Here is a 54,821-nt window from a genome sequence, read left to right as displayed (position 1 = left end):
TGGCGCAGGGAAACGTGGGTGGGCTGGACTGCGCCGCCCACCCGGGAATAGCTCAGAACATCCTCCAGCATGCCCAGCATCCGTCGTCCGCTGGAGCCGATGCGGTCCAGGTAACGCGCAGCCGTGCTGTTCGGTTCTACATCGGGGTCGTCCTCCACCAGTTCCACATAGCCCAGGATGGTGGTGAGGGGAATGCGGAGATCATGGCTGACGCGTCCGGCAAACCCGGCGAGCTTGGCATTGCTGTCCTTCAACTCGGCATAGGTCCGGTCCAGCTGGGTGGTGCGGTGCTGAAGTTCCAACAACTCCACCACCTGCTTTGCCAAGACCTCCAGCATGCTCACCTGTTCGGGGCGCAGTTCTTTTGTCTTATCCGAGAAGACGCATAAGGTTCCAGGGACGAATCCGGATTCTGTCTGCAGGGGGACCGAAGCATAGAAGCGGACTTTCCCGAGTTCACCGGTAACAAAGGGATTGTCCGCGAAGCGCGGATCCTTTGAGGCATCGGCCACCACTGTCCTCTCACGGGAGAGGAACACCTTGGCGCACATGGAGTCCTCACGGGAGCAGACGCCCGGGTCCACGCCCCAGGCGCCAATCTGGTGCTGGTACTCCGCGCTGATGATGTTGACCACGCCAAAGGGAGCGCCGCACAGCTCCGTGGCGAGCCGCACCAGGTTCTGCAGGGCGCTCATGACGGCAGCATTGGGAAGCAGTACTGAATCCAGGGCCGGGTCCAAGCCATACTCCTGTAGTTCCAGGTCCCGGCTGATGTCATCAGTGAAGGAAAGCTGGCCCTGAACTTCCGTCATATTATTACTCCCCCAAGCGTCATTAGGATTCCCTGCCGATACTACCGGGACGCTGGCGGCGGTGGTTTACTGGGACGCATGACCGAGCAGGAACCGGCCTCCGCCGCGTCTACTGACAGCATCGATCTCTCCCTACGTACCCCCGCGGAAAGATCCCGTACTTTCACCGGGATCCTGGTGAACACTGCCCTGGCAAATATCACCACCAGCTACTTGTGGTTCGCCCTGACGTTCTGGGTGTACTTGGAGACACGCAACGTCATTGCCACCGGAGTGATCGGCGGTGCGTACATGCTGCTGATCGCCCTCTCCAGCATCAGCTTCGGAACGTTCGTGGACCGTTACCGGAAGCTTGCCGTGATGCGTTTCGCCGCAGCCTTCACCATGGGGATGTTCGTCCTCTCAGGCGTCATGTTCCTGCTGACACCGGAGCAGGCGCTCCTGGACCTGACGCAGCCATGGTTCTGGATCTTCACCATGATCATCCTGATCGGTGCAGTGGTGGAAAACATGCGGAACATTGCCCTATCCACCACCGTCACCATCCTGATCGAACCGGATCGGCGGGCCAACGCCAACGGGCTGGTGGGCATGGTGCAAGGGCTCATGTTCATTGTCACCTCGGTCCTCTCCGGGCTATCGGTGGGGTTGCTGGGCATGGGTTGGACCGTAGTTGTCGCCCTGGTGCTGACCGCCTTGGCCTTCGCGCACTTGCTCACCCTGCGTCTGCCGGAGGAAGTGAAGGCGGCGGCCTCCGATGCGCAAGGCGGCTTCGACCTCCGGGGGTCGTGGGCTGCCGTCATGGCAATCTCCGGGCTCTTCGCGCTGATTCTCTTCTCCACGTTCAACAACTTCATCGGCGGCGTCTACATGGCGTTGATGGACCCTTATGGCCTGGAAATGTTCTCCGTTGAAATGTGGGGAGTCGTCTCTGCCATCGGTGCCACAGGCTTCATTGTGGGCGGCGCACTGGTCGGCAAATTCGGCCTGGGGTCCAACCCCCTGCGGACCATGCTCATTGCCGTGGTGCTCATGGGATTCATCGGCGCCTTGTTCACCTTCCGCGAGTGGGCCTGGCTCTACATCGTAGGAATCTGGCTCTACATGGCGCTGGTTCCCGTGGTGGAAGCCGCCGAGCAGACCGTCATCCAAAGCGTGGTGCCACTTCCCCGGCAGGGCAGGGTGTTTGGCTTCGCCATGGCATTCGAGTCCGCTGCGGCGCCCATCACTGCCTTCCTCATTGCCCCGATCGCCCAATTCTGGATCATCCCGTACGCCCGGTCCGCGGAGGGATCTGCCAACCTCGCACCGCTGCTGGGCGAAGGGATCTCCCGCGGCATCGCCCTGGTGTTCCTGGCCGCCGGCATCATCATGATCGTGGTGGCGCTGATCGCTTTCCTCACTCCCGTCTACCGCCGCGTGTCTGCCTCCTATGCGCAAACCTCCAAGACGCAGACGGCAACGGAAGAACGGGAGAGTGAAAGCTCGGAAACGCCGTCCTCGCATTAGGGGTGCCCGGGCGCCCCTCAAGCGAGGGCGCCCGCTTTGACGGGGCTGATCAGGAGGCTGCGCGTACTGCGGCTCCTGCCATGGCAGAAGTGCCCAGGTCACTCTTCTCCAGGGCCTGCCCGCCTTGGACCGCCTTGACCCATGCTTGGGTTGAGGCAACCGCAGCCCAGTTGGAGTTGAGTAACGCCATCAAGGTGGTGTGCACGGTCTTCGCGTCAGCGGTTCCTGCCTCATTGCTGAGGTTGATGGCACCGGTTGCATCTGAGAGGACTTCGGTGGCAAAACCAAGGAATTCTGCCTCGACGGCCGAGGCCAGGATGCAGTTGTTGGTCATGTAACCCACCAAGGTGACGGTGTCGACGTCGTGCTCGCGGAGCCAGGCAGCAACATCGGTGCCGGCGTACACCGAACCGTAACGCTTGACGACGTTCTTCCAGAAACCGGTCCTGCGGGCTTCCACCTCAGGGTGTAGCTCGTATTCAGCAGATCCCGGGGCGAAAACGGGCGCGCCTTCACCTTCGCTGTGCTGGATCGCTGCGATGGGAATGCCTGCGGCGGTTGCAGCATCGATCGCCTGGGTCATCATGGGCAGCGACTCCTGGTGGTGCGGGTACCGAATTTCCAGTGGCCCGCTGAAGTACTGCTGCTGGACGTCTACAAGGATCAGGGCGCGGCGGATTGTGCTCATGGTGTTCTCCGTAGGTGGTTGCTTGTGTTTGGATGTCCCTTCTCATCTTTGGGCCGAGTCCCTTTAGGCACCAGTGGCACGTATGCCTATATACGATTGATTCGGGCCAAAGGATTAGGGAGCACGGTGTGAGGATCGCGGTATATGCCTTCGACGGCATCACGATGTTTCACCTGGCCGTGCCGCAAATGGTGTTCGGCGAAGTGTCACGCCAGGGTTTGGCCGAGTGGACCACCGCCCTGTTCTCCCACCGGGCGGGCCCCGTCCAAACCGCTGAGGGGTACACGCTGGGGGAGGTTCAGGGACCCTCGACGGCGGAACGGGCCGACGTCGTGGTGGTGCCCTCGTGGTTCGACGACGAGCGCGAGCCCGGCGAGGCTTTCAGTAAGATCCTCCGACAAGCCCACGCCAGGGGTGCAACCATTGTGGGGTTGTGCCTGGGAGCCATCCCCGTTGCAGATGCCGGCCTTCTGAATGGCCGTTCTGCCGTCACGCACTGGCAAGCGTTTGATTCCCTCGCTGTCCGGCACCCCGAGGTGTCCCTCGACCAAACAGTGCTCTACATTGATCACGGCGACGTCCTCACCTCTGCCGGTACGGCCTCCGGGCTCGATGCCTGCCTGCATGTGGTGAGGGGCCGCTTGGGGTCTGCGGCAGCAAACCAGGTGGCGCGAAGCCTGGTCATCGCTCCGCACCGCGAAGGCGGGCAGGCCCAGTACATCGAGCACCCCCTTCCGCCGCGAGCCGAAGGCGACCCCATGGCAAGGCTGCTTGAATGGGCCATGGGGCGACTGGCTGAACCCCTCAGTATTGACCGGCTCGCGGCCCAAGCCCACATGAGCCGGCGAACCTTTGTGCGCGCCTTCCGTGCCTCAACCGGGACGTCGCCGTCTGCCTGGATACGTAGTCGCCGGCTTGATGCTGCCCGCCGACTCCTGGAAACCACCAACTTGTCCATCGATCAGGTTGCGGCCGACTGCGGCTTCGGCAGCGCAGTGACCCTCCGGCAAAACTTTGCCGGCACCTTCTCCACCTCGCCCACGGACTACAGACGCCGCTTCACCGCCTGACGGGATGCGGAACATCCCCACATTCACGGCAAAGATCACTCTATTCGGATGAGACGGGATGATTGCCGCGTGGTGCAGGGTGGAGTCAGTCCGTGGCCCGCGGGCAGTCCTGCGTACCTGCAGAGATGGAGACGGTTCTATGGCTGAGGCGAACCACGTCGATTACACGCTCCAGCTTGAGCCGGACAATGTCCTGTCATTGGCGTGGGCTCCGGGAGCCCGGATCGAAGCCGAGAATGCCCGGGCAGCCGTGGACGCGGTCAACGAGTTCGCTGCCGGTAATCGCTACCCCCTGCTGGTCAGAATGGCTAAAACGAGCCATTTGAGCCGGGCCGCGCGGGACGTTTTCGTAGAGCCCTGCGCGGCATCCAGGATCGCGTTGCTGGGCGAAAACGCGGTTGACCGAATGCTGGTGGATTATCAGCTGGCCGCCCAACCGGCACCCTGCCCCACCCGGTTCTTTTCCTCCGAGGCCGAAGCCATGGCGTGGCTCGTGGAACCGGAGCAGCAAACCGCTGATCGAAATGCCACGGCTCAGCATGCCATGGATCAGCGGAAGGGCGGTTCAGGTTCTTTGGGAGGAGCCGCACCATGACCCAACCGGCAGCAGCGAGAAGAAGCACCTCTGAAACGCCGTCACACGTCCACCCAACCCCGCAGAACCGGATGGCAACCGAATCCGAGGCGCTCCTGGCCGCATCCTCCGCGGCGGTGGTGGCAGGCCTGGCAGCATTGGTGATCTTCTTTGGCCGGACGCCGCCCTTGTGGGGTGGCGTTTCCCTGGGCCTCATCTCCGCGGGTGCCATTCTGGTGCTCGGGATGGCTGCGGCGTACATTGGCTACTGGCGCTCGCGGTACCTTCCGGACCAGCACTGGCGGCTGGGCCTGCCTCCCTGGAAGTTCATCGTGGATGCGTCCACTGTTGCCTTGGTCCACGCGCTGATCGCAGCGATCGCCACCGTTGCCTCCTTCCTGTTGTTGCAACGCAGCTTCCAAGGCCTCACCGTGGACATCTATGCGGCGACAGTGGGGATGGCGGTGGCCTCCGGTCTTGCCGTCTACTGGATTTACCTTTCCGTGGCGGACATCAGCACCCGGAAACTGTCAGGGCTGCTGGTCCTGTTCATGGTCATGAGCATTGTGGCGAGCATGGCGACGTCGCAGGATCCCAAATGGTGGGAGTACCATTTCAGCCAGCTCGGCACACTGGGCGGGGCGTCCAGTGGCCTGTTCAACCTGTCGTTGATCGTTGCGGGCTTCTTCATCACCACGTTCGCCGTGTACCTGGACCGGGATCTGAAGTCGCTGATCGCGCGCGGTGTGCTGGTGCACCGGTGGAGTGCGGGCCTCTGCTCCGGCGCGTTCGTTGCCATGGGACTGCTGCTGGCCGGCGTAGGGGTTGTGCCGCTATCCGTCAGTTTCCTGATCCATACGCTGTTTGCTTCAGGTATGGCCGTGGTCTTCATTCTGCTGCTACTGGCCTCCCCGTTCATTCTGAGGGGGCTGCCGGGCCGCTTCTTCTTGGTGTGCGGGGGCTTTCTGGCCGCCCTGATCGTCTCGCTCGTGCTGTTCTTCCCGGTGGGCTATTTCAACCTGACCGCTTTTGAGCTGGTCGCTTTTGTGATCATCTACGGCTGGATCGCCGTGTTCATCCGTCTGCTGGACGCCCTCGCCACGGGTAGCAACTGATGTCGGCCGGAGAGGTGGGGGCAGAGCGGAGGGCCCTGGGGATTTCGTTGTGGGTGTCCGTTGGCTCGGCGGCCGGGGCCATCATGCTGGGGGTCCTCAGCGGGACAAGGATCATTGTGTTCGACGGTGCCTACATGGGGATCGGGTTGATACTTACAGCGATCTCCTTGAAAGCGTCGTCTGCGTCCGCAGGCGGACCCACACGTCGCTTCCCTTTCGGACGGGATGCCTTCACCCCGTTGGTGGTGCTCATCCAGGGCCTGGCGGTGGCCGGAACGCTGCTGGTCGCGGCAGGTGACGCTGTGGTAATCATTCGCGACGGCGGTTCTCCGGTCAGCGCCGCCATTATTGCTGTTTATGGGGTCATCACCGCGGCGATTGGGTTCGCGCTTGTCTGGTGGATGGGGCGGGCGGCACCTGATTCGGATCTGGTGGTTGCAGAAATTGCGCAGTGGCGCGCCGGGGCAATCCTGAGCGTCATGATGGTACTGGGTGCTGTGGTGGCGTTGGTCCTGCAGGGCCTTGGCCTGGACGATGTTGCCCTCTACGTTGATCCGGTCCTGGTGCTTGTTGCCTGCCTGATCCTGGCCTACATTCCCGTGGGACTGATCCGGACCGGTTTGAACGAACTCCTCGAAGGTGCACCGTCCAAGGAACTGGACGCAGCCATCACTGATGCAGTTCAGGCCGTGCGGCAAGAATTCGGGCTGCAAAAACCGCTTATTCGATCCGGAAAAGTGGGGCGAAAGCTCTACGTGGAAGTAGATTTCGTGGTGGCGGGAACTGACTGGAACGTGGGCGAGGAAGATGCCGTCCGGCGGGCGGTTGTCAAAGCACTGGAGCCCCTCGGCCTTGATGTGTGGGCCTACGTTGCGCTGACGGCAGCCCCGGATCTCTTCGAATAATCACAGAGTCCTCGCCTGCTTCGAGTGATAACTCGATAACCTCTTTCCCCCGTCATTGAGGTATGCAAGTATCGGCCAATGGACCAATATCTGTGGGTGTTGAAGGAAGATCAACTGGATTTGATTCGGGAGTTGGAGCCGGCCAGGCTCGAACTCCTTGACGAGGACGGCCTGCTGAAGTTGCACAAACGGGTGCGGCGGGCCCGCAACAAATACACCACCAATTACCGGCGTAAAGCCGCTGACGAGGTCTTGGAGGCCGGCGGGCGCGGAGCTGCTTCCAACAAATCGGACAAAGCCAGGGCACGGGCCTTCGTGTTCGAGGAAGCCCTTTCGATCGTGAGCAACGAACTCGCCCGTGTAGCTCACGAAGCCGCCGAAGCCCTCAAGCATGAGCGCCTGGAACGCGCCAGTGCCGGGAAGTCAACGGGGCCGGATTCCGTGGGTGCCGGTGCCAGGTCAGGAACCGGTCCCGGACGGAGCCGGTCCCACCAGAAGACGACCGGCGGCGTGAAACGCGACGCCTCCAGCCGGTCCCAAGGAGCCCAGCGCCAAGCCAAGAAGGATGCGCGCTAAAGCCGGTCACCGGTTATCAGCAGCAAACGTACGACGGCGGGAGGTCGCCGTCGTACGTTTGCTGCGGTGCCGCTGCGGTGCCGCAGCGAATCAAAGCGGTGCAAGCTGACCGTCAGAGGAGCGTTGCCGTGACTTTTCCGTCCTGAACACGCACCGTGAAAACCCTGCTGCTTCCATCCGGCGAAGGTACCCGCACTCTGCGCTCAAACCCGTCGGGGGCCGCGAAGGCGTGGAATTCCATGTCCTCGCCCCAGTCGTAGTCGGGTCGGTTGGATACCGTGCCGATCGGAATGACAGCGGCCTCCCGTACCCACACCGCCGCGTCCATCACGGTGTACGCCTTGTGATGCCAGCGCGGACCGTTCAGGGTTTCTCCCGTCTGAAGATGCGTCCATGTGCCCTCGGGAAGATAGAAGGAAACCTCGCCGCCCGGATTCATGACCGGAGCAACCAGGAGATCCGGCCCCAGCATGTACTGCCGGTCCAAAGGTGCGCAGCCGGGGTCCTCCGGGAACTCCAGGAACATGGGGCGCATCAGCGGAATGCCTTGCGAATATGCTTCTTCTGCCGCCATCTGCAAATAGGGCATCAGACGCATTTTCTGCTCGGTGAAGTGTCGGAGAACCTCCACGGACTCCTCGTCCACCAGCCAGGGAACGCGGTAGGAATTGGAGCCATGGAGTCGCGAATGGGAGGAAAGGAGTCCGAAAGCGATCCAGCGTTTGAAGATTTCCGGTTCAGGCGTCCCCTCGAAGCCTCCAATGTCGTGGCTCCAGAACGAAAATCCGGAGGCCGCAAGGGAAAGGCCGCCGCGCAACGACTCTGCCATGGCCGCAAACGTAGATTCGCAATCTCCGCCCCAGTGCACCGGCATGGTCTGGCCGCCGGCAGTTGCGGAACGGGCGAACACTACGGCTTCACCTTCGCCCAGTTCTTTCTTCAGCAGATCAAAGACCGCGCGGTTGTACAGCTGGGAGTAGTAGTTGTGCATCTTCTGCGGATCAGAGCCGTCGTGCCAGGCAACATCGGTGGGAATGCGCTCGCCGAAGTCCGTTTTGAAGGAGTCAACCCCCTGGTCCAGCAGCACCCGCAGCTTGTCCTGATACCAGCGCACCGCATCGGCGTTGGTGAAGTCCACAAGACCCATGCCCGCCTGCCACATGTCCCACTGCCACACCGAACCATCCGGACGCTTCACCAGGTAGCCCAGATCGGCACCCTCACGGAAGAGATGTGAACGTTGGGCGATGTAGGGGTTGATCCACACACAGACCTTGAGTCCACGATCATGCAGGCGTTGAAGCATTCCCTCAGGGTCAGGGAACGTGGCCGGATCCCAGATGAAGTCGCTCCAATGGAAGGAACGCATCCAATGGCAGTCAAAATGGAACACCGACAACGGAAGTTTCCGCTGCTCCATTCCGTCAATGAACGAGGTCACTGTTTTCTCGTCATAGTCCGTGGTGAATGACGTGGACAGCCACAAACCGTAGGACCATGCCGGGATTCGGGACGGCCGGCCCGTCAGTTCGGTGTACCGGCGGATGATGTCCTTAGGGGAGGGCCCATGGATGATGTAGTACTGCAGCCTCTGGCCCTCCACACTGAACTGGGTCCTGGAGACCACCTCCGAGCCAATTTCGAACGAAACCAACTCCGGGTGGTTCACGAACACGCCATAGCCGTCATTGGTCATGAAGAATGGGACGTTCTTGTAGGCAAGATCGCTGGACGTTCCGCCATCCTCATTCCAGATATCCACGGATTGACCGTTCTTGACGAAGGCGCCGAAGCGCTCGCCCAATCCATAAATGTTGGTCCCAACACCCAGACTGAGTTGCTCATGGACGAAGGTCCGCCCCTGATCGTCCGTAATGACCCCTACACTTCTGGGCGTGGAACTGGTCAGTAAGCGGCCGTCGCCGAAGAAATCGACGCCCCAGTCCCCACTGGTGTTGATTGTGGCCGTGAGGCCTCCCGAGGTGATGTGCGCGGAGTCTTCATCGACCCGGAAGGTTGGTGCGGCGCCGTCGTGCTTGACCTCGAACCTGGGCCCCTTGTCCAAACCGCCTTGGAAATGCTCAATGGTCACCCCGATCACGTCGGGCATCGGGGCGTCGAAAGTGACGGTGATCTGGGGAAGGTTCAACGCGTCCCCGCGGGTGGCGATGCGCTTGGTAGGGGCGTAAACCGTCAAGGCATCTTCATTGACCACCACATCAGAGACGTCTTGCGGGCGCAGGGCAGAAAAGCCCTTGCGGTAGAGCCAATATCCGTCAGTGAATTTCATGGTGACTCAGTTTCCGTTCTTTTGTGGCGAGTGCGGGTTTTGGGTAGTCGGGCCGCATTTCAGGACCAGGACTCCGTAGGGAGGAAGCGTCAGTTCCGCCTCGTGGCTGGTGCCTGTGAGCATGTCTATGGAGGGTCCGTTGGCTCTCATGTGCTGGTTGAGTTCTATGTGGCGGCTCCCGTCCCCATGGTTGAGCAGGAAAAGGTAGTCGCCGCGCTGGACGAGTTCGACGTCGGCCGGCAGTTTCCCGGCCACCACAGAGGCGATTCCTGCATCCCGTAGCGCGCCCTCGACCACCACATCCACGGCGTCCTCGGGCAGGTCGGCTCCGGCATACCAGCTCCACCCCTTGCCGTGGTTGTTACGCACCACCGCCGGCTGGCCGGACAATGGGCCGGCGGCGAAGGACGCCACGGGTGAGGCGCTGCCTGAGTGGATGCGGAGGTCCTCGGACCAGCTGAGCGCCTCTGCGTCCATCGCGACGCCCTGGCCGAATGCCAGGCGCACCGGGCTGGCTAACGGGCGCCACTCTTCCCCTGTCACTCCCAGCAGGTCCGCGAGCACTGCCGGGTGGCGGCCGTTCCGAAGATGGCCGTTGGCATCGGCCACTCCACTAAAGGGACCTACGACGGCGGTGCCCCCCGCGCGTACCCACGCGTCCAGTGCTTCAGCGTCCTTTTCGGTCAGCAGGAACAGGCTCGGTGCCAGCACCAGATCGTAACGTCCCAGGCGGCTTGAGGGGTGGATGACTTCCACGCAGTGCCCGCGCCGGAGCAGGGGGCGGTAATACGCGAGCATCTGGTCCATGACACCCAGCCGGTTGCTGGGGCGGTCCGGTGATTCCGAAGCCCACCAACTGTCCCAGTCGAACAAGACTGCAATCCGGGCGTGAGCAGGGGTGCCTGCCAGAAGGCGAAGCTCTTGAAGGTCTGAACCCAGGGTACAAACTTCGCGGAACACCCTCGTGTCTGCTCCCGCAAGGGGAACCATTGCGGAGTGGAAGCGTTCGGCTCCGAAGGCGGACTGGCGGAATTGGAAGTAGCACACGGCATCGGAGCCCCGTGCGACAGCTGCCAGTGAGTCCACGCGGAGGGCGCCCGGGTCCTTGGGCACGTTGTGACCGCGCCAACTGACCGCCGAGGTTGCCGACTCCATCAGCATCCACGGCGCACCCCCGGCCAGGCCCCGGCAAAGATCGTGGGTGAGCGCTGCGGTTTCCCAAGATTGCGGCTCTGCCGGATCAACGTAGTGGTTGTTGCCAATGAAGTCTGTTTCCTGCGCAAAACGAAAGTAGTCAGCACCCCGGAAGAAGCCCATCAGGTTGGTGGTGACCGGCTGCTCGGCATGGTTTCGGATCACATCACGTTCCGCCACGAACAACTCGAGGAGAGCCTCTGAGGTGAACCGGTGGAAGTCGAGGACCTGGGTGGGATTATGCATGTACGGCGCGGCACGCGGCGGAAGGATCTCTTCCCAACTGCCGTAGCCCTGACTCCAGAAAGCCGTCCCCCACGCCGAGTTGACGGCGTCGAGGGATCCGTAGCGGCGCAGCAGCCATGACCTGAACGCCACGGCCGTTTCGTCGTCGTAACTGATTTGACCCAGCTCGTTGCCTACATGCCACATGGCGACGGCTGGGTGGGCCGCATAGCGCGCGGCGAGCCGGGAGGTGACGGCCAACGCCGCTGCACGGTATGCGGAGGATGACGGCGAAAACTGGTTCCTGGAGCCGTACCAGAGCGTGGTGCCGTCCGCGGCGGTGGGGAGCGAATCAGGGTGTTGGTGGCCCAGCCATGGGGGCGGGGAAGCGGTGGGTGTTGCCAGGCAAACACGGATTCCGTTGTCAGCCAGCAAGTCCAGGAGACGGTCCAGCCAGCCGAAGTTCCACTGCCCTTCTTCGGGCTGGAGCCGGGCCCAGCTGAACACCCCAACGGTCACTATGTTGATGCCTGCCCGCTTCATGAGGGCTATGTCTTCCGGCCAGGTCTCTTCAGGCCATTGTTCGGGGTTGTAGTCCGCGCCGAAGAGCAGGCCGGTCCCATCAGTCACGTTTTTCAGGCCGTGGCTACGGAGTTGCATTGTTTTCCTTGGTTAAATGGTGGCTATGGATAATCGAAGGGCTTCAACAAGTGCGACCATCACCGATGTCGCCCGGGAGGCCGGGGTATCCACCAGCACGGTGTCTTACGTGATGAGTGGTAAGCGGACTATTTCGAAAGAAACACGCGACGTCGTTGAGGCCGCCATGGCGCGGTTGAACTACAGTCCCCGGTCCAGCGCCCGGGCCTTGGCCTCAAGCCGGTCCAACGTTTTGGGGTTGGTGGTTCCGCTCCGGCCGGACGTGAACGTTGGCGTGGTGATGCAGTTCGTGACCGCCGTGGTAACCACTGCCCGGACCTTCAACCAGGACGTCCTGCTGCTGACGCAGGACGACCCCGGAAGCATCGAACGAGTCACTTCGCAATCGATGGTGGACGGGTTGTTGATGATGGACATCGAAGCCCGCGATCCCCGTATTCCCGTCCTGGCCCGCCTGCAGAAGCCAGCTGTACTGATCGGCATGCCGGACGAGCCACGGGGACTGAGCTGTGTGGACTTCGATTTCTCCGGCGCCTCCCGCCTGGCGGTCCGCCATCTCTGGGACCTGGGGCACCGAAGCATCGCGTTCATCGGCTCACCGCCTGCCTCCCTGAAACGCCACGCCACGTATGCAGACCGCGCCTTGCAGGGGTTCACCGACGCCGCAAACAGTTTTGGCGCCACCGGCCGGGCCGTGGCATGTGAGGCGGATTCCCCGCAGCTGGCAGAGTCCCTGGACGCCATCTTCACCGGAAAACATCCGGCCACTGCGCTGGTGGTGCACAACGAGGCCCTGCTTCCCATGCTCCGGGAAGAGCTTTCACTCCGGGGCCTGGCCATTCCCAAGGACATCTCAGTGGTTGTCATTGCGCCGGCAGATGTAGCCAAAGCGGCAGCCCGCCCGTGGACCGCCGTATCCATTCCGGCCATGGACATTGGGCGGTCCGCAGTGGAAATGGTGATGGATCGGCTGAGCCGTGACAAGCCCGCAGAACTGAGGCTTATTGCGCCATCCTTGACGCCGGGCGAGACAACGGCCGAAGCTCCCTGAACCCCAGTCATCCCTTGACCGCACCGATCATGACGCCCTTGGTGAAGTGCTTCTGAACAAACGGATAAACAAGCAGGATCGGCACCATGGCCAGCACAATGACGGCCATTTGAAGTGCCGGCGAAGCAGCTGCGCCCTGTCCCACGTCGATCTGCCCAGGCACCGTCACGCCCTGAAGGACGTAGGAACGCAGCACCACCTGGAGCGGATTCATGGCGCTGTCGTTGATGTAGAGGACGGCGTTGAAGAAAGCGTTCCAATAGCCAACCCCATAGAAGAGGGCAATGACGGCGGTGACAGCTTTGGACATGGGCAGCACAATCTGCGTGAGCGTCCGCCAGTCGCTGGCGCCGTCCATGCGCGCGCTGTCCAGGATGCCGCGGTCAATGCCCATGAAGAACCCGCGGAGGATGATGATGTTGAAAACTGAGATACAGCTGGGCAGGATCAGCGCCCAGTATGTGTTGATCAGGCCCAGGCTGGACACCAGCAGATAGGCCGGAATGATTCCCGCGCTGAAGAACATGGTGATCAGCAGCGTGAACAGGATGGGTGTGTGTGCGAACGAGCCCGGACGCGACAACCCATAGGCGCACAGCACCGAAACCACCATGCTCAATGCCGTTCCCGTCGCTGTGACGCCCACACTGACCAGGACGGCCCTGGTGACCACCCCGCCGCTGAGGATCTGTTGATACGCGGCAAAGGTGATTTCCCCCGGGATCAACACCAAACCACCGGCTTGCGTGATGGTGGCCTGGGAAGAAACGCTGGTCAGCACAATGGTGTACAGCGGCCCCAGCACGGCCAGGACCACAGCGCCGAGAATCAGGAACTTCCCGGCCTTCGCCACTACGCCGGGTTCCTCCTCCCAGGCTGCGCGTTGGGAGATGCTGTCCGGTTTTCTGGTATTTCTGACCAGGATGCTCACTTTGAATACACACCGCTCTCGCCAAATATGTGGGCGACTTTGTTCGCCGCAAGGATCAGGGCCAGGCTGATAACGCCTTTGATGAGGCCGGCCGCGGCTGCATAACTCCAATCGCCGTTCTGCACGCCGGTGTAGTAGACGAACGTGTCCAGCACCTCCGCTGCCTCGGCACCCACGGCGTCCCGCTGAAGGATGAGTTGCTCAAAGCCCACGGACAGGGAATCTCCCAGCCTCAGGATCAACAGCAGGACGATCACGCTTCGGAGCCCCGGCAGGGTGACGTGCCACATGCGCTTCCACGGGCCGGCGCCGTCCACTGCAGCCGCCTCGTATTGGGCGGGATCAATGGCGCTCAGCGCAGCGAGGAACACGATGATGCCCCACCCGGCGTCCTTCCAGATGGCTTGGGAGGTGATCAGGAAGAGGAAGGTATCCGGGTTGGTCATGACGTCAACGGCCTCCCAGCCGTTGGCGCGCAGGGACTGGTTCAACAGGCCGGCGCCGCCGAAGATTTGCTGGAATACCGAGACCACCAAAACCCACGAGAAGAAGTGTGGCAGGTACACCACGGCCTGGATGGCTGCGCGCAGCCTGGGGTTGATCAGCGAATTCAGCAGAATGGCCAGAGCGATGGGAATGGGAAAGAAGAAGACCAGCTGAAAGGCAGTGATGACCAGGGTGTTTTTGACGGCCATCCAGAAATCGGGATCGCCAAAGACCCTGGAGAAGTTATCCAGGCCAACCCATGGGCTGTCGGCGAAGCCTATGAAGGGGGAGTAATCCTGGAACGCCACCACGTTACCGAGCATGGGGAGGTAGGCGAATACGGCCAATAGGAGGACCGCGGGCAAGGCCATGAACACCAAGGACCGGTCGCGCTTGAATCGGGCCAGCCTGCCGGCCCGGGGTCTTCCGGACACCTGCTCCTGCAGGCGCTTGCCGGCCCGTGATTTCTTGCCGGTCTGGGGTTCCCTGGCTGACCCGCTGCTGTGGGCTGCCGTTTTATCGCCTCCCGCTGAGGGCGAGGGTTTTTCGGTTTCGATAGTCATGGAGTGCCGTCCTAGGCCAGGAAGCCGGCGTAGAAGTCGCGCAGTTCGTCTCCACCCTTGCTCCGCCAGGAGGCCACTTCGCTGTCCAGGTCCTTAATGCTCTTGCGGCCCCGGACGATGTCTTTGGCGAGGTCGTTGAAGGGCTTACCCAATGAGGCGAACTTGGTGGGTTCCTCAATCTGCATACCGAAGAAAGCATCCTCCGTCACATGGGGTGCCTGGCGGGCCTCCCATCCGGACTGGGCTTCTACGAGTCCCGGGTACTGGACCATGGAATTGACGATCGGGCCCGCCACAAGGAAGGCGTAAGTACTGGTAACTTCCTGGCTTCCCTTTTCAGTCATTTTGGGGATGCCCTGGGAGTCCTTGGTGTAGTGCACGCCTTCCACGCCGCTGGTGATCAGCCGGTTTTCCTGTGTTCCAAAGGGGGCAGCAATGAAGTTGGCCAATGCGAGCAGCTCCTCCACCTTGGCGGGGTCATCGGTTTTCTTGATGAAGCTGAAGATTGCTGCCGGCTGGGCACGGAACAGGGTGGGCGCCCCGCCGTCGGGTGCGAAGTAGTCCAGGGGAAGCATTTTGAAACCCGGGTTGGAGGGCAGGACCCGGGCCAGTGCTTCGTGCCAGCCACCTACGCCGTCCGATGCCATGAGCGATGCGCCGGACTCGAAGCGCTGCTTGGATTGCTGGGCGTTACCGGCCACGGCGTCCGGGTGCACCGAACCGTCCGCGAAGAGCTTGGCAGTCCACTCCAACGCAGCGCGGTATTCGTCCGTTTCGAATTTGTTCTGGAGCTTTCCGTCCACTTGCTTCCATTTGGGAACCACTCCGTGAATGATCTGGGCGCCGTTCCACACGTCCTCCGAACCCCAGCGGTTCTTGGCTGGATCCGTCAGCTGCTTGGCCACCTTGAGGTAGTCGTCGGCAGACTTTGGCGGTTCCACTCCCAGCTGCTCGAAGATGTCTGCCCGGTAGAAGATGGCGTCGGAGATCAGGGCGCCGGGGTAGGGAAGTCCGTAGAGGCCGCCATCGAAGCAGCCCAGTTTCCACGAGGCAGTGGGGATGTTGGCAAGGTTGGGGTATTTCTTCACTTTGTCCCCGGCCAGGAACTCTGACAGGTCGGTGAAGATGCCCTTGGCCGCCTGACCGAATCGCGGCGGCAGGTTCCAGGAGGGTATGACTACCCAATCCGGGACGTCCTTGGGCGAGGCGAGGACGGTTTGAATCTTGTCTGCATAACTATTGCCGTCGTTGACCTGGAAGTTGATGGTGGTCCCGAGCTCGGCATTCACGGCTTTGTAGTAGCTGTTCTCCGGCAGGGACGGCGGGATTGCCCACCATGCAGGTGTCATGGCTGTATAGGTGCCTCCCTTGCCGGGCGTGTCCTTCACGGACTTAACCAGGGTGGCCGGGAGCGTGGTAAATCCGGGGGTGGATCCCTTGACTGAGGGAATGTCCGGCTTCACCAGATCCAGCGGAATGTAGCTCGGGACCAGTTTGGCGACTGCCTCGGCCAGACCACCGGAAGTTGTGGCAAGGGGTGCGGACGCTCCCGGGCTGCAGGCTGTGAGGGCTGACGGTGCAGCTGCCAGAAATACCGCACCGCCAAGGACGCCCAGGAAGGACCGGCGGTTGACGTTGATTGCCCCCGTTCCGCGAGGTGGTGCTTCCGAGCGTTTTTCCCGGAAAGTCTTAAACGGCGGCGTGTTGGAACCAAGCATGAAACACTCCTTTGTGATGAATTCATTGCAAGAACTGTCGAAACGCTTCGATTGCGTCCACCCTAGGCTATTCGCTGACTTTGACGCAATGGTTTGGGTGTTGCACATCACAGTGAGCTGATGGAACACTGAAGTTCGACGCCCATTCGTAGAAGCGATTCAACAGTCAATGACAGGACACTCTTCGTGACTAAAAGCCATGTCCAGGCAGCGCAACACCTGCTCCGCCTCCTGACGCTGGAGCAAAAGATCGCCATGCTCCATCAGCATGCCCCCGCGGTTCCCGAGCTTGCCCTGGCACCTTTCAGGACAGGCACCGAAGCTGCCCATGGTGTGGCGTGGCTTGGACCGGCAACCGTCTTCCCGCAGCCCGTAGGGTTGGCTGCAACATGGGACGAGGACCTCATCACCCGGGTGGGCGAAGCCATAGGGCGCGAGGTCAAGGCAAAAAAGGAAATGGACCCCAGCGTCAGCCTCAACGTGTGGGCCCCCGTGGTCAACCCGCTGCGACACCCGCTATGGGGGAGGAACGAGGAAGGCTTTTCCGAGGACCCGCACCTGACTTCCCGGTTTGCCAGCGCCTTTTGCGCAGGACTCAAAGGAGCCGATGCCGGGACCTGGTTGACGGTGCCCACCTTGAAGCATTTCCTTGGCTATAACAACGAGCACGATCGCAGCCTCACCTCCAGCAACCTCAGCGACAGGGTCCTGCACGAATACGAGTTGCCGGCATATCGGCAACCCATCGAGGACGGCGTAGCTGGAGCGGTAATGCTCTCCTATAACCTGGTCAACGGACGCCCGGCCCACGTCTCGGACCTGGTCAACAAGCATCTGCGGACATGGACCAACGGCGGCTCGGTGGTTGTGGTGAGTGACGCAGGTGCGCCCTCCGCACTCTTCCGCGCCGAGAAGTACTTTCCCGACGGCGCGTCCGCCTACGCTGCCGCGCTCAAGGCAGGGGTGGATAACTTCACTGACGACGGCGACAACCCGGGCCCGTCAGTGTCTTACCTTGAGGACGCCTTGGAACGGGGCCTGCTGACGGTGGATGACCTTGACCGAAGCGTGCTCAGGCTCCTTACGCTCCGCGCCAGGACGGGAGAATTCGGCGACCATCACGGCTCTTCTTCGACCAGCGCAGGGGAGAGCGATGCGGCTGCAACCGTGGCCCTGGCCCGCGAAGCTGCCCGGAAGTCCGTGGTCTTGCTGCGTAATCAGCCGGATCCCCACCTGCTCCCACTGGGGAACAACCCTGGGTCCATTGCCGTCATTGGAACCTTGGGCCAGCGCGTCCTGAGTGACTGGTACAGCGGCACCTTGCAGAACGAGTGTGGCATAGCAGAGGCTCTTTCCCGGCGGTACCAGGACGTCATAGCTGAGGACGGCCTGGACGTTATAACCCTGCGAAGCGTCCGTACAGGCACCTACCTGGGGCTGCCGTCGCCGTCGGAAACCACCGACGACGACGGCGGCGTCCTGGTCGCGGACACAACCTCACCAGCTGTTGGGGAACACTTCACGCTGAAGGACTGGGGGAGCGGCGAGTTCAGTCTTCAGTCAAGTTTGACCGGGCGTTTTGTCGCAGCCGGCACCGACAACTACCTCAGGGCTTCGGCGGATCGAATCGGAGGGTGGGTGGTGCAGGAAACCTTCCGCCTGGTGCATTCCCACGACGGAACCGTTGCCATCCAGCACGTTGCCTCCTCCCAATGGGTGCGCGTCGAGTCAGGGACAGGGAGTTTGGTGCTGGCCTCCGGGGTGGAAGCCGCCGCTGATCGCTTTGTGGTCAGAACCATCAAATCCGGGCACCATGCAGCGCATGCTGCGGCCGCTTCATCAGATGTGGCAGTGGTAGTAGTAGGCAACGATCCCCACCTTGGCGGGAGGGAAACCCAGGATCGGGAATCCTTGGACCTGCCGCAGTCCGAGCAGGAACTCGTCAGGATCGTGCAGGATGCGAATCCCAAAACCATCCTGCTTGTTGTCTCCTCTTATCCCTATGCACTGGGTGATTTGGCCGATCTCCCCGCTATCGCCTGGACATCGCACGGGGGCCAGGAACTGGGTCCGGGGGTGGTGGACATGCTCAGCGGAGACGCCGAACCCACGGGACGCCTCCCGCAAACGTGGTTCGCCCGGGACCGGGACCTGCCGGACATTCTTGACTACGACATCATCGGATCCGAATCCACGTACCTGTACACGCGTGCGGAGCCGCTCTATCCGCTGGGTCATGGCCTCAGCTATGGAGATGTCCAGTACACGAATGCCGTTGTCAGCAGCGACCCTGCCAGCAAAACCATCGGCGTGGACGTCACCCTCACCAACCAGGGAGATCGGGTGGCCCACGAGTTGGTGCAGGCCTACGCCTCAGATCCCACCCATCAGGACCACTTTCCGCGGCGGCTTTTAGTTGCCCACCGGCGGGTTGAACTCGCTCCAGGCGCTCGCATAACGGCCACCCTGCGCATCCCTGTGGAACGTTTGGCCACGTTCAGTACCGTCGCGGAGGCCATGGTGGTGGAACCCGGGGAGTACCGGATCCTGGTGGGCTCTTCCGCCCAGAGGCTGCCAGTGAGCGTGGCCATTCAGGTCCCGGATCGCGGACAGCGTTCCCGGCGGATAGCAGGGACGTGGGTGCCGGCGCGGCTTTACGACACGAAATCAAACATTGACCTGGTGCCCTCTCAGCCCCTCTCGGGTACAGCGATCACTCCAGCAGATCCCTTCGAACCTGCATGGGCGGTTTACCGCAAGTGGGACGGCCTGCCAATAACTGCAGTCAACTGTGAGGTCTTGTCCGCCAGGACAGGGAAGGGCTTTGGTGACTGCAGCATCAGCGTGCAGACCTCCGGGCCAGCCGACACCTGGCTCGATCTTGGCCAGTGCCAACTGAAGGAGGGCTACAGCGGCGAGGTTGGAATCGACGTCGACCCCTCCGTTCTCCCGGCTTGGACCGCGAGCGGGACGCTTCGGCTGGTACTCAAAGGGGCCATAACCGTCCAGCAGTTACAGGTGACCTAAGCGCCGGGTGGATGAGAAGACGGTCAGGGTCCTACCTTGACCACGTATACCTCGACGGCGGCATCCCGGGGGAGCAGGTGCGTGCGGACCGCGCCGGCTACTTCGCGGGCCACGTTGGGTGCGGGGCGAAGGGTGCCCACACCAATCCGGGCCTTGACTTCGAGCGCATCTCCATCGCCGGTGACGGAGACCAAGGGAAGAATCTCCCCGGTCACGGCAGCCATGGCCGCACCCGCTATCGACTGCCATAAGGGCTGGGCCGGATATACGGCAGAAACTCCCTCCACTCCTTGGATGACACCGAGCAGTTCCTCCGCCACTGCGGGTGAAGCACCTGCGGATTGGATGCTCCCGGGTTCCAGATGTTCCGTCATGGCTGATCCTCCCGAGTGGTGGGTGCGGGGCTGGTGGGTGGAGAGGGAACCTGGTCTGCGGCCGAAGGCGGTTCCAGAACGTCCCTCACGGTGATGTTGATGGTCTCGATGTTTAGCTCCGTTTGGAAGGCGAGCGTCTGCGCCAACTCACGGCGCAGCTCTTCGGCACGTTCATCCAGGGGGTGTCCGTACACCACGGCTATCTCCACGTCCACGGTAATTCCGGCTCCTGGTGTGGTGACGTCGCCATGCAACCGGCACTTGCCGGCGGCCGTGCCAGGCAGGGCGTCAGCCACGGATCGGATGAGTGCTGAGATTGAACCCTCGGTTTCCCAAAGGGTGTCCTTCGGGTTCCCGGCCTGCAGGGGAATGCTCCTGCCTGGACGCAGCTCCAGCCGGAGGTTGTCCAGAATGGACTGCATCCAGTCGTCATGGCCCGAGCCTGCATCGGCCAGATCCGACGTCAGCAGTTCGCTGCCCAGTTGGGATAGCCGGCGCAACGATGCCAGGCCAGCTTGGCATTCAGGGCATGAGTGGAGATGGGCGGGATCTGCAATCTCTCCGGTGTCCAGATAAGTGCTTAGTTCGGCAAGGCTGTGCCCGCAGTCCAAGGAGTCTTCGGGGGTGTTCATCGCCATTCCTCCATCATGCGCGCAAGGGTGATCCGTGCCCGGGCCAAGCGGCCGCGGACACTGGCTTGGCTGATATTCAACGTCAGTGCGATCTCCTCGTAGCTCTGGTCATTGAATTCCTTAAGAACCCAACATCGCCGTTGTTCCTCGGGAAGCTTTGCGAGCGCCGCTTTTAGGGCCTCCACGCGGGAGGTGATAACTGCGCTGTGCTCGGGGTCCGCTGCCTGCGGCTTGGCGTCGTGTTCCACCTGGTTCTCCACGGCGTCGAGGCCTGCATGATTGCGGCGTCTCCGGAGGTGGTCGATGCTGCGGCTGCCGACAATCCTGAGCAACCATCCCTTGACTGCTGCGGGGTCGCGGAGGTTGTCCAGTTGCTTCCAGGCTTGGACGAGTGTTTCCTGCACGACGTCGTCGGCGTCGGCTTGTGAGCCGGTCAATCGCCGGGCCGTGGCCCGCATCAACGGGCCGTGGCGCCGCGCCAGTGCCTCGAAGGCTGCGGTGTCACCGTCTGCGGCCCGGCCGGCCAGCAGAGCATCGGGCACCAGATCCAATTGGTGCTGCGCTGCGGGTGAACCAGTCACGTTTTCTGCCTTCCCCATCTATGGTCGTCCAAGGTCTCGGTGGTCCTGATGATGCTCAGTGGCGGGACGGTCCCGCTGGCCAGCAGAACCGTCCCGGGCCGGAAGCTACTTTTTGGAGAAACCTTCTTTGAGCTTCTGCGCCGCATCCTTGATGTTCTCGGTGATATCGGCCGCAGCGTCTTTGACCTTTTCGCCTGCCTGCTGGATCTTGGCTTGTGCCTGATCGTGCTGCCCCTCGCGCTCCAGCGACTGATCGCCGGTGAGCTTTCCGGCGCCTTCCTTGGCTGCACCGAGGTGCTCGGTGGCTGCGTTGTTGATCTTGTCGTTGATTCCCATGGTGTTCCCTTTTCTTGTTGTGCACGGTCTCTGCTGAGTCGCGCGTGTTTTAGTGGAAATTCTGAGAGACGGTCACCGCGCGCGACGGGTTCCGGAAATCTGTGTGCGTGGGCCGCTGGTGATCCGGACCAGCGCGGGCAATGGATGTCCCAGCCAGGAGTCGGTGCTCCGGAGGAGGTGTTCCACCGTGTGCGTGAGCTCCCTGGGGGATGCCCCTTTGCGGGCCTCCAGGCGGATGTGGAGCGCGGTGCCACGGCGTGATTCCCAAGCGGAGACGGAGGTTGAGAGCACATCCTTGTTCCCGTTGAGGGCTTCCCGGATAGCGGTGGAGACCAGCCCGGCGTCAACAACAGTTCGTCCGGCGGTACCCTCGGATTGCTCGGCCAGGCGGGGTGTTTTGCCTCCGCCTTGGCTCGCCAGCCAGGCGACGCTGAGGACTGCGCCCACCAAGGGCAGGGCAACTCCCAGCACCAGCCACCAACTCCGAACGGGTTCGGGTAGAGGTGCCGTCCCGGCAAGGCTCCGGGCCTGGTCCCGCACTGAGGATGCCGTGGTGGTCCAGATGTCCGCCGCCGATGGGAGGGTACCGGTCGCGATGAGTGCGGCACCAATACCCAGCAACAGGATCCCCACGAGGGTCAGCAAAATCCGGTTGAGGCCCCGATGTGTGTTTCTCATTGCCCCACCGCTCCTTCCGTCAGAACCCGGACGCCGGATGTCATCCGGCGGTCCAATCCGTAGGCGGCCAGTTCGCCGTCGACCGCTTCCCGTACCCTGTCCACCGCGAGCGGTTGGCCCGACGTCGGACGCACTTGGACTCGCACTGAGCGTCCGCCCACGGTGGTGGTCGCCTGGCCCGGTGCAAGGCCGGCGGCGAGCCGAACCCGTCCGGAGACGGCTGCTGCGATGACGTCGTCGTCCACCACTACTGCTGCGCGGTCGCTTTCCAGGGAACGGCGGCGCCGACGGCCCCTCCCCACACCGAGTCCCAGGACGAGCAGCCCGAGCAATGCCACGCCGATGCCGGCCGCGATCAGGCCCGCCGGGACAGTCTTTCCCGGAAGTTCCTCCAGCCACCGCAGCATCTGGGCCGGGCTGGCGAGCAGGGGTTGATCCTTGAGTAACCACAGCACGGATTCGAGGCTCAGCCAGAGCGAGGCTGCCAGCAGGACAGAAGCCGTCAGGATGGAGGGCACGGCGCGGGAAGAGTGCGTTTCCCGGCGAACCAGGCGCCGGATGTGTGGATCCTTGCTCATGTCACTCTCCTTTCCTTGGGCACTTCCTGTTTCCCGCCGGTAAGGCGGATGTCCACCCGTCCGATCTCCAGTCCGGTGAGTTCGGTACCCCGGGACGTGATCTCAGCGCGGGCCTGCTGAGCCCGTTCGAAGATGGTGCCGCTACTGTTCCGCGGTTCCAAAAGTGGCTCGAGCCTCAACTTGATGGAGACGCTGACGCCGAGTTTGCCGGCGTCGTCCTCCAAAGCAGCGGTGACGTTGTCTTTGCCGACGCGGAAGGCCCGGGCGGTGACTGCTTCCACGGTTTGCCGGATCGCGTGATGGGTGATCCGGTTATGGCCCCGTGTTTCCTTGCCGTCAGGCCGCCTCGTGGGGGGACTCATGGTGGCGGATCTTGTCCCGTTCATGTGGATGAGCGCTTGCCCCGCAAGGCGTCCAGCACCCCGCGAAGGTCAAGCTTTCCTTCGGCTGCGCGGCCCAGCACTGCTCCGATTCCCATGAACAGTGCCGTGAGCAGCAGGCCCCAGAACCCGAAGGCGAGCCCCGCCACGGCCAGGATGGCGCCGATGGCTACGCCGGCGATAGTGGGGTTCATGACACCCTCGGTTCACGCTCGGAGTCCTCTACGTCTGCGTCGTCGGACGGCACGTGGATGTCAGTGATGGTGACGTTGACTTCCGTGACTTCCATGCCCACCAGGTCTTCGATCGCGGTGTAGACAGCGTCGCGTGCGTTGTCTGCGACTTCCTGAAGCGGATGGGGGTATTCGACCACCAGGGTCACGTCCACAGCCACCTGGGTCTGCCCCACTTCTACGCTGACGCCTTGGGTGAGGTCCTTCTGGCCCACCTTCTCGCGGAGATTGCCGATTGCCCTGGCTGCTCCACCGCCAAGGGCGTGTACGCCGGGAATTTCCTGGATGGCGATGCCCGCAATTTTTGCTACTACGCCGTCGGCGACGGTGGTGGCTCCGCGGCCGTCTTTACCCTTGTTGGGGGTGTCCAGCACGGGTGCCGGGGTCGCCTGGGAGTTCTTGGCGGGAACGTCTGCGGGGGTGTGCGTTTGGATCGTCAAGACGATCACTCCTTTCGGTTTGATGCGGTGCTTGTTGCGCCGTCATGAATAGGACGTGACGACTGGGGCATTCCTCACGGTTGATTTATGTGATGTGCATCACATGTCCGAAGGTCATCACTGGCTTATTTAGTTAGATTCCCATATAACTAGTTTGTCGAGACACATTCTTACACGGGAGGGCTCTAATGACTGCAGTACTTGTGAGTGAAGAACAGGGCGAGGCTCTCCCTACGGTGACCTCCGGGGCGCCAAGTGCCACCTCCAGTCCCTCAGTGAGGACCAGCCTGCTGGACGAAGTGTGGACGGCCTCCGCGCGGGTTGAGGGTCTTCAATGGGAGATGGACGAGGCGCGGGATTGCCTGGCTACGGCAATGCGTGCCGCCGCAGCGGCCGGTGCGGGCCTTCCGGATCTTGCCATCGCGGCGGGACTTGGTTTTGCCGATATAGAGCAGTTGCTGAACGAGCGCCTGGAGGAGTAGCCCTGGGGCCCTGTGCCCGGAAGATGCTGGATATGCCTTGAGTCTCCTCATGCAGTCCCGCTGGTGCGCTGGTGCGAAATCTTGAGCGAATCTTGAGATGACCCGGCGTCCTTCTTGAGGACCCCGTCCGATGGTTGAAACATCAGCCAATTAGCTGACGGGAACTTCCAGGAAGGACCACCGAAATGACTGACCAGATCTCCGCCAAGTCCGTAACTGCCGGCTCGGCTCACACGAAGTCCGAAGCACTTGCGGGCACGGCCGACACCGCTGGCCATGCCGCGGACGCCGCTGGTCAGGCCCGTGCGGTGGTGACCATCCGTGAGCAGTTCAATCCCCTTGGCGCGGGTCTCCGGAGCATCTGGCCGCAGTCGGTTGTTGGGTTCTAGGACACCACGGTTTGTGATTCGGGCAGGGACCTTTCCCTTGGAAGGTACCCTGCCCGACGTCGTTTAAGGGACCATGGAATCCAGTCCACTCAACAAGGAGGCTTGTCATCAAGGATGAGATGAGAAAGGCCGCCGACGTGGCCGAGGAAGCCGCTAATTCGCAGACTTTCGCAGCCGTTGCCCGCGCGGGATACGCCGTGAGCGGCCTGCTGCACGTCCTCATTGGCGTCATCGCAATCCAGCTCGCGGTGGGCCGCAGCGGCGAGGCCGACGTCAGCGGGGCAGTGACCGAGCTGGCCAACAAGCCAGCCGGACCCGTCCTGCTCTGGGCCTGCTTCGCGGCCTGTGCGGCGCTTGCTCTGTGGCAATTGGGAAACGCCATCCTTGGTTATCGGAACGTCTCGGACAACAAGCTGACCAAGAGGCTCTCTGCCCTTGGCCAGGCCTTGGTATTCGCCGCCTTGGCTGCCACCATCGTGTCCTTCGTGCTGGGGCAAGGCCGGAACAGCAGGGAGTCCAGCAGCGACTTCACCGCGACTCTCATGCAGGCGCCGTTCGGGGTATTCCTGCTCATTGCCCTTGGTGCAGGTATCGCCATTACCGGCATCGTGTTTGTGGTCAGGGGCTTCCGGAAGAAGTTCACCAAAGACCTTTCGCTGTCGTCCAAGCAGACGGTGCATAAGTTCCAACTCTGGGTTGGCGTGGTGGGCTACATCGCAAAAGGAATCGCTTTGTTCCTGGTTGGCCTGCTGGTGGTTATTGCCGCGGCCCGCGCCCAGCCCGAACAATCAACCGGGCTTGACGGCGGCCTGAAAGCCCTGAAGGAGCAGCCCTACGGGCCTTATCTGTTGGCTGCCGTGGCTCTGGGGCTCATTGCCTACGGTCTGTTTCTCATGGTCAAAGCGAGGACGCTGCGGACCTAGGGCTATCCGGGTTTAGGAGCTTGGGAGGCTGGGTACAGGGCACAGGAACCGTGTAGTGCAATCTGAAAAGGGGCAGAACCATGACGCAAGGTGATCCGAACCAGGCTGATAAGCCGCTAACCGACGGAAACCGCCTCTCCTCCGCACCATCGGACCCCCGCAGCGGGTACCACTCGGGCAAGTTCCCCCAGCAGGAACAGAAACAGCCCGGACTTACCAGACCGTTGGATCCGCAACCAGATCACGGCGAGAAAAGTTACGTGGGGCATGGGCGTCTCCAAGGCAAGATCGCGCTCATCACCGGCGGTGACTCGGGCATCGGCGCGGCAGTCGCCATCGCGTACGCCCGTGAAGGTGCCAACGTGGCTATCAGCTACCTGCCGGAGGAAGAAGAAGACGCGCAGTCGACGGCGGAATGGATCCGTGAGTGCGGCTCGCAGGTCCTGCTGCTGCCCGGCGACGCACGGGATGAAGGCTTCGCGGCGCAGATCGTGGAACGTACGGTGCAGGAGCTTGGCGGGCTCAATGTAGTGGTGTTGAACGCGGCGTACCAGAAGAACCGCGAAGGGCTGGAGACTATCCCCACCGAGGAGTTCGACCGCGTCTTCAAGACCAATCTGTATTCCCTCATCTGGACGGCACAGGCGGCCATTCCGCATCTTCGTCCAGGTGCCTCCATCATTGTCACGGCCTCGATACAGGCCTTCAACCCCTCCGCACAGTTGGTCGATTACGCCATGACCAAGGCAGCACAAGTAGCCTTCACCAAGGCCATGGCCGAGGAACTGGGATCCAAGGGTATCCGCGTCAATGCTGTGGCGCCGGGCCCCATCTGGACTCCGCTGATCCCAGCTACCGAATGGCCGGACAAACTGCCCACGTTCGGGCAGGACACGCCCCTGGGCCGGGCAGGCCAGCCGGCCGAGCTGGCACCGGCCTACGTGCTGCTGGCATCCGACGAAGGATCCTACATCTCAGGGGCGGTCCTTCCCGTCACGGGTGGCAAGGGGCTTTAACCCGCTTCTTCCCTTTCCACGGGGATCCACAACTGGCCGCGGCCGTGTGTGCCCCCGGGCCCCACTTGGACGCTGAGCATTTCGGGTCCCGGTGCCCACCTGTAAGGGTTGGCAGGAAACCATTCCGTTGCGGCGTCTGCCCACATGCCCTGCAGGACTTCCGGGAGCTTTCCCTCAGCTTCAAAGACCACCCATAAGCCTGCCGGGACTTCAAGGGACTCGAAACCTTCCGGAGCCGCTTGGGTAGAGGCCACCGCGTGCCAGTAGTCCAGTTCGCTGCCCTCGGTGCGCTGTTCTTCGAGGTTGTCCGTTACGGACACAGGTCCGGCCGGATCCATATCAGCAAGCTCCAGCAAACGCTTGGTGACAGAAGGATCCACGCCGCGCTGGAATTCGATGATGGCGTTGTTGGGTCCTTCGTAGACCAGCGGTACGCGGGCTTTGAGGCCAATAAGGCGGAATGCTTCTTTGTCTTCTATGCGGTGTTTCATGTCGGTGTTCCCTTCGACTCGGAGGTGGAACCTCAGTTGAGGCTGGGAATGGAGAACTGCGCCCGGAAGCCGTGCCTCGGAGGGGCTCAGTCCGTGCATGGCCTTGAAGGCACGGGCGAATGCTTCTGCCGATCCGTATCCGTAGCGAACGGACACGTCCAGGACCGTAAGGCCCTCCAGGATCTCCGCCGTGGCTGCGGTGAGGCGCCGCCTGCGGATGTACTCAGAAACCGGCATGCCTGCCAGGGAGGAAAACATCCGTCTGAAGTGATACTCGGACGTCAAAGCGGCTTTGGCCAAAAACCGTACTTCGATGTCCGTGGTCAAGTCCTGCTCGATCAGCCCTATTGCCCGGTTCCAGCCGTGCATCATGTCCGGCACCCCGTCTCCCTCTTGCACCTGCCTCCATCCTTTCCTTCGACGCTACCCGCGTGTCCAGGCCGAGCGCCCAACAATCCGTGCCCGAAAATATCAGGTCCCGGGCAACGCAAGAGCCCGGAGACTGCAGCTGCAGTTCTCCGGGCTCTTGACTGTATTCAGATGTTACGGCCGACTGGAGCCTGACGCTTCTTCATCCGGTTCGGATGAGAAGGGCCGGTCCTTTGGGGTGTCTTCCGTGTTGTGCTCGTCGAGCTCTGCGTCCGCGGATGGGACCGTCTTCTCGGCGTAGTCGCCCTCGGTGTAATCACCGCCGGCGTCCTCCTTCAGCGTTTCCGGTGACGCGCCTGCGTCACCGTAATCGCCCTCGACATACTGGCCGTCGAGTTCATCGCCATTGGCGTCGTGGTTCTGGCTGTTAGCCATGGTGTGCCTTGCGGCCGGTGACCAGGCCGTAGATCAGCAGCACGATGATGGAGCCGCCGATGGCCAGGAGCCACGTGGTGAGGGAGAAGAATTCCTGCAGCCCGGTGCCGAAGATGAGGCTGCCGATCCAACCACCCAGGAGTGCGCCGACGACGCCCAACACGAGAGTGATGAGCCAGCCGCCACCCTGACGGCCGGGAAGAATAAGCTTAGCGATAGCGCCGGCCAAAAGACCGAGCAGAAGAAAACCAAAGAAACCCATTTTTGTTCCTACTTTCTTGTTGATGGAGATCCCATGAACATTATGAAGAGGTTCAGTTCATCGGGTGCCCTGTTCCAAAATGTAGGCACCAAATGCGGGCCCTGAAGGCCCTATGGAATGTGGGGAGTGGAACGAACTGCGCAACCCCGATGAAATTATGAATTACAGCGAACAAAGTACCCGTGCCGATGGGGTCGGACTGGGTGCTACATCAGCAACGCTAGCTGCTCCCGGGACTAGTAGCAAGTAACCTGACTATTAGCTCGCCCTTGCTTGCGGCCTCCAAACACCGGGGATTCGTGCTCCATTGGCCCTTATGGGAGTCCCTGAACCCCTTGGCAGTGCGCTGAACTTTCTCGCGCGACGGCTTCGGGTTTGCATCCGAATGCTCCTCAGGCCCTCGGCCCGCAGCCCCGGTCCTCAGGGTTTTCATCCATGGGGTTGTCATCCTGTTAGTTCTGTGGAATTCCAATGGTTGGCAAAGCAGTTGAATTTAATGCTCTATTTTGGCGGTCACAGCTAAGTCACCCCGCCATCAAATAAGCCGCCCCGCCGTCAAAGTGGAGGTGACAGGGTGCGGCGCGCGGGGCTAATGTCGATATACAAACACCTCGAAAGGAGTGATCGCTGTGAAAGGCAAAGCATTGTTCGCAGTTGGCGTGGCTGTCGGCTACGTGTGGGGATCGAAGTCCTGGCCGGAGGTGTACCGGCGGATCCGCGGAGGCACGGAGAAGGTCTGGAAGAACCCGGACGTGCAAGAGAACGTCCATCAAGCTACGGAAGCGGTCCAAGAGTCGGTTCCGGACATTCTGGACAACCTGTATGAGGCCGGCAAGAAGTTGATGGAAAAGGCCGAGACCATGTTCCCGGGCATTACTTCCCCCAAGTCGGGCCAGCACACGGACTCCACTTCCAGCAGCACGTCCACCGTTCCCACCATTAAGTCGGATGTCGTCTCTGATCCCGCCCTTGATGACACCACAGGAAGCGACTGGACCGGCGAGGGCGGCGCTGCACCGGAAGGGCCGGCCACTAACACGCCGCCCAAGCCTTAGCTGACGCGTTCCACCACAGTCAGGATCGCCTCGCCCAGTTCCTTGGGTTTGGTGAATTGCGGCCAGTGTCCCGTGGGGAGGTCGATGTACCCGACGTCATGGATCCTGGCGAGTTCCGCGGTGAAGGGATGCCCGGCATTCATCCACTCCTTGAGGAGAGAGGACGGGAACTGGCAGGCAATGATGGTGGCCGGAACGTCGTAGCGCCGGACATCGCTCAGGTGTTGCTGGTCAAAGGCAACGCCTTTGGGCTCGGGGATGGCCCGCGCACGGAACGCTTCCTTAAGCTCGTCAGTCAGGTCAATCAGGTCTTCGTCTTCGAACAGTTCCCAAGGCGGCAGCGGGAGGTCGTCGCCGTCGTCGGGCAGTTCATCATTGATGACCCCGCCCTCACCGAGCGGTCCGCTGTCAACGTAAATGGCGTGGGCTACCCGGTCCGGGCGGGTGTCTGCCACGCCGTGGATGATGGCGCCTCCACCAGAATGGCCCACCAGGATGACTTTGCCGTCCAGGGAGTCCACCTTCGTCACCACGGCGTCAATGTGCGTGCGGAGGCCGATGCCCGCGCGTGAAGCATCCACCGACTCCAGCCCTGGCAGCGTCAGCGGATGAACCGTGTGGCCAGCTGCTTCCAGGGGCGGCGTCACCTCCTCCCACGACGATGCGTCCAACCAGAATCCGGGTACAAGGATGATGTCCATGCCGGTACCCTACGGGAGCCCACCGACAGTTTGTAGGCTTCCCCCAACTCCACCCTCACCCAACTAGGTCGCAGCAGAGCGGTTGTGAGCGCTGAAAACGCGCTCTGCTGCTACTCGGTTGGGTGCGTACGGGGGGTTGACGAAGGTCACGTTCGACGTCATAGTGATTCGTATACGATTTCGTACTTGATCGTATTCGAGGAAGAGGAGGCGCCGTGACATTGGAGTTTCGGACCCAGGAAGTCAGCCAGGACATGCTGGCCCGGACGCGCAAAGTCATTGCCGTCCACATCAACTACCCCAGCCGCGCCGCACAGCGCGGACGCACCCCTGAACAGCCGTCGTACTTCCTGAAGCCGTCGTCCTCGCTGGCGCTCGGCACCACTGAAGCTCCAGGCACGGTAGAGCGCCCGGCCGGTTGTGAACTGCTTGGCTATGAGGGTGAGATCGCGCTGGTCATCGGCAAGTCCGCCCGCCGCGTCAGTCTTGAGGACGCTTGGAGCCACGTCGAGTGGGTCACGGCGTCCAACGACCTCGGCGTGTACGACCTCCGTTACGCGGACAAGGGCTCCAATGTCCGCTCCAAAGGCGGCGACGGCTTCACTCCCGTTGGTCCCGCGCTGATCCCGGCCGACGCCGTTGACCCGGCCCAGTTGCGAATTCGCACCTGGCACAACGGGGACCTGGTCCAGGACGACACCACCGAGGACCTGCTCTTCCCGTTCGCGCAGCTCGTCGCGGACCTTTCCCAGCTGCTCACCTTGGAAGAGGGCGACATCATCCTCACCGGCACCCCGGCCGGCGCCTCTGTTGCCAAGCCGGGTGACGTCGTCGAAATTGAAGTCACCGGCGGCGACTTCAGCAGCGGCCGCCTGGCCACCAGAGTAACGGAAGGTACGACGCCGTTCGCGGACTTTGGTGCCCGGCCCAGGACTGATGACACCCAGCGGGAAGAGGCCTACGGATCGCGCGAAGCTGCCGGTTTGGCTCCTGCCGTTTCCGTGCTGACTCCGGCGCTGAAGGCGAAGCTGGAATCCGTTGCTACGGCGACCCTTTCTTCGCAACTCCGCAAGCGTGGACTGAACAATGTAAGCATCGACGGACTGCAGGCAACCCGTCCGGACCGCAAAGTGGTGGGCCTCGCCAGGACTCTCCGCTACGTTCCCAACCGCGAGGACCTGTTCACAACCCATGGCGGCGGATTCAACGCCCAGAAACGTGCCATCGATTCCGTGAACGAGGGCGAAATCCTGCTCATGGAAGCCCGCGGCGAGAAGGGCACCGGCACCGTGGGGGACATCCTGGCGCTGCGGGCCCAGGTCCGCGGAGCTGCCGCGATCATCACCGACGGCGGCGTCCGCGACTACTCGGCCGTGGCTGACCTTGACATGCCTACCTACTTCGCCAACCCGCACCCGGCAGTGCTGGGCCGCCGCCACATTCCGTGGGACACGGACATCACCATCGCCTGCGGCGGCGCTACCGTGCAGCCGGGGGACATCATTGTGGCCGACTCGGACGGCATTCTGGTGATCCCGCCGGCCATCGCCGATGAACTTGCCGATGACTGCATTGCCCAGGAGAAGGAAGAAACCTTCATCTTCCAGATGGTGCAGGAAGGCAACAGCGTTGACGGGCTCTACCCCATGAACAAGGAATGGCAGGCACGCTTCCAGGAGTGGTCCGCTCGCCAGCAAACCGCGGAAGGAGCCCACGGTGCCTGAAACCGCCGTCGAGAGCGCCGCCGTCGAGAGTAAATCCCAGCAGGCGTATGCCGCCGTCAAGGAGCGGATCATCCAGGGCACCTACACGCCGGGGTACCGGCTGGTGCTCGCCAAGATCGCCGAGGACCTGGGCTTTAGCGTGGTTCCCGTGCGGGAAGCGATCCGCCGGCTGGAGGCCGAAGGGCTGGTGAAGTTCGAGCGGAACGTGGGCGCCACGGTCTCGGGCATTGATCCCACCGAGTACCTCTACACCATGCAGACGCTGAGCATCGTGGAAGGTGCGGCCACCGCGTTGTCCGCGCCACTGATCGATGCCATTGCCATAGAACGTGCGCGTGCGGTCAACGCCGAGATGCGCGAATGCCTGGAGCATTTTGATCCCGTCCGCTTCACCGCGCTGAACCAGGATTTCCACAGCGTCCTGTTTGAGCACTGCCCCAACCCGCACATCCTGGACCTCGTGCACCGGGGGTGGAACAGGCTGGCGTCCCTGCGATCGTCCACCTTCCGTTTTGTCCCCGGACGCGCCCAGGAATCGGTGCGCGAACACGAGGCACTCCTCCAGCTCATCGAGGGCGGAGCAGATGCCGACACCATCGAAAAAGCAGCCCGACAACACCGCGCCGCCACCTTGGACGCGTACCTCGCCACAGCAAAGAACCAGTAAGGACTTCAATGATGAGTACCTCTACAGAAACCACCAAGCACTACGTCCCCCAGGACCTGCCCACCCACATCCAGCACTTCATCAACGGTGAGTTCGTTGACTCGGTGTCCGGCAAGACCTTCGACGTCCTGGATCCGGTATCCAACGGCAACTACGCCACCGCTGCTGCCGGCCAAAAGGAAGACATCGACCTTGCTGTCGCCGCCGCCCGTGAAGCCTTCGTCAATGGGCCGTGGCCGAAGATGAAGCCCCGCGAGCGTGCCCGGGTGTTGAACAAGATTGCCGATGCCGTGGAGGCGCAGGAAGCACGCCTCGCCGAACTCGAAACCTTCGATACCGGCTTGCCGATTACCCAGGCCAAGGGCCAGGCCCTCCGTGCGGCGGAGAACTTCCGCTTCTTCGCGGACCTGATCGTGGCCCAGTTCGACGACGCCATGAAGGTCCCGGGCTCACAAATTAACTACGTGAACCGGAAGCCGATCGGCGTCGCCGGCCTGATCACCCCGTGGAACACCCCGTTCATGCTGGAGTCCTGGAAGCTTGCCCCGGCCCTGGCCACGGGCAACACCGTGGTCCTGAAACCTGCCGAATTCACACCTTTGTCCGCGTCACTGTGGGCGCAGATTTTCAAGGACGCAGGCTTGCCTGACGGTGTGTTCAACCTGGTCAACGGCCTGGGCGAAGAAGCCGGCGATGCACTGGTGAAGCACCCGGATGTTCCGCTGATTTCCTTCACCGGTGAGACCACCACGGGCCAGACCATCTTCCGGAACGCGGCCGAAAACCTCAAGGGCCTGTCCATGGAGCTCGGTGGCAAGTCCCCGTGTGTCGTGTTCGCAGATGCAGACCTGGACGCAGCCATTGATTCCGCGCTCTTTGGGGTCTTCTCGCTCAACGGCGAGCGCTGCACCGCCGGCTCCCGCATCCTGGTGGAGCGGGCCATCTACGACGAATTCTGCGAGAAGTACGCCGCCCGGGCCAAGAAGATCGTGGTGGGCGATCCCCACGATCTCAAGACCCAGGTGGGCGCACTCGTACACCCGGAGCACTACGACAAGGTGGCGTCCTACGTGGAGATCGGCAAGTCCGAAGGCCGGCTCCTGGCCGGTGGCGGCCGACCCGACCACCTCCCTGAGGGCAACTACATCGCACCCACGGTGTTTGCCGACGTCGCGCCTGACGCGCGGATCTTCCAAGAGGAAATCTTCGGTCCCGTCGTGGCCATCACGCCCTTCGAGAACGACGACGAAGCCCTCGCCTTGGCCAACAACACCAAGTACGGCCTGGCGGCCTATATCTGGACGCAGAACCTGACCCGGGCCCACAACTTCTCCCAGAACGTGGAAGCCGGCATGGTGTGGCTCAACAGCCACAATGTCCGCGATCTCCGCACCCCGTTCGGTGGCGTGAAGGCGTCCGGTCTGGGCCATGAGGGCGGCTACCGCTCCATCGATTTCTACACCGACCAGCAGGCCGTGCACATCACCCTCGGATCCGTGCACACCCCCAAATTCGGCGCCTAAACTCGGAGTTTTTGTACAGATAACGCCCCTAAAACCCGTTCTTAAGGGCCGTACCTGTACAAAAACTCCATCCACCTGACCCCTTTCAACGAAGAGAGAATCCCATGAGCAACTTCACCGGCCCCATCCCCACACCGTCGGTCCCCGCGCCGGACATTGTCCGCTGCGCCTACCTGGAACTCGTGGTCACTGACCTCGAGAAGTCCCGCGCGTTCTACGTGGACCTCCTGGGCCTGCACGTCACCGAAGAGGACGAGAACACCATCTACTTGCGCTCCTTCGAGGAGTTCATCCACCACAACCTGGTCCTTCGCAAGGGCCCCGTCGCCGCCGCTGCAGCGTTCGCGTACCGGGTGAAGTCCCCGGCCGAGGTGGACGCCGCCGAGGCATACTACCGCGAGCTGGGCTGCCGGGTGGAACGCCGCAAGGAAGGCTTCACCAAGGGCGTGGGCGACTCCGTCCGCGTGGAGGACCCGCTGGGTTTCCCGTACGAGTTCTTCTACGACGTGGAGCACGTGGAACGCCTCACCCAGCGCTACGACCTCTACTCCGCCGGTGAACTGGTCCGCTTGGACCACTTCAATCAGGTCACCCCGGACGTTCCGCGCGGCCGGGCCTATCTCGAGGATCTGGGCTTCCGCGTCTCTGAGGACATCAAAGATTCCGACGGCGTCACGTACGCCGCCTGGATGCACCGCAAGCAGACCGTGCACGACACCGCCCTGACCGGCGGCAACGGACCCCGCCTGCACCACATCGCGTTCTCCACGCACGAGAAACACAACATCATCCAGATCTGCGACAAGATGGGCGCCTTGCGCATCTCTGACAGGATCGAACGCGGCCCCGGGCGCCACGGCGTGTCCAACGCGTTCTACCTCTACATCCTGGACCCGGACGGCCACCGCGTGGAGATCTACACCCAGGACTACTACACCGGAGACCCGGACAACCCCACCGTCACGTGGGACGTCCACGACAACCAGCGCCGTGACTGGTGGGGGAACCCCGTGGTCCCGTCCTGGTACACGGAGGCCTCCCCGGTCCTGGACCTCGACGGAAACCCGCAGCCCATTATTGAACGCGAAGACAAGTCCGAAATGGCCGTCACCGTGGGCGCCGATGGCTTCTCCTACACCCGCGCCGACGCTGCCTCCGGCGAAGCTGCCGAGGGCTTCAAACTGGGAGCGCAGGTCTAAACCATGATGGACGCGAAGACGATCGAAGCCATTGCCGACGAGCTCCTCGAAGCCGGCCGTTCCCGTACGCCGGTTCCGCGGTTGACTGCCCGCTACCCCGATATGACGGTGGAGGACTCCTACGCCGTTCAGCAGCTCTGGATGCGGCGGAACGAAGAAGCAGGCCGCACGTTGGTGGGGCGGAAGATCGGCCTCACGTCCAAAGCCATGCAGGCCGCCACGGGCATCACCGAGCCTGATTACGGTGCCATTTTCGATGACATGGTCCTGGAAACCGGCTGCTCAGTGGAGTGGGACCAGTACACGCATCCGCGGGTTGAGGTGGAGTTGGCGTTTGTCCTCAAAGACGCGCTCAAAGGACCTGGCTGCACCATTTTCGACGTCCTCAACGCCACCGACTACGTGGTCCCGGCCCTCGAGATCCTGGACTCCAGGATCGAAATGGAGGGCCGGACCATCGTGGACACCATCTCGGACAACGCTGCGATGGGCGCCATGGTGGTGGGCGGCCGCCCGGTGCGGCCCGACGCCGTCGACCTCCGCTGGGTCTCCGCCATTCTGTACAAAAACCAGACCGTGGAAGAGACCGGAGTGGCCGCTGGAGTGCTCGATCACCCGGCCAACGGGGTCCACTGGCTGGCCAACAAAATTGCCGCGCACGGTGACTCGATGAAAGCCGGAGATATCATCCTGGCGGGCTCGTTTACACGTCCCCTATGGGTGTACAAAGGTGATACCGTGCACGCGGACTACGGACCGTTGGGAGTTGTGACATGTCACTTCAGCTGAGCCCCACCTTCTATTCGGCCCTCTCCGAAGCCGGCCGTCCGTTGGCCGGCATGTGGGTCTGTTCCGGCAGTCCGCTCGTGGCGGAGATCTGCGCGGGCTCCGGTTTGGACTGGCTGCTGATCGACGCCGAGCATAGCCCCAACGGGCTCGAATCCATCCTTGCGCAGCTCCACGCCGTCAGCGGGTACCCGCCGCAGGTCATGGTCAGGCCACCCGTCAACGACACCGTGATCATCAAGCAATACCTGGACCTCGGTGTGCAGAACCTGCTGATCCCCATGGTGAACTCGGCCTTCGAGGCAGCCACCGCAGTGGCCGCGGTAAGGTACCCGCCACTCGGGGTGCGGGGAGTCGGCTCGGCTCTGGCCCGCGCATCACGCTGGAACCGGGTCCCGGACTACTTGGCGTCCGCTTCGGAATCGATCAGCCTGACGGTCCAGATCGAATCGGAGGCTGCGGCATCAGCGGTGGAGGAGATCCTGGCGGTCGACGGCGTGGACGGCATCTTCCTCGGCCCCTCGGACCTAGCAGCCTCCATGGGCTTGCTGGGACAGCAGGAAAATCCCCTGGTGAGGGCCGTCGTCGAGCATTGCCTTGAAGCCGCAAAAGCGGCAAGTAAGCCCGCCGGCGTGAACGCCTTCAACGAATCAACCGCCCGGGCCTATCTCGACGCCGGGGCCTCCTTTGTCCTGGTGGGCGCCGATGTTGCGGTGCTGGCCCGCGCTTCCGAGGGCTTTGCATCCACGTTCATTCCGGTGTCTAAGACGGCTGACCGCGAAAGCTACTGACCCTTTGGTATCCGCGGCCTGCGCGTGGGTTAGGCTCGAATGAACGAGGCAGCCTGAGGGACAGTGCCATGAATCGTCGTGTTGTAGCTGTATTTGCTGTTGTAACTATGCTCGGAGTGGCTGGTTGTTCGTCGCCGACGGGCCTGGATGTCCTGGTGCGGGAAGCGACGGCGGAGGACGAACTTCCGGGGACCGTGAGCCTTATCAGTGTGGATACGGACATCAAAGCCGGGTCAGCCCGGTTGCTGACAACGTACGACGACGTGGAGTACTACGCGGCCAAGAGCTCCACTGGCGGGTCCGCCTGGATCCACCCCAACGTCCTCTATAAATCCCGCTAGCTATTTGCGGGCCATGTACCACTCCGTGAATTCGCGGGCGCGGCCGTCCTCAGCAAACCGGATGACCCACAGGTTGTCGTAGGTGGGGTCGCCGTTAAGGTACGTGGTCAGGCCCTGGACGAAAGCCGTGTCGTCGTCCCTGCCCAAGAGCGTCCATTCGAACGTCCAGTCCTCCGGCTTGTCCCCGGCGTCAGCCCATGCTTTGACGATCTCTTCGTGGCCGTTCCACGGTTTCGCCGTGTTGGGCCGGTCGTAGTAGACGGCGTCCTCGGTGAAAAGCGCCCTGATTTCTGCGGGATCATTCGAGGTCCACGCGCGTTCGTACTGATCCATCCAGGAGTTCACGTCGTTGCTCATCTACCCGTTCTACCCTGCTGGGGCAGGTGGGTTCAACGGTGCGGTTGTTGGTTTCACCGAACGTTCCATCCCGGTTAGCGTCCCGCCTTCCCTCTCACAGACGGTCTTCGGGTACCAGCGGTCATCAAGCGCCCGACGGCGGCAGGTTCAGTCTTCGTCGAGCGTTTCAGTCAGGTGGTGCGTGGGGATGCGATCGCGGTCGTACGTGATCTCCGTGTAGCCGTGAGGTTGGGGGCGGCCGTCGGGGCCGAGGTTCACAAAGACGATCTCCTCGATGGTAAGGATCGCTTCGCGCGTGATCATGTTGCGGACCTCGGCGCGCATGGTCAAGGACGTGCGGCCGAAGCGCTTCGCGGTCAGGCCCATCTCAACCAAGTCACCTTGAACTGCGGAACTGACGAAGTTGATCTCCGAAATGTACTTGGTGACGGCACGGCCGTTGCCCAGTTGGAGGATGGCGTAGATCGCGGCCTCTTCATCGATCCACTTCAGCAGGCTGCCACCAAAGAGCGTGCCGTTGGCGTTAAGGTCCTCGGGCCGCACCCATTTGCGGGTACGGAAGGTGATGTCTGCTTTTTCCATAATCCGAGATTATCGAACTGAAGCAACCCGCGCTTGATGTTGCGCCCGAACGCTAGGCCATGGCGGTGTGCGAGGCACTGTGCGAGTCGATCCGTTTTGAGTAGCAAAACGATCCGCTGGCACCGACGTAAGGACCGAAATTCGGGACGGCCGCAAAGCCCGCGCTCTCATAGAAGCTTCTCCCGTCTGACTGGGCCGACCCCGCCTCAGCTGCGATCACAGTAAAACCGTGCGAATGAGCCTGCGCTTCAAGGGCGGCAAGGATGGAGCTCGCCACTCCGGAGCCGCGGGCATACGGGACCACATAGAGCCGCTTGATCTCTGCGGTGTTCTCATCCAGCATTCTCAAACCGCCGCATCCCAGAGGCTGGCCCGAGCATTTTTCGTAAGCCACCACAAAAACTGCTGTGTCTGCTTCCGTTGGCGGTGGCCCAGGCTCATGGTCCGTGGTGCCGAACCTCGCGTCGAGTTCTGCCTGCTGTGCGGCGCGGAGGTCTGCGCCCACGGGATTCGCCCAAGTTACCTGCCGGATGTTGAGCCGTGGGTTTGTCTGCATTTGTGCCTCTTTTCGCCGGGTTTCGGGGAGGGGTCTATGCGTACTAAGCCTAGGGAGCTGCGGTTACCGCGGTGTTTCCTGCGCGTAAGGGGTGGGAGAATTGCGGGACTTTCTTGCGTTGTGAGGCCCGCTCTGCGCCCTTATGGGTGGTTTTACCGAGCAGAGCAGGCCCCGCAGCGTGCAGAGTAGGGCCCGCAGCGTGCAGAGTAGGGCCCGCAGCGTGCAGAGTAGGGCCCGCAGCGTGCAAGGCGGACGGTGCGCCGGCATGGGCTGTACGGAATCAGGGGTGAAGTGCCTCGCCCGTCGGGTCCTCCGCGGTGTGGTCTGCCAGCGCCGTGCCTCCGCCAGGGATTTGGTCCCAATGAAGCACCCGCCATCCGCTTTCCGGGTCCCCTTCCAACGCAACGATCCCAGTGTTGGGGAGTTGATGCGTTTCGGCGAACACGGTGTCGATGTCTGTCGCCCGACGGCCCGCCCAGCAACGGATAGCAGCACCGTGGCTGACGATTGCCGCCGTCGAATGTCCTGCGGCCGCAACCTGCTGGACTGAAGCGTCAAATCTGGCAAAGAAGTCGTGTCCGTCAGAAGCCCCGGGCATGCGCACATCCAAGTGGCCATCCGTCCACGCAAAGACGGTGCTCATGTAACGGCGGTGAGATTCGTGGTCGGTCTTCTTTTCAAGTGAGCCCGCCTCGATCTCATGGACTCCGTCCAGGATTGCCGGCTCCAATCCGATAGCTTTCGCCAGGGGAGCGACGGTCCGCTGAGTGCGCAGCAGGGTGGAGGTGTACAGGGCTTCGATTGCTTCATGGGCCAGAGCCTTCGGCAGGGCGGACGCCTGGCGCTCACCGAGCTTGGTCAGCCCGGGGCCCGGGAACGCAGTGTCCAACTGGCCTGCGACGTTGCCGGGTGTCTGTCCGTGCCTGATCAACAGGAGCTTCATGGGTGCTCCGCTCCTTCCGATGTAACAGTTTCGGCCTTGCTCGCCTCCCGCGCTCCTGCCCGGTTACTCCCAGCCAACCAGCCGGCTGAGCACCGGAATAGCCCGACACGCCGTGTCTCAGGGCCCCCGCTGAGCTGCTGGTAGCAGCAACCGGGATGGAACGCGCTTCTGTTCACCAGCCTAATCGCCGATCGCTGGATAAGCCGACGGCGGGCCGAGGCACCCAGCCCCGGCCCGCCGTCGTCGAGCGTTCTGTACTACAACAGATGATCCTTACTGAAGGTGGTCCACCAGTTTGTCCGCGATGCCCGTGTACTTGCCCGGGGTCAGCGCGAGCAGGCGGGCTTCGGCGTCAGCGGAGAGGCCGAGACCCTGCACGAATTCCTGCATGCGGGCGCCGTCCACACGCTGTCCGCGGGTAAAGTCCTTGAGGCGCTCGTAAGGGTTTTCCATGCCTTCGACGCCGGCAATTGCCTCGGCCCGCATGACCATCTGAATGGCTTCGCCAAGGACTTCCCAGTTGGTGTCGAGATCGCCCGCGAGGACCTCTTCTGCGACGTCGAGGGCCTTCAAACCCTTGGCCACATTGGAGATGGCGAGCAACGAGTGGCCGAATGCGACGCCGATGTTCCGCTGCGACGAGGAGTCCGTAAGGTCGCGCTGCCAGCGGGAGGTCACCAGGGTGGCCCCCAAAGTGTCCAAGAGCCCGTTGGAGATTTCCAGGTTGGCTTCGGCGTTCTCGAAGCGGATCGGGTTCACCTTGTGCGGCATGGTGGAGGAGCCGGTGGCCCCGGCAACCGGAATCTGACGGAAGTAGCCGATGGAGATGTAGCTCCAGATGTCCGTGCAAACGTTGTGCAGGATGCGGTTGAAGCGCGCGATGTCCGCGTACAGCTCAGCCTGCCAGTCGTGGCTCTCGATCTGCGTCGTGAGCGGGTTCCACGTGAGGCCCAGGCCTTCCACGAACGTCTTGGCGACCGCTTCCCAGTCAGCGCTGGGAACTGAAGCCACGTGGGCTGCGTACGTTCCGGTGGCGCCGTTGATCTTGCCGAGGTACTCAGTCTTGGCGATGCGCGCCAACTGGCGGTTCAAACGGTGAGCAATGACAGCAAGTTCCTTGCCCAAGGTGGTGGGCGTGGCTGGCTGGCCGTGGGTGCGGGACAGCATGGGCACGGAGCGGTTTGCCTCGGCCATGGCCTCGATCTGCTTCACTAGGGCGGTGGCGTTGGGCAGCCACACATCCTCCACCGCACCCTTGATTCCCACAGCGTAGGAAAGGTTGTTGATGTCCTCGGACGTGCAACCGAAGTGCACCATGGCGGTGAGGTTCTCGATGCCGATTGCCCCTAGGCGGCGGCCGATGTAGTACTCAACAGCTTTGACGTCGTGGACGGTGACGGCTTCTATTTCCGCGAGTTCGTTGACGGACGCAGCGTTGAATTCGGTAACGATGGCACGCAACTGGGCCACCTGCTGGTCAGACAGAGGCCCGGCGCCGGGCAGAACGGACTGGCTGGTCAGGTGGATGAGCCACTCGACTTCGACGTGAACGCGATCGCGGTTAAGCGCGGCCTCGGACAAGTAATCCACGAGGGGCGCGACGGCGGCACGGTAGCGCCCGTCGAGGGCGCCAAGGGCGAGGGGTTCGGAAGCGAGAGACACGCGGAGGGATTCAGCCATGATGCCTATTCTTTCATGTTCCGCGAGGGGTCATGCAGACCATGACGAGGCTATGTGGACGGCCGTTCAGGTTATCCACATAAGCGACAAAGCAACTTCCGGTGGGTTCTGCTGCTCCGTAGCGTCGACCTTATCGATCAGCAGAACAATCAATGGAGTACACAGACAATGAGCGTCGGCTTGATGCCTGCACCCAACCCGCCCACATTTGATCCCTTGCAGTGCGCTTCCCGAAGCCATGAAGTACAGAGGTTGGCCTGGCGAATGCAATCGTGCGTGGACCAAGTGGACGTGGTCCTTGCGTCGCTGCGCAGAGCCCAGGTAGACGACTGGCTTTCCCCTGCCGGGCGGGCATACAGGATAACCCTTGCCTTGCATGCTTCAGCGCTGATGCGAGCACGTGAGTCTCTGGAGGCCGCAGTGGCGGTGGTGCTCAGGCACTCTCAGAACGTCTCCGTCTCCAGCGAACGGGGGCCGTAATGGCAGATTCAGCTCCCGTCGGGGCCGGCGCAGCGCCGCAGCCCACCCCTCCGGCCAACGATGGAATCCTCAGTATCAGGGGAGGTGTGGGCGGAATGTCTTTTCAGCTCGAAGAACTCCTCCGCGGCGCGGGAACGCTCGATGGACTGGTTCAACAACTAGTGGGTATAGAAAACGAGGCCCGCCAGGTCCAAGACGGCCTGGAACCCTTTCTGTACGACTCCTATGAAACAGGCTGCAAAGCCCTCAATGCTGTGGCCGAGAGCCGCAAGGAAGTGGGAAGAGTCCGGCAGGAACTGGTGGAGGTCAGCGCAAGTGTGCGGGCAAGCCACCGGGATTATGTGGAAGGGGAAGCCAAAAACGTCCTGCCGCTGCTCCCGAACCTTAGCGAGATAAAGCCGGCCTGGCCGCCTACCCGGGATATGAGCAACTATCTGGCCTCAGGTCTTCTTCCATTCTGGACGACTCCAGGGGGCGTCGTTCACCAGATCCTTGAGGTGCCCCGGCTTTCGGACATGCGACCAAGACCCGTCAGCATCGAAAAGATGGACGAATCGGTCGAGGATATGGAACCGTCCATGGCGGAAAGCCTTCGTCGTCTCGAGAGACTCCATGCCCGCAACGACGGTGAGATTGAGATTATCTGCCTCGACAACAGCGGCTCGCCTTCTTGGATGGTACTGATCCCGGGCACCCAACCTCATTCACCCAGCTCCAACCCCTTCGACACGCAGGGAATTGGCGAAGCACTGGGATACGACTCTGAAGAAGTTGTCTCTGCCGTTGGCCAGGCACTCCGAGAAGCCGGAGCTGAGGCGGGCGATCAAGTGGTGGCAGTAGGACATAGCCAAGGAGGTCTCCACGCCATGAATCTCAGCCAGAACAGGGCGTTCCTCGAAGAATTCGACCTTAAGTATGTGCTCACGGCCGGATCGCCCGTGGGAGGCATCACCCCCGAGCCCGGTATCAGTTCACTGCATTTGGAACATACCCAAGACTGGGTTCCTGGAGCCGAAGGCCGAGTTAACGTCGACACAAAAGACCGGGTGACGGTGACGCTGACAAATGAGGTCAAAACTCCGGACGGGCAGGATCCCGGCATCGGCCCCGGACATTCCCAGGAGAACTATGCTGCAGGAGCTGCGCTGGTGACCGCGAGCCATGACGAGTCACTGGCAGCCTCGACTGCAGCGTTCGTTGGTGTTGTGGGCGTGGGCGGCGTTGCCAAGGTGACTCGGTTCAAGCTGGAAAGAGCTCCGCTTCCGGTCCAACCGCCGTCTCCACACCCTCCCTCGCCACCTACCATCCAGAAGACTAAGCAGGGAGCTGCAACAAGGTAGGGCTCGTACGGACGTGTCCGGGTGGGGAAGTGTTAGCGCTTCTTGGCACCCGGAATAAGGCCCGCCACCATGGAAATGATGCTGATGATGATGGAGGCAAGGATTGCTGTCCAGAAGAAGGAGTCAATAGTGAGGTGCACGGGCGTGAAGGTACTCAGCCATGCCGTCAGGTACAGCATGGCTGCATTGATCACGATAGTGAACAGACCCAGCGTCAGGATGGTCACCGGAAGGGACAACAGCCTGACCAAGGGGCGGACGAAGGCGTTCACCACTCCGAAGATCAGGCCGATGAACAGGTACGCCAGGATGATGCCGGCGGTGTCTGCGCCCTGGGTGAGTCCGGCGTTGGCCGCGGCCGATTCCGTGGCGCTGGTGGAGATGTCCATGCCTTGCAGGAGCCAGGTTGCAACCCACAAGGCAAGCCCGTTGATCAAGACACGAATGATGAATGAACCCATGGACCCATGCTTTCACACGCTGCTGTTAAGGAGCTCGGTGTCAGCCATGGGTGGGCAAGTAGGCTTGAAGCCATGACTACTACTGACAACGTACCGGAGGGCGTAATCCCTCGTCCGGTCGTGGACAGGCTCCCCAAATATGCAGCTGGTAAACCACCTGCTGCGATTGCGGGCCTCACCAGCTATAAATTGTCGTCCAACGAAAACCCTCTGCCTCCGATTCCTGCAGTGTTGCAGGCAATCGCAGATCAGACCGATATCAATCGCTATCCGGACCCGCTGGCCACAAAGCTGCGTAACGCCTTGGCTGACTTCCTTGATGTTCCGGCTGACGATGTTGTCACGGGCGCCGGCAGCCTGGGGGCACTGAACCAAATCCTGGGCACCTTTGCAGGGCAGAATGACGACGGTAAGCAGGACGAGGTGATTTACGCCTGGCGCTCCTTCGAGGCGTACCCCATCTGCGTCGGCCTCGCCGGGGCAGCAAGTGTCCAAATTCCGCTGCTGCCAGACGGGCGCCACGACCTCCAAACCATGGCTGCCGCAGTAACCGTCCGCACCAAGGTCATCCTCCTGTGTACGCCGAACAACCCTACTGGTCCCATCCTTACGGCCGAGGAAACGGAACGCTTCATCCAGGCGGTGCCGCCCAATGTGGTGGTTGTCATCGATGAGGCGTACCAGGAGTTCGTCCGGGATGCGGAGGCTGTGGACGGCATCAAGCTCTACCGTAAATACCCCAATGTGGTGGTTCTGAGGACCTTCTCCAAAGCGCACGGACTGGCTGGCCTGCGCGTTGGCTACAGTGTCTCCGGTCCCTTGCTGACCCAGCATCTCCGGGTGACGGCCACTCCGTTCGCCGTTTCCCAGATTGCGGAGCGAGCTGCCGTTACGTCCATCGAGAATTTCGATCAGGTTGTGGAAAGGGTACAAAGCCTGGTGGATGAACGGGATCGCGTGACGGCTGGCCTGAGGGAACTCGGTTGGTTTGTTCCAGAGGCTCAAGGCAACTTTGTTTGGTTGAATCTTGGGGAGCACAGCGCGGAGTTTGCTGCTTTGGCGGCGGAACAGGCCCTGTCAGTCCGTGCCTTTGGAAACGAGGGTGTACGAGTCAGCATTGGCGAGGTGGAAGCCAACACCCGCTTCTTGGATCTCTGTGCAGGTTATACAAAGGCTCCGCAAGGTTCCTAGCGGTTAACAAATGCGCCAACGCTACTTACTGCCGATAAAGTAAGGGACGAAAGCCAAAGTATATGCCCGTTCCGGAATGCATTCCGGAACGGGCATATATCCCAGCGACAGACATTGCCCGGCGCCTCGCCACGGCAAGCAAGGAGACGGAATGGGCTCGACACAACTGCCCCCCGGGACGGAAGAAACTCTCGCGGCAACCACCGCGGCAGCAGCCGCGCCAGGCGAACCAGTGGAAATGGTGCAGTTGCTCGGACCTGACGGGACATTGGGATCCGATCCCGTCTTTTCGGACTACGCCAAGCGGATTGACCCCGAGAAACTCCGTGTCTTCTACACAGACATGGCAAGGATCCGACGCTTTGACCAGGAAGCCACGGCACTGCAGCGTCAGGGTGAGCTTGCCTTGTGGGTACCGCTGACCGGTCAGGAGGCCGCGCAGATCGGTTCGGCCCACGCAAGCCAGTCGCAGGACTACATTTTCCCCACCTACCGCGAACACGGCGTCGCCCTGGTCCGCAACGTGGACCTTGCCGAACTACTCAAGCAGTTCCGTGGCGTCTCCAACGGCGGCTGGGATCCCCGGGAGAACAACTTCCACCTGTACACCTTGGTCCTCGCAGCTCAAACACTCCACGCAGTTGGCTATGCCATGGGCATCCAGAGAGACCAGAAGCTCGCTGCGGCTACAGATTCCGCGGACCCCAATGCAGCGGTTATCGCCTACTTCGGTGATGGCGCAAGCTCTGAAGGCGACGTCCACGAGTCCATGGTCTTCGCTGCGTCGTACAACGCTCCTGTGGTGTTTTTCTGCCAGAACAACCACTGGGCCATTTCGGTGCCCACAGAGGTCCAGACCAAGGTTCCGTTGGCCAACCGTGCCAAGGGCTACGGTTTCCCGGGAATCAGGGTGGACGGAAACGATGTCATCGCCGTCCACGCTGTTACCGAGTGGGCTCTCGAGCATGCCCGCGAGGGCCGGGGCCCTGTGCTCATTGAGGCCTACACCTACCGGGTAGGTGCACACACCACTGCCGATGACCCCACGAAGTACCGGGAATCCGCGGAAGAAGCTGCCTGGCGCGAAAAGGATCCGCTGGACCGCTTGGAGAAGTACCTGCGCACCGAAGGCCTGGCGGACGAAGCGTTCTTCGACCAAGTAAAGGCCGACGGCGATGAACTCGCCAAGTACGTCCGCAGCACAACACATGGCCTCGAGGTCCCGGACATCCGCGATGCTTTCGCCAGCGTGTACGCCGAACAACACCCGCTGATTGCGGAAGAACTTGCTTGGTTCGAGGAATACTCGGCCGGCTTTGAGAGCGACCAGGAGGCAGCGAACTGATGGCAACAATGACCATTGCGAAGGCCATCAATGAAGGTCTCCGGGCATCGCTGACGAACAACCCCAAGTCCTTGCTGATGGGCGAGGACATCGGTCACCTGGGCGGTGTTTACCGTGTCACCGATGGCTTGATCAAAGAGTTCGGCGACGAACGCGTCGTGGACACCCCGTTGGCTGAATCGGGCATCGTCGGCACTGCCATTGGCTTGGCGCTGCGCGGATACTCGCCGGTCTGCGAGATCCAGTTCGACGGCTTCGTCTACCCGGCTTTCAACCAGATCACCACCCAGCTGGCCAAGATCCACGCGCGCAGCCTCGGGAAGTTGACCGTTCCTGTGGTCATCCGCATCCCGTACGGCGGCGGCATCGGCTCCATCGAGCATCACTCCGAGTCTCCCGAGGCGCTCTTCGCGCACACTGCCGGCCTACGCATCATTTCGCCTTCAAACGCCCACGATGCGTACTGGATGATCCAGAAGGCCATTGAATGCCAGGACCCCGTGATCTTCTTCGAACCCAAGCGCCGTTACTGGCTCAAGGGTGAGGTTGATGTAGAGGACGCCGGGCTGTCCGAGGACCCCTTCAAAGCGCACGTTGTCCGCGAAGGCTCGGATGCAACCATCGTGGCCTATGGCCCGCTGGTGCCGGTGGCGTTAGCGGCCGCGAACGCCGCAACCGAGGACGGACGGAGCGTTGAAGTCATCGACCTCCGTTCCATCTCACCTCTGGACTTCGACACCGTGGAAGCGTCGGTCAAGAAGACTGGCCGGTTGATCGTAGCCCACGAGGCCCCCACGTTCGGTGGCATCGGCGGAGAGATCGCTGCCCGCATCAGTGAACGGGCATTCCTGCACCTGGAGGCACCGGTGATCCGAGTCGGTGGATTCCACATGCCGTACCCCGTCGCCAAGGTGGAAGAGGACTACTTGCCGGACATCGACAAAATCCTTGAGGCGCTCGACCGCTCCTTCTCTTACTAGAACTGCCGGTTCCACCAGGACCGCCTGTTCACCGCCGTCCTACTAACCGCCCTGATCCAGCCCGGCTTCGCTGCCGGGTAACCGGAAAACGAGGACCACTGTGACTGTAAAGAAATTCAACCTGCCGGACGTTGGCGAAGGCCTGACCGAGGCCGAGGTAGTGGCTTGGAAGGTCAAGCCGGGTGACGTCGTTGCCATCAACGACGTCCTGTGCGAGATCGAGACCGCCAAGTCCCTCGTCGAGCTCCCCTCGCCTTTTGCGGGTACTGTCACCGAGCTGCTGGTTGAGGAAGGTATCACGGTTGAGGTGGGCACGGCGATCATCGCTGTTTCGGAAGGACAGGACGGGGACGCTGCACCGGTGACGCCGGCTGCTCCGGAGGCCCCCGTCGTCGAGACGCCCCTTTACGGCAAGCTGCCTACCGACGACGGCGATGACAACCGTCCGGCCGGCGGGCCGTTGGTCGGTTCCGGCCCCAAAGCCGACGCCGTCAAGCGACGTGCGCGCAAACGCCCAGCCGGGTCAGTGGTTGAGGCAGCCACCATCGCCGAGAGCGCGGAGGGCACCGTACAGGACCATCAGGCAGCCGTTGAAGCCAAAGCAGCCGAAGCTTCGGTTGCACACCGCACGACGGCGGCCTCCGCCGTGGTCGCGGCAGAATCTCGTACAGCGGAATCCCGTACACCGGAGCCCCGGACGCCGGCCAAACCCGAAGCGCCGCAGGCTGCGGCCTCCCGCGGTGCCGCTATCGGCGGAACCATCAGCGGCTTGGTCAACAAGGTCCTGGCAAAGCCTCCCGTACGCAAATTCGCGCGGGATCTGGGAATCGATCTCGCAGATGTGGTGGCTACCGGCCAACGCGGCGAAGTGACCCGCGAGGACCTGGTGAGCTACCAGGCCCAACGCGACGCCGAGCTTGACCAGGCCGATAGCTTCTGGGGGGCTTCCAAGAAACCGCAGGACCAGCGTGTAGAGCGGATGCCGGTCAAGGGCGTACGCAAGGCGACCGCCAAGGCCATGGTGGATTCGGCTTTCTCGGCTCCGCACGTCAGCATTTTCGTGGATGTGGATGCCAGCCGGACTATGGAGTTCGTCAAGCGGCTAAAGGTCTCCCGCGACTTTGAAGGTATCAAGGTGTCGCCGCTGCTTATCCTGGCCAAAGCAGTGATTTGGGCCGCGGCACGAAACCCCAGCGTCAACGCGACCTGGGTGGACAACGTCGACGGTAAAGGTGGTGCGGAAATCCAGGTGAAGCACTACATGAACCTGGGCATTGCCGCCGCGACTCCTCGGGGCCTCATGGTCCCCAACATCAAGGACGCCCAGGATCTGTCCCTCAAGGAACTGGCCCTGGCCCTTAACGAACTGGCGACCAAAGCGAGGGCAGGGAAGACCCAGCCGGCTGAGATGCAGGGTGGAAGTCTGACCATCACCAACATCGGCGCACTCGGCATTGATACAGGAACTCCCATTATCAACCCCGGCGAAGTAGCCATCATTGCGTTCGGAACCATCAAGCAGAAGCCCTGGGTCCTGGACGGCGAGGTCATTCCCCGCTGGATCACCACGCTCGGGGGTTCCTTCGACCACCGCGTAGTAGACGGTGATTTGTCCGCACGCTTCATGGCGGACGTAGCCTCCATACTCGAAGAACCGGCGCTTCTGCTTGACTGACGAGAAAGCCCGTACCGGAGCCGGGACAACAGCGGGCGCCGGGACTACTTCTGGCGCCGGGATTACTTCTGGCGCCGGGGCAACACTGGAGGAAACCGGCCGCGGACAGCTTCACGTGGTGACTGGGCCGTTGCGCAGGGTGGCCCGCGTGCTGACGGAAGTTTTCCAGCCACCGGTTGTCGTGTTCGTTCTTCTGATGATCAGCCCTGCTACGGAACCCGGGTTCCCAGGGACCATGTGGTTCGGGCTGCTCGCGGCGATGTTCGTCTGCGTCTTGCCCTTGGCCTATGTCCTGGTGATGGTGAAGCTGGGCAGGATCACAGACCATCACGTCAGCGACCGCCGTCAACGGCCCGCGTTGCTTCTGATGACGCTTGTTTCCGTGCTGGTTGGGTTGCTGGTGCTGCACTTGCTTAACGGCCCTGTGGGAGTCGCGGTGATGATCATCGCGCTCATAGGGGGCATCGGGGTTTTAGCCGTCGTCAGTGCGTTCTGGAAAATGAGTGGTCACGCCTCGGCCCTGGCGGCCGCAGTGGTGATTGCCATCCTCATGTTTGGGCCGGCTTGGCTCCCTTTGCTGCTCCTCGTGCCGGCTGTTGGCTGGTCACGGCTGGTTTTGCGGGCCCACACCCTAGCGCAGGTCATTGCAGGCTCCTTGTTTGGAGGCATTGTGATCGCCGGCCTGTGGTGGCTGTTGCGGGAGTGGATGCTCTAGCCGCAGCACCTCGTAGCCGCAGCACCTTCAGGCGTGCGGTGCCCTCAACCGTCGAGGGTCACGGCTCCACCGCCCCGCACCACCCGCAGAGGAGCGGGCCGGTCTACTACAAGCTCCGGGATGGAGTTCGCAGCAAATTCGAGCCGATACCCGGCCGCTGACTCCGGGGGAAGGTGGGGTCGCACCGGTGATGGCGGCTGCTGCCATTGTGGCCTTTGCCTTCCTGGGATTCGATGGCGTTTCCACGCTCTCCGAAGAGTCTCGGAATCCCCAACGCGATGTGCCGCGGGGCATCGTCCTGTCCACGCTTTTTGCCGGCTTGGGCTACACCGTGTTTTCCGTGGCCGGTAGTCTGATCGCTCCCGATTGGAGATCCATCATGAACCTCGATGCCGCGGGGACCGAACTCATGCAGCGCGCAGGAGGGGATGTGCTCATGGTGGTTTTCGTGATCGTGAACCTTTGCGGTTTGGTTCTGTGCGGGACTGCTGCCCAGATGAGCGTTAGCCGGGTTATCTATGCCATGGGAAGGGACAGGATTCTGCCCGAGGCCTTGGCGAGGCTGCACCCGCGCTTCCGGACGCCCTACTTCGCAGCGGTGCTTGTCTCTGCGGTGTCTTTGATTGCCCTTGTCATCACGCTGGAACAGGCGGTGTACATGATCAACTTCGGGGCTCTGGTCGCCTTCGCCGTGGTGAACCTGGCAACCATCAAGGTGGTCTTTTTCGACCTGCGGAAGCGGGGAGCAGCGGGGATTGTGCGCAATCTGGTCATGCCGGTGCTGGGTTTTGCCTTCATCGCCTGGCTATGGACTTCGCTGGCCTGGTTCACGTACCTGCTGGGCGCCGCGTGGCTTGCAGTCGGAGCCGTTATTTTCCTGCTGCGCAGGCGGAAGTCCGGAGGGCAGGTAGCTCTCACGTTCGACGACGGCATGGTCGCCGCGGCTGCGGTCCCGGCGGGACCTAAGTCCGGGGAACGCGAGGGCGCTAGAACGCCGGGTAACTGACCAGCAGCGCCTGAAGTTCCGTCGTCGACATGTGGTTTGCCATCTCAACACTGATGCCCATGGCGACGGCGGCCACGGTCACCATGGCGACGCACGCCAGGGACAGGAAGCGCCAATCTTTGCGGAAGACGCTGCCGAATGTTTCGGGCATCTCAAGGCTGGGGGAGATCATGTTGGGGGCGCTGTCCCAGGAGCCGTCGTCGAGCATGGCGATGATGCGATCGTTGCCCCGGTCGTAGCGCATGGTGCTGATGTGGTTGCCGTGGCGGGCAAGCAGAATGTCGTGTCCCACGCGCTGGCGCGGCTGCAAAGTAAGCAAAAGATGATCCCCTGAAGTCAGTAAGTGGAGGTGGCACGCGCCATTGGGGGCATCTCGATTTTATAACGATGACGTTGGGGATCCTGCTTAAAGGGCGCCAAAGGCCGGGTGAGACTCCCCACCCGGCCGCGTGATTCAGCTCGCTTTACGGCTGGTCGGTTTTGGCGATGTAGACATCGCAGGGTGCCGTGTGTGCCACGGTGTTGGCTACGCTTCCAAGCACGCGGCCCAAGCCCTGCATGCGACGATTACCCACCACAATCAGGCGGGCCTCATGCACTTCAGCTTCCTTGACCAAAGCTTCCCCGGGCTTGCCGCGGGCTGCAGAGTAGGTGACCTCAAGGCGGTCGTCAGCCAGACGCTCGGCTACTGCGCGGGCCACAGCTTCGGCCTCGGCGGCATCGGAGACGATCCACTTGTCCGTGCCGATCTCAACAACCTCTGTCCGGTTGCTGTCGAAGGCACTCACCACGCGAAGGCTGGCTCCGAGGCCGATCGCCAACTGCTGGGCGGCCTGCGCTGCCCTCATTGCGGTCTCGCTGCCGTCTACTCCTACAATCACAACTCCGGTCATTGCGGTGCTCCTTCATTGGTAGCTTCAATGGCTTCCGCCAGGACGGGGGCCAAGCGGCGGACGCCTTCGGCTATCGTATCCGGCGGCACGGCGCTGAATGCGAGGCGGAGTTTATTGGACGGCCCGTCGGCTGGTGAGAAGGCTGCGCCGGGGATGAAGACGACGCCGGCGTCGATCGCCTTTCCGAGCAGGGGATAGGTGTCTACGCCTTCAGGCAGGGTGACCCAGACGAAAAAGCCGCCATCCGGGCGGGTCCAGGTGAGTCCGGCCGGCATGTACTCCTGGAGCGCGGACAGGAGTGCCTTGCAGCGCTCTGCATAGAGGGCCCGGTAGGTGTCGATCTGACCTTGCCAGTCGTACTCGCGGAGATATGCCGAGACGAGCATCTGGTTCAGTGGCGGCGGGCAGAGCGTCACTGCCTCGGAGGCCAGGTAGAAGCGCCGCTGCAAGTGTGCGGGAACAAGCGCCCAGCCAATGCGGAGTCCAGGAGCGAAGATCTTGGAGAACGAGCCGAGGTAGATGATGTCGTCCGGGTTGGCGGCCCGCATGGGGGCGATCGGGTGGCCGTCGAACCGCAGCAGTCCATAGGGGTTGTCCTCGAGGACAATAATATTCGCAGTGCGGCATATATCGACGATCCGCTGCCTGCGCTCCTCGGCCAAGGTGATGCCGGAGGGGTTGTTGAAGTTGGGGATCGTGTAGAGGAACTTGATGTTCTTGCCCTCTGACTGGAGTGCCGCGATCCTGGCCTCAAGCAGTTCCGGTACCAGGCCGTCGTCGTCCATTTCGATCGGTTCCACCTGAACCTGGTACGCCTCGAACGTGTTCAGGGCGCCTACATATGTGGGGTTCTCCACCAACACAACATCGCCGGGGTTGCAGAAGACCTTGGTGGCAACGTCCTGAGCCGACTGGGATCCCGCGGTGATAACGATGTTGTCGGGGTGGGCATCGGTGATTCCTTCAGCGGCCATGATGGTGCAGATCTGCTGGCGGAGTTCTTCGGTGCCTTGGCCGCCGCCGTACTGCAGGGCGGTCATTCCCTCCTCCGCGATAATGCGGGCGGCGGTCTGGCCGAGCTTTTCCAGCGGCAGCGACTGCAAGTAGGGGTTGCCGCCAGCAAGGGAGACAAGGCCTGGTTGCATGGAAATGTCGAAGACGTCCCGGACAGCGGACTGTTTGATGTTGGCGGCCCGCGCGGAGAACAGTTCCTCGTGCGGGTGAGAGGCCGTGGCGGCCCGCTCAATGGCGTCGATGGCTTCAGCGGGCAGCGTTGCGCCGGCATCCAATGTTTCGTGGGTCACAGTCTCAGGATACTCCCCGATGTTGCTAATGAGGCAACATATGTTTTCGAACGCTTTTACTTTCTCAGGTCACGCTTTACGCGGGGATCGGGAAAGGCTGGAATGTAGCTATGACAGCGCACCGGGGATCCGTGACCAAAGCCGAACACTTCCATAAGCTCCACGACGCCGGGCCCGCCCCCTTGGTGTTGGTGAACGTCTGGGATGCCGCCTCCGCCAGGGTTGTGGAGGAGGCAGGTGCGACGGCGATTGCCACCTCGAGTTCAGCCGTTTCCTGGAGCCTGGGGTTCCGCGACGGGGACCACGTGCCGTGGGGTTTGGCCATGGCAGCACTGGGGCGCATCGCGGGGGCAACCCGATTGCCGGTTTCGGCCGACATCGAGACGGGCTACGGGCGAACCGATGATGAACTCCGGGCGACCGTCCACGCCGTCCTGGACGCAGGTGCAGTGGGAATCAACATCGAGGATTCCGCAACTGAGCCGCTCACTGACATCGACGAGCAATCGCGCCGGATCGCGTTGATCCGCCTGGTCGCTGACGAGCGCGGCATTCCGTTGTTCATCAATGCCCGCACGGACACGTACCTGTCAGGCGAGTTCCCGGACACCGCCTACGAGGAGACCCTGCGGCGTGCCGAGGCCTACCTCACGGCGGGTGCGGACGGAATCTTCGTTCCCGGCGTGGTGGATCTGCATGTCCTCCACGAGCTGTCCAACCGGATTCCCGCCCCGCTTAACGCACTTGCGGGAGTCGGTGCGCCGTCGCCTCTGGAATTGCACGACGCCGGCGTTCGGCGCGTCAGCATCGGTGGCAACACCGCCAAAGCGGCGTACGCCCAGGTGGCCCGCGTTGCGAAGGAGATCCTCGGCGATGGCAACTGGGCCGGGCTCTCAGGCACGCGCAGCCACGATGAGATGGATTCGCTCTTCGCCCCGGGGCCCAAATACAGCCTGTGACCTTTCGCTGCACCGGGAACCGGATGAGGCACGACGGCGGCACGCGGCTTTAATGTCAGACCTCGCCACTAGCGTGGGTCACGGAAGACGAGGGGAGAATCCATGGCACGGCGCAGTGTGCAGTTCTGGCGGATCGAACAGCTGAACGGTGACGAGCTCAGCCGTCCGTTTCCGGCCCGCCGTGTGGCCGAGGTATTGAAGAAGGCCCAGGATACGGGGACGGACAGGCACTTCACGAGCATCGACGGCACGGTGTTGCTCGCACAGGCCGCCGCATCATCACCGTTTCCAGTGCTGCTGTTGGACAGGGTAAGGGACACCAACCTGCCGAGTGTCGGCGATGCTCTTGGCCGCCGCAAGCCCCTGCCTTTGGCTCCCGGTGACCACCTGCTGGAGACCACGTACTTTGCCTTCCTGAAGCGCAATGTCATCGCGGTGCTGACCAGCGGTAACGGACCACGTGCGTCCAGGCTGGGCGAGTACCTCGAAGGAATGCTGGGACTTGAGCCCAGCCTGGTGCCGGTAGTCCGCGAGGACATCGAGGAAATCCTGACCCGGCTGGAGGTGAGCCGTTTCGAGTTCGCGCTTCCTGCTGAACGTTTGTCCGGAAAGCTCATGGACGGCGAATGGGCGGACGTCCTGGACAGCGCTTCCCGTCTCATGAATCAGGGCACGTTCCGGATTTCCTTGAGCGTTGGCAGGTCCGGCAAGGCCGAGGACAAGCAGCGGATTCGGGAGCGGATCCAACAACTGATCCACCTTTTTCGCCGGGCCGGATCCGTGGATCATTTCGACTACGTGGTGGCTGAGGGCAAGGACTCCCTGACTGGGGACCGTGAAGTGGTGGACCTTCTCAAGGAGCGGTTCATCTCGCACATCGAAGTGGACCCGGACGTCTTCAACGATCCTCAAAAATCCACCGCAGAAGCAATCGTTATCCTCAACAAACAAGCCAGGGACAACGAGGCGTTTTTCGCCAGGACTTTGCCGGACATCAGGGGCTCGGCTGACTCGGGCCTGGTGCCGGACATCGTTGCGGGTGGAATGGCCACTGTCCGGGCGGCACTGGCGGCTGCGGAGAGCGCTGAAAGGGCCGGGCAAGTAGCTGAAAGGGCCCGTCAAGTAGCTGGAAAGGCAGGCAAGGCGGCCGGAGAGGCGGATCAGTCAGCAGGGGAGAGCCAAGGTGGTGGCGACCATGAGCTTGTACGAGGTTGACGTCCAGCGGAACGGGCGCCGCAGGACTCTGTGGCGTTGGTTTCTCCTGCATCCCGGTGCTGACTTCGCTTGGGCTGCGCTTGCCGTGATCATCTGGCTGGCAATATCGCTGCTTGCGCGTCAACCGCTGATGCTGGAGAGCGTGGACCCTGGGGCCCGGCGAACACTGTTCCAGACACTCGCCACCCTGGCCGGGGCCACGGCGGGGCTGACTCTCACCAGCGTGTCCATGTTGATCAACGTGTTGGGAAAGAAAGCTGCACCAGGTCAGCGGGAACTTCCCTTGGAGAAGCTGTCCGCCACACACCGGCGCCAGATCGGCGAGGTGTTCCTTTTTGCCATCCCTGGTTTGGGCTTGC

At 62.2% G+C, this 54,821-nt stretch carries 59 protein-coding genes (2 of these 59 cut by a window edge); 30 read left to right on the top strand and 29 right to left on the bottom strand.

Going from position 1 to position 54,821, the window contains the following annotated elements:
• Positions 1-812: the 5' portion of a GAF domain-containing sensor histidine kinase gene (locus tag LDN70_RS19875; protein WP_166842528.1), read on the bottom strand. 418 nt of this gene lie to the left of the window's left edge; 812 of the gene's 1,230 nt are visible here — the first part of the coding sequence; its start codon is at positions 810-812; the stop codon falls past the left edge of the window.
• Positions 813-890: 78 nt separating this feature from the next.
• Here LDN70_RS19875 and LDN70_RS19870 point away from each other — a divergent pair, with 78 nt between their 5' ends.
• Positions 891-2,321 (top strand): MFS transporter, encoded by a 1,431-nt coding sequence (locus LDN70_RS19870; protein ID WP_166842527.1) that lies wholly within the window; start codon positions 891-893, stop codon positions 2,319-2,321.
• Between the two features lie 49 nt (positions 2,322-2,370).
• On the opposite strand, the gene LDN70_RS19865 is transcribed toward LDN70_RS19870, so the two are convergent.
• Positions 2,371-3,009, bottom strand: coding sequence for an isochorismatase family protein (locus tag LDN70_RS19865; protein WP_142937511.1), 639 nt, complete (start codon positions 3,007-3,009; stop codon positions 2,371-2,373).
• Positions 3,010-3,137: 128 nt separating this feature from the next.
• Between LDN70_RS19865 and LDN70_RS19860 the strand changes: the two genes are divergently transcribed.
• From LDN70_RS19860 to LDN70_RS19840, 5 genes are all read left to right on the top strand, one after another.
• Positions 3,138-4,079 carry a GlxA family transcriptional regulator gene (locus LDN70_RS19860; RefSeq protein WP_223941193.1) on the top strand — a complete coding sequence of 314 codons (942 nt, stop codon included), beginning with the start codon at positions 3,138-3,140 and terminating at the stop codon, positions 4,077-4,079.
• Between the two features lie 139 nt (positions 4,080-4,218).
• Positions 4,219-4,674, top strand: a complete 456-nt coding sequence (locus tag LDN70_RS19855) for a DUF7793 family protein (protein WP_223941192.1) — start codon at positions 4,219-4,221, stop codon at positions 4,672-4,674.
• Entirely contained in the window at positions 4,671-5,768 is a 1,098-nt protein-coding gene (locus LDN70_RS19850; RefSeq protein ID WP_223941191.1) for a DUF998 domain-containing protein, read from the top strand. Before LDN70_RS19855 ends, LDN70_RS19850 begins: the two co-directional genes overlap by 4 nt.
• Positions 5,768-6,673, top strand: coding sequence for a cation diffusion facilitator family transporter (locus LDN70_RS19845; protein ID WP_142937514.1), 906 nt, complete (start codon positions 5,768-5,770; stop codon positions 6,671-6,673). Before LDN70_RS19850 ends, LDN70_RS19845 begins: the two co-directional genes overlap by 1 nt.
• 78 nt (positions 6,674-6,751) lie before the next feature.
• On the top strand, positions 6,752-7,249 hold the full coding sequence (locus LDN70_RS19840) for a hypothetical protein (RefSeq protein ID WP_142937515.1): 498 nt from the start codon (positions 6,752-6,754) through the stop codon (positions 7,247-7,249).
• A 112-nt stretch (positions 7,250-7,361) separates the two neighbouring features.
• On the opposite strand, the gene yicI is transcribed toward LDN70_RS19840, so the two are convergent.
• Together yicI and LDN70_RS19830 are read right to left on the bottom strand one after the other, a co-directional pair.
• Positions 7,362-9,539 (bottom strand): alpha-xylosidase, encoded by a 2,178-nt coding sequence (gene yicI / locus LDN70_RS19835; RefSeq protein ID WP_223941190.1) that lies wholly within the window; start codon positions 9,537-9,539, stop codon positions 7,362-7,364.
• A 6-nt stretch (positions 9,540-9,545) separates the two neighbouring features.
• Positions 9,546-11,618, bottom strand: coding sequence for a beta-galactosidase (locus tag LDN70_RS19830; RefSeq protein ID WP_223941189.1), 2,073 nt, complete (start codon positions 11,616-11,618; stop codon positions 9,546-9,548).
• A 25-nt stretch (positions 11,619-11,643) separates the two neighbouring features.
• Between LDN70_RS19830 and LDN70_RS19825 the strand changes: the two genes are divergently transcribed.
• Positions 11,644-12,669 (top strand): LacI family DNA-binding transcriptional regulator, encoded by a 1,026-nt coding sequence (locus tag LDN70_RS19825; RefSeq protein ID WP_142937518.1) that lies wholly within the window; start codon positions 11,644-11,646, stop codon positions 12,667-12,669.
• Between the two features lie 7 nt (positions 12,670-12,676).
• Here the strand turns inward: LDN70_RS19825 and LDN70_RS19820 are convergent, their stop codons facing one another.
• From LDN70_RS19820 to LDN70_RS19810, 3 genes are read right to left on the bottom strand one after another with little or no spacing between them, the layout of a single operon-like run.
• Positions 12,677-13,600: a carbohydrate ABC transporter permease gene (locus tag LDN70_RS19820; RefSeq protein WP_223941188.1), complete on the bottom strand. Its 924-nt coding sequence runs from the start codon at positions 13,598-13,600 to the stop codon at positions 12,677-12,679.
• Positions 13,597-14,649, bottom strand: coding sequence for an ABC transporter permease (locus LDN70_RS19815; protein ID WP_223941187.1), 1,053 nt, complete (start codon positions 14,647-14,649; stop codon positions 13,597-13,599). The genes LDN70_RS19820 and LDN70_RS19815 overlap by 4 nt, the downstream gene beginning before the upstream one ends.
• Positions 14,650-14,660: 11 nt before the next feature.
• Entirely contained in the window at positions 14,661-16,367 is a 1,707-nt protein-coding gene (locus tag LDN70_RS19810) for an extracellular solute-binding protein (RefSeq protein ID WP_223941186.1), read from the bottom strand.
• Between the two features lie 186 nt (positions 16,368-16,553).
• On the opposite strand from LDN70_RS19810, the gene LDN70_RS19805 reads away from it, so the two are divergent.
• Positions 16,554-19,394: a beta-glucosidase gene (locus LDN70_RS19805; RefSeq protein ID WP_223941185.1), complete on the top strand. Its 2,841-nt coding sequence runs from the start codon at positions 16,554-16,556 to the stop codon at positions 19,392-19,394.
• 23 nt (positions 19,395-19,417) lie between these two features.
• Here LDN70_RS19805 and LDN70_RS19800 read toward each other — a convergent pair whose 3' ends face one another.
• The 9 genes from LDN70_RS19800 to LDN70_RS19760 form a co-directional block, all read right to left on the bottom strand.
• Positions 19,418-19,768, bottom strand: a complete 351-nt coding sequence (locus LDN70_RS19800) for a hypothetical protein (protein ID WP_223941184.1) — start codon at positions 19,766-19,768, stop codon at positions 19,418-19,420.
• Positions 19,765-20,400: an Asp23/Gls24 family envelope stress response protein gene (locus LDN70_RS19795; protein ID WP_142937521.1), complete on the bottom strand. Its 636-nt coding sequence runs from the start codon at positions 20,398-20,400 to the stop codon at positions 19,765-19,767. The genes LDN70_RS19800 and LDN70_RS19795 overlap by 4 nt, the downstream gene beginning before the upstream one ends.
• A complete protein-coding gene (locus LDN70_RS19790; RefSeq protein ID WP_238703312.1) occupies positions 20,397-20,981 on the bottom strand; it encodes an RNA polymerase sigma factor in 585 nt (194 codons plus the stop codon). The genes LDN70_RS19795 and LDN70_RS19790 overlap by 4 nt, the downstream gene beginning before the upstream one ends.
• Positions 20,982-21,086: 105 nt before the next feature.
• Entirely contained in the window at positions 21,087-21,317 is a 231-nt protein-coding gene (locus LDN70_RS19785) for a CsbD family protein (RefSeq protein ID WP_142937523.1), read from the bottom strand.
• 72 nt (positions 21,318-21,389) lie between these two features.
• Positions 21,390-21,995 (bottom strand): hypothetical protein, encoded by a 606-nt coding sequence (locus LDN70_RS19780; RefSeq protein WP_223941183.1) that lies wholly within the window; start codon positions 21,993-21,995, stop codon positions 21,390-21,392.
• Positions 21,992-22,573, bottom strand: a complete 582-nt coding sequence (locus LDN70_RS19775; RefSeq protein ID WP_223941182.1) for a hypothetical protein — start codon at positions 22,571-22,573, stop codon at positions 21,992-21,994. Before LDN70_RS19775 ends, LDN70_RS19780 begins: the two co-directional genes overlap by 4 nt.
• A complete protein-coding gene (locus tag LDN70_RS19770) occupies positions 22,570-22,935 on the bottom strand; it encodes a hypothetical protein (protein ID WP_223941181.1) in 366 nt (121 codons plus the stop codon). Before LDN70_RS19770 ends, LDN70_RS19775 begins: the two co-directional genes overlap by 4 nt.
• Positions 22,936-22,955: 20 nt before the next feature.
• The gene (locus tag LDN70_RS19765) at positions 22,956-23,147 is read right to left on the bottom strand and encodes a DUF2273 domain-containing protein (protein ID WP_142937527.1); all 192 of its coding nucleotides are present in this window, start codon (positions 23,145-23,147) and stop codon (positions 22,956-22,958) included.
• Positions 23,144-23,626 (bottom strand): Asp23/Gls24 family envelope stress response protein, encoded by a 483-nt coding sequence (locus LDN70_RS19760; RefSeq protein WP_142937528.1) that lies wholly within the window; start codon positions 23,624-23,626, stop codon positions 23,144-23,146. Before LDN70_RS19760 ends, LDN70_RS19765 begins: the two co-directional genes overlap by 4 nt.
• 188 nt (positions 23,627-23,814) lie before the next feature.
• On the opposite strand from LDN70_RS19760, the gene LDN70_RS19755 reads away from it, so the two are divergent.
• The 4 genes from LDN70_RS19755 to LDN70_RS19740 all read left to right on the top strand — a co-directional run bounded on the left by LDN70_RS19755 (position 23,815) and on the right by LDN70_RS19740 (position 26,436).
• Positions 23,815-24,108, top strand: coding sequence for a hypothetical protein (locus LDN70_RS19755; protein WP_142937529.1), 294 nt, complete (start codon positions 23,815-23,817; stop codon positions 24,106-24,108).
• A gap of 185 nt (positions 24,109-24,293) precedes the next feature.
• Positions 24,294-24,497 carry a hypothetical protein gene (locus LDN70_RS19750; protein ID WP_166842516.1) on the top strand — a complete coding sequence of 68 codons (204 nt, stop codon included), beginning with the start codon at positions 24,294-24,296 and terminating at the stop codon, positions 24,495-24,497.
• 119 nt (positions 24,498-24,616) lie between these two features.
• Complete coding sequence (locus LDN70_RS19745; RefSeq protein WP_223941180.1) at positions 24,617-25,420, top strand: DUF1206 domain-containing protein; 804 nt, start codon at positions 24,617-24,619, stop codon at positions 25,418-25,420.
• A gap of 80 nt (positions 25,421-25,500) precedes the next feature.
• Positions 25,501-26,436 (top strand): SDR family oxidoreductase, encoded by a 936-nt coding sequence (locus LDN70_RS19740; protein WP_223941179.1) that lies wholly within the window; start codon positions 25,501-25,503, stop codon positions 26,434-26,436.
• On the opposite strand, the gene LDN70_RS19735 is transcribed toward LDN70_RS19740, so the two are convergent.
• From LDN70_RS19735 to LDN70_RS19725, 3 genes are all read right to left on the bottom strand, one after another.
• Entirely contained in the window at positions 26,433-27,326 is an 894-nt protein-coding gene (locus LDN70_RS19735) for an AraC family transcriptional regulator (RefSeq protein ID WP_223941178.1), read from the bottom strand. The genes LDN70_RS19740 and LDN70_RS19735 overlap by 4 nt on opposite strands.
• Positions 27,327-27,470: 144 nt before the next feature.
• Entirely contained in the window at positions 27,471-27,731 is a 261-nt protein-coding gene (locus LDN70_RS19730; protein ID WP_142937533.1) for a hypothetical protein, read from the bottom strand.
• On the bottom strand, positions 27,724-27,993 hold the full coding sequence (locus tag LDN70_RS19725; RefSeq protein WP_142937534.1) for a GlsB/YeaQ/YmgE family stress response membrane protein: 270 nt from the start codon (positions 27,991-27,993) through the stop codon (positions 27,724-27,726). Before LDN70_RS19725 ends, LDN70_RS19730 begins: the two co-directional genes overlap by 8 nt.
• 629 nt (positions 27,994-28,622) lie before the next feature.
• On the opposite strand from LDN70_RS19725, the gene LDN70_RS19720 reads away from it, so the two are divergent.
• Positions 28,623-29,048 carry a hypothetical protein gene (locus LDN70_RS19720; protein ID WP_142937535.1) on the top strand — a complete coding sequence of 142 codons (426 nt, stop codon included), beginning with the start codon at positions 28,623-28,625 and terminating at the stop codon, positions 29,046-29,048.
• Here the strand turns inward: LDN70_RS19720 and LDN70_RS19715 are convergent.
• Positions 29,045-29,749 (bottom strand): alpha/beta fold hydrolase, encoded by a 705-nt coding sequence (locus LDN70_RS19715; RefSeq protein ID WP_223941177.1) that lies wholly within the window; start codon positions 29,747-29,749, stop codon positions 29,045-29,047. The genes LDN70_RS19720 and LDN70_RS19715 overlap by 4 nt on opposite strands.
• A gap of 254 nt (positions 29,750-30,003) precedes the next feature.
• Here LDN70_RS19715 and LDN70_RS19710 point away from each other — a divergent pair, with 254 nt between their 5' ends.
• The 7 genes from LDN70_RS19710 to LDN70_RS19680 all read left to right on the top strand — a co-directional run bounded on the left by LDN70_RS19710 (position 30,004) and on the right by LDN70_RS19680 (position 36,780).
• The gene (locus LDN70_RS19710) at positions 30,004-31,473 is read left to right on the top strand and encodes a fumarylacetoacetate hydrolase family protein (protein WP_250821455.1); all 1,470 of its coding nucleotides are present in this window, start codon (positions 30,004-30,006) and stop codon (positions 31,471-31,473) included.
• Entirely contained in the window at positions 31,466-32,140 is a 675-nt protein-coding gene (locus LDN70_RS19705) for a GntR family transcriptional regulator (protein WP_223941175.1), read from the top strand. Before LDN70_RS19710 ends, LDN70_RS19705 begins: the two co-directional genes overlap by 8 nt.
• Positions 32,141-32,151: 11 nt before the next feature.
• The gene (gene hpaE / locus LDN70_RS19700) at positions 32,152-33,663 is read left to right on the top strand and encodes a 5-carboxymethyl-2-hydroxymuconate semialdehyde dehydrogenase (RefSeq protein WP_223941174.1); all 1,512 of its coding nucleotides are present in this window, start codon (positions 32,152-32,154) and stop codon (positions 33,661-33,663) included.
• A gap of 104 nt (positions 33,664-33,767) precedes the next feature.
• Positions 33,768-34,862, top strand: a complete 1,095-nt coding sequence (gene hpaD, locus LDN70_RS19695) for a 3,4-dihydroxyphenylacetate 2,3-dioxygenase (protein ID WP_166842509.1) — start codon at positions 33,768-33,770, stop codon at positions 34,860-34,862.
• 3 nt (positions 34,863-34,865) lie between these two features.
• Positions 34,866-35,651 carry a 2-oxo-hept-4-ene-1,7-dioate hydratase gene (hpaH, locus tag LDN70_RS19690; protein WP_142937541.1) on the top strand — a complete coding sequence of 262 codons (786 nt, stop codon included), beginning with the start codon at positions 34,866-34,868 and terminating at the stop codon, positions 35,649-35,651.
• Positions 35,636-36,439, top strand: a complete 804-nt coding sequence (locus tag LDN70_RS19685) for an HpcH/HpaI aldolase family protein (RefSeq protein ID WP_223941173.1) — start codon at positions 35,636-35,638, stop codon at positions 36,437-36,439. Before hpaH ends, LDN70_RS19685 begins: the two co-directional genes overlap by 16 nt.
• A gap of 68 nt (positions 36,440-36,507) precedes the next feature.
• A complete protein-coding gene (locus LDN70_RS19680; protein WP_142937543.1) occupies positions 36,508-36,780 on the top strand; it encodes a hypothetical protein in 273 nt (90 codons plus the stop codon).
• Here the strand turns inward: LDN70_RS19680 and LDN70_RS19675 are convergent, their stop codons facing one another.
• The 5 genes from LDN70_RS19675 to purB all read right to left on the bottom strand — a co-directional run bounded on the left by LDN70_RS19675 (position 36,781) and on the right by purB (position 40,898).
• Positions 36,781-37,137 (bottom strand): nuclear transport factor 2 family protein, encoded by a 357-nt coding sequence (locus LDN70_RS19675; RefSeq protein ID WP_166842508.1) that lies wholly within the window; start codon positions 37,135-37,137, stop codon positions 36,781-36,783.
• Between the two features lie 147 nt (positions 37,138-37,284).
• On the bottom strand, positions 37,285-37,719 hold the full coding sequence (locus LDN70_RS19670) for an acyl-CoA thioesterase (RefSeq protein WP_011776502.1): 435 nt from the start codon (positions 37,717-37,719) through the stop codon (positions 37,285-37,287).
• 52 nt (positions 37,720-37,771) lie between these two features.
• Positions 37,772-38,275 carry a GNAT family N-acetyltransferase gene (locus LDN70_RS19665; protein ID WP_142937545.1) on the bottom strand — a complete coding sequence of 168 codons (504 nt, stop codon included), beginning with the start codon at positions 38,273-38,275 and terminating at the stop codon, positions 37,772-37,774.
• A gap of 280 nt (positions 38,276-38,555) precedes the next feature.
• Positions 38,556-39,218 (bottom strand): histidine phosphatase family protein, encoded by a 663-nt coding sequence (locus LDN70_RS19660; protein ID WP_223941172.1) that lies wholly within the window; start codon positions 39,216-39,218, stop codon positions 38,556-38,558.
• 273 nt (positions 39,219-39,491) lie between these two features.
• The gene (gene purB / locus LDN70_RS19655; RefSeq protein ID WP_223941171.1) at positions 39,492-40,898 is read right to left on the bottom strand and encodes an adenylosuccinate lyase; all 1,407 of its coding nucleotides are present in this window, start codon (positions 40,896-40,898) and stop codon (positions 39,492-39,494) included.
• A 479-nt stretch (positions 40,899-41,377) separates the two neighbouring features.
• Between purB and LDN70_RS19650 the strand changes: the two genes are divergently transcribed.
• Positions 41,378-42,718: an alpha/beta fold hydrolase gene (locus LDN70_RS19650; RefSeq protein WP_223941170.1), complete on the top strand. Its 1,341-nt coding sequence runs from the start codon at positions 41,378-41,380 to the stop codon at positions 42,716-42,718.
• A gap of 32 nt (positions 42,719-42,750) precedes the next feature.
• On the opposite strand, the gene LDN70_RS19645 is transcribed toward LDN70_RS19650, so the two are convergent.
• Positions 42,751-43,179 (bottom strand): phage holin family protein, encoded by a 429-nt coding sequence (locus tag LDN70_RS19645; protein WP_142937549.1) that lies wholly within the window; start codon positions 43,177-43,179, stop codon positions 42,751-42,753.
• Positions 43,180-43,251: 72 nt separating this feature from the next.
• Between LDN70_RS19645 and LDN70_RS19640 the strand changes: the two genes are divergently transcribed.
• The 6 genes from LDN70_RS19640 to LDN70_RS19615 all read left to right on the top strand — a co-directional run bounded on the left by LDN70_RS19640 (position 43,252) and on the right by LDN70_RS19615 (position 50,091).
• The gene (locus tag LDN70_RS19640) at positions 43,252-44,370 is read left to right on the top strand and encodes a histidinol-phosphate transaminase (protein WP_223941169.1); all 1,119 of its coding nucleotides are present in this window, start codon (positions 43,252-43,254) and stop codon (positions 44,368-44,370) included.
• Between the two features lie 151 nt (positions 44,371-44,521).
• Positions 44,522-45,715 carry a pyruvate dehydrogenase (acetyl-transferring) E1 component subunit alpha gene (gene pdhA, locus LDN70_RS19635; protein WP_142937551.1) on the top strand — a complete coding sequence of 398 codons (1,194 nt, stop codon included), beginning with the start codon at positions 44,522-44,524 and terminating at the stop codon, positions 45,713-45,715.
• The gene (locus LDN70_RS19630) at positions 45,715-46,695 is read left to right on the top strand and encodes an alpha-ketoacid dehydrogenase subunit beta (protein ID WP_223941168.1); all 981 of its coding nucleotides are present in this window, start codon (positions 45,715-45,717) and stop codon (positions 46,693-46,695) included. Before pdhA ends, LDN70_RS19630 begins: the two co-directional genes overlap by 1 nt.
• Positions 46,696-46,795: 100 nt before the next feature.
• Positions 46,796-48,370 carry a dihydrolipoamide acetyltransferase family protein gene (locus LDN70_RS19625; protein WP_166842504.1) on the top strand — a complete coding sequence of 525 codons (1,575 nt, stop codon included), beginning with the start codon at positions 46,796-46,798 and terminating at the stop codon, positions 48,368-48,370.
• A 118-nt stretch (positions 48,371-48,488) separates the two neighbouring features.
• Positions 48,489-49,085 (top strand): phosphatase PAP2 family protein, encoded by a 597-nt coding sequence (locus LDN70_RS19620; RefSeq protein ID WP_223942692.1) that lies wholly within the window; start codon positions 48,489-48,491, stop codon positions 49,083-49,085.
• A 190-nt stretch (positions 49,086-49,275) separates the two neighbouring features.
• The gene (locus LDN70_RS19615; RefSeq protein WP_353618941.1) at positions 49,276-50,091 is read left to right on the top strand and encodes an APC family permease; all 816 of its coding nucleotides are present in this window, start codon (positions 49,276-49,278) and stop codon (positions 50,089-50,091) included.
• On the opposite strand, the gene LDN70_RS19610 is transcribed toward LDN70_RS19615, so the two are convergent.
• The 3 genes from LDN70_RS19610 to LDN70_RS19600 all read right to left on the bottom strand — a co-directional run bounded on the left by LDN70_RS19610 (position 50,072) and on the right by LDN70_RS19600 (position 52,288).
• On the bottom strand, positions 50,072-50,383 hold the full coding sequence (locus tag LDN70_RS19610) for a hypothetical protein (RefSeq protein WP_142937623.1): 312 nt from the start codon (positions 50,381-50,383) through the stop codon (positions 50,072-50,074). The two genes, LDN70_RS19615 and LDN70_RS19610, sit on opposite strands and share 20 nt — an antisense overlap.
• A gap of 172 nt (positions 50,384-50,555) precedes the next feature.
• The gene (locus LDN70_RS19605) at positions 50,556-50,984 is read right to left on the bottom strand and encodes a universal stress protein (RefSeq protein WP_142937556.1); all 429 of its coding nucleotides are present in this window, start codon (positions 50,982-50,984) and stop codon (positions 50,556-50,558) included.
• The gene (locus LDN70_RS19600; RefSeq protein ID WP_142937557.1) at positions 50,981-52,288 is read right to left on the bottom strand and encodes an aminotransferase-like domain-containing protein; all 1,308 of its coding nucleotides are present in this window, start codon (positions 52,286-52,288) and stop codon (positions 50,981-50,983) included. The genes LDN70_RS19605 and LDN70_RS19600 overlap by 4 nt, the downstream gene beginning before the upstream one ends.
• A 110-nt stretch (positions 52,289-52,398) precedes the next feature.
• Here LDN70_RS19600 and LDN70_RS19595 point away from each other — a divergent pair, with 110 nt between their 5' ends.
• The 3 genes from LDN70_RS19595 to LDN70_RS19585 all read left to right on the top strand — a co-directional run.
• A complete protein-coding gene (locus tag LDN70_RS19595) occupies positions 52,399-53,247 on the top strand; it encodes an isocitrate lyase/PEP mutase family protein (protein WP_142937558.1) in 849 nt (282 codons plus the stop codon).
• A gap of 102 nt (positions 53,248-53,349) precedes the next feature.
• Entirely contained in the window at positions 53,350-54,462 is a 1,113-nt protein-coding gene (locus LDN70_RS19590; protein WP_223941167.1) for a hypothetical protein, read from the top strand.
• Positions 54,443-54,821, top strand: the 5' portion of a protein-coding gene (locus tag LDN70_RS19585) for a hypothetical protein (protein WP_142937560.1). Its footprint extends 161 nt past the window's final position; 379 of the gene's 540 nt are visible here — the first part of the coding sequence; it begins with the start codon at positions 54,443-54,445; the stop codon falls past the right edge of the window. The genes LDN70_RS19590 and LDN70_RS19585 overlap by 20 nt, the downstream gene beginning before the upstream one ends.

This window comes from Arthrobacter sp. StoSoilB22, from assembly GCF_019977315.1.
GTDB lineage: Bacteria > Actinomycetota > Actinomycetes > Actinomycetales > Micrococcaceae > Arthrobacter.
This window is presented reverse-complemented; position numbering and strand designations above follow the sequence as displayed.

What these genes read in the sequence shown, in the direction of transcription:
- LDN70_RS19870 (WP_166842527.1), top strand. Translation starts at nt 891, where the DNA reads ATGACCGAGCAGGAACCGGCCTCCGCCGCGTCTACTGACAGCATCGAT.
- LDN70_RS19865 (WP_142937511.1), bottom strand. Translation starts at nt 3,009, where the DNA reads ATGAGCACAATCCGCCGCGCCCTGATCCTTGTAGACGTCCAGCAGCAG.
- LDN70_RS19855 (WP_223941192.1), top strand. Translation starts at nt 4,219, where the DNA reads ATGGCTGAGGCGAACCACGTCGATTACACGCTCCAGCTTGAGCCGGAC.
- LDN70_RS19850 (WP_223941191.1), top strand. Translation starts at nt 4,671, where the DNA reads ATGACCCAACCGGCAGCAGCGAGAAGAAGCACCTCTGAAACGCCGTCA.
- LDN70_RS19845 (WP_142937514.1), top strand. Translation starts at nt 5,768, where the DNA reads ATGTCGGCCGGAGAGGTGGGGGCAGAGCGGAGGGCCCTGGGGATTTCG.
- LDN70_RS19840 (WP_142937515.1), top strand. Translation starts at nt 6,752, where the DNA reads ATGGACCAATATCTGTGGGTGTTGAAGGAAGATCAACTGGATTTGATT.
- yicI (WP_223941190.1), bottom strand. Translation starts at nt 9,539, where the DNA reads ATGAAATTCACTGACGGATATTGGCTCTACCGCAAGGGCTTTTCTGCC.
- LDN70_RS19830 (WP_223941189.1), bottom strand. Translation starts at nt 11,618, where the DNA reads ATGCAACTCCGTAGCCACGGCCTGAAAAACGTGACTGATGGGACCGGC.
- LDN70_RS19825 (WP_142937518.1), top strand. Translation starts at nt 11,644, where the DNA reads ATGGATAATCGAAGGGCTTCAACAAGTGCGACCATCACCGATGTCGCC.
- LDN70_RS19815 (WP_223941187.1), bottom strand. Translation starts at nt 14,649, where the DNA reads ATGACTATCGAAACCGAAAAACCCTCGCCCTCAGCGGGAGGCGATAAA.
- LDN70_RS19810 (WP_223941186.1), bottom strand. Translation starts at nt 16,367, where the DNA reads ATGCTTGGTTCCAACACGCCGCCGTTTAAGACTTTCCGGGAAAAACGC.
- LDN70_RS19800 (WP_223941184.1), bottom strand. Translation starts at nt 19,768, where the DNA reads ATGACGGAACATCTGGAACCCGGGAGCATCCAATCCGCAGGTGCTTCA.
- LDN70_RS19795 (WP_142937521.1), bottom strand. Translation starts at nt 20,400, where the DNA reads ATGAACACCCCCGAAGACTCCTTGGACTGCGGGCACAGCCTTGCCGAA.
- LDN70_RS19785 (WP_142937523.1), bottom strand. Translation starts at nt 21,317, where the DNA reads ATGGGAATCAACGACAAGATCAACAACGCAGCCACCGAGCACCTCGGT.
- LDN70_RS19780 (WP_223941183.1), bottom strand. Translation starts at nt 21,995, where the DNA reads ATGAGAAACACACATCGGGGCCTCAACCGGATTTTGCTGACCCTCGTG.
- LDN70_RS19775 (WP_223941182.1), bottom strand. Translation starts at nt 22,573, where the DNA reads ATGAGCAAGGATCCACACATCCGGCGCCTGGTTCGCCGGGAAACGCAC.
- LDN70_RS19770 (WP_223941181.1), bottom strand. Translation starts at nt 22,935, where the DNA reads ATGAGTCCCCCCACGAGGCGGCCTGACGGCAAGGAAACACGGGGCCAT.
- LDN70_RS19765 (WP_142937527.1), bottom strand. Translation starts at nt 23,147, where the DNA reads ATGAACCCCACTATCGCCGGCGTAGCCATCGGCGCCATCCTGGCCGTG.
- LDN70_RS19755 (WP_142937529.1), top strand. Translation starts at nt 23,815, where the DNA reads ATGACTGCAGTACTTGTGAGTGAAGAACAGGGCGAGGCTCTCCCTACG.
- LDN70_RS19750 (WP_166842516.1), top strand. Translation starts at nt 24,294, where the DNA reads ATGACTGACCAGATCTCCGCCAAGTCCGTAACTGCCGGCTCGGCTCAC.
- LDN70_RS19745 (WP_223941180.1), top strand. Translation starts at nt 24,617, where the DNA reads ATGAGAAAGGCCGCCGACGTGGCCGAGGAAGCCGCTAATTCGCAGACT.
- LDN70_RS19740 (WP_223941179.1), top strand. Translation starts at nt 25,501, where the DNA reads ATGACGCAAGGTGATCCGAACCAGGCTGATAAGCCGCTAACCGACGGA.
- LDN70_RS19730 (WP_142937533.1), bottom strand. Translation starts at nt 27,731, where the DNA reads ATGGCTAACAGCCAGAACCACGACGCCAATGGCGATGAACTCGACGGC.
- LDN70_RS19725 (WP_142937534.1), bottom strand. Translation starts at nt 27,993, where the DNA reads ATGGGTTTCTTTGGTTTTCTTCTGCTCGGTCTTTTGGCCGGCGCTATC.
- LDN70_RS19715 (WP_223941177.1), bottom strand. Translation starts at nt 29,749, where the DNA reads ATGGACATCATCCTTGTACCCGGATTCTGGTTGGACGCATCGTCGTGG.
- LDN70_RS19710 (WP_250821455.1), top strand. Translation starts at nt 30,004, where the DNA reads ATGCTGGCCCGGACGCGCAAAGTCATTGCCGTCCACATCAACTACCCC.
- hpaE (WP_223941174.1), top strand. Translation starts at nt 32,152, where the DNA reads ATGAGTACCTCTACAGAAACCACCAAGCACTACGTCCCCCAGGACCTG.
- hpaD (WP_166842509.1), top strand. Translation starts at nt 33,768, where the DNA reads ATGAGCAACTTCACCGGCCCCATCCCCACACCGTCGGTCCCCGCGCCG.
- hpaH (WP_142937541.1), top strand. Translation starts at nt 34,866, where the DNA reads ATGATGGACGCGAAGACGATCGAAGCCATTGCCGACGAGCTCCTCGAA.
- LDN70_RS19685 (WP_223941173.1), top strand. Translation starts at nt 35,636, where the DNA reads ATGTCACTTCAGCTGAGCCCCACCTTCTATTCGGCCCTCTCCGAAGCC.
- LDN70_RS19680 (WP_142937543.1), top strand. Translation starts at nt 36,508, where the DNA reads ATGAATCGTCGTGTTGTAGCTGTATTTGCTGTTGTAACTATGCTCGGA.
- LDN70_RS19675 (WP_166842508.1), bottom strand. Translation starts at nt 37,137, where the DNA reads ATGAGCAACGACGTGAACTCCTGGATGGATCAGTACGAACGCGCGTGG.
- LDN70_RS19670 (WP_011776502.1), bottom strand. Translation starts at nt 37,719, where the DNA reads ATGGAAAAAGCAGACATCACCTTCCGTACCCGCAAATGGGTGCGGCCC.
- LDN70_RS19665 (WP_142937545.1), bottom strand. Translation starts at nt 38,275, where the DNA reads ATGCAGACAAACCCACGGCTCAACATCCGGCAGGTAACTTGGGCGAAT.
- LDN70_RS19660 (WP_223941172.1), bottom strand. Translation starts at nt 39,218, where the DNA reads ATGAAGCTCCTGTTGATCAGGCACGGACAGACACCCGGCAACGTCGCA.
- purB (WP_223941171.1), bottom strand. Translation starts at nt 40,898, where the DNA reads ATGGCTGAATCCCTCCGCGTGTCTCTCGCTTCCGAACCCCTCGCCCTT.
- LDN70_RS19650 (WP_223941170.1), top strand. Translation starts at nt 41,378, where the DNA reads ATGGCAGATTCAGCTCCCGTCGGGGCCGGCGCAGCGCCGCAGCCCACC.
- LDN70_RS19645 (WP_142937549.1), bottom strand. Translation starts at nt 43,179, where the DNA reads ATGGGTTCATTCATCATTCGTGTCTTGATCAACGGGCTTGCCTTGTGG.
- LDN70_RS19640 (WP_223941169.1), top strand. Translation starts at nt 43,252, where the DNA reads ATGACTACTACTGACAACGTACCGGAGGGCGTAATCCCTCGTCCGGTC.
- pdhA (WP_142937551.1), top strand. Translation starts at nt 44,522, where the DNA reads ATGGGCTCGACACAACTGCCCCCCGGGACGGAAGAAACTCTCGCGGCA.
- LDN70_RS19630 (WP_223941168.1), top strand. Translation starts at nt 45,715, where the DNA reads ATGGCAACAATGACCATTGCGAAGGCCATCAATGAAGGTCTCCGGGCA.
- LDN70_RS19615 (WP_353618941.1), top strand. Translation starts at nt 49,276, where the DNA reads ATGGCGGCTGCTGCCATTGTGGCCTTTGCCTTCCTGGGATTCGATGGC.
- LDN70_RS19605 (WP_142937556.1), bottom strand. Translation starts at nt 50,984, where the DNA reads ATGACCGGAGTTGTGATTGTAGGAGTAGACGGCAGCGAGACCGCAATG.
- LDN70_RS19595 (WP_142937558.1), top strand. Translation starts at nt 52,399, where the DNA reads ATGACAGCGCACCGGGGATCCGTGACCAAAGCCGAACACTTCCATAAG.
- LDN70_RS19590 (WP_223941167.1), top strand. Translation starts at nt 53,350, where the DNA reads ATGGCACGGCGCAGTGTGCAGTTCTGGCGGATCGAACAGCTGAACGGT.